The sequence below is a fragment of the Streptomyces litmocidini genome, from assembly GCF_014649755.1.
Classification (GTDB): Bacteria; Actinomycetota; Actinomycetes; order Streptomycetales; family Streptomycetaceae; genus Streptomyces; species Streptomyces litmocidini.
On the sequence record NZ_BMTQ01000020.1, the window covers coordinates 57,256 to 114,426 of the forward strand.

The window sequence follows — 57,171 nt, forward strand, 5'->3', positions numbered from 1 at the left end:
ACGTCGTCCTCTCGCACGGCTCGGTCTTCGGCTACCTCGGCGGCTACGTCCAGGAAGAGGGCTACGACGACGCCTCGGCCGGGTCCCGCTATTCGCTCCTGCGCCTGGTCCTGCCGGATGCCTGGTCGCTCCCCGTACTGGTCGTCGTCATCGCCGGCGTGTCCCTGTACGTGATGTGGCGCGGGGACCCGCGACGCCCCTGGAGCGGCGCCCTCCTGGTCACCGGCTGCGCCTTCGTCGTCCTCACGCCCGGCTACTCCTGGTACGCGCTGCTCCTGGTCGCGCTCGTCGCTCTCGACGGACGTTGGGAGTGGCTGGGCATCGCGCTCGCGGGAGCCGCCGTCTACGTCCTCGGCCCGGCCTTCGACTTCCGGCCGACGCTGAGCAACATCGCGTACGGCGCCGCGGTCGCCCTCGTCCTGTCCACGACCTGGGCCCGCCACCGGGCCACGGGGAAGGGAGCCGGAGATCCGGCCCCGGCCCCGGAGCACGGCCCTCCGATGCCACGAACCCCGGGCGAGACGAACGAAGCCGGGTAGGCAACGCGGCTCTCGTGCAGAACGGCGGCGCGCGGCGGAAAGGGCCTGCGCCGGCGAGTGCGAGCGGGTGCGATGAACACGCCCGCGACCGGGCCGAGTTAAGGCTTGTTCAGATAGGTGAGGACAGCGCGGACACGGCGATGGGTGTCGTCGTCGTCGGAGATGCCGAGCTTGCCGAACATGGAGGTGGTGTACTTGCTGATGGCGCTCTCGCTGAGAAAGAGGCGGCGGCCGATGGCCTGGTTGGACAGTCCCTCGGCCATGAGGGCCAGCACGGAGTACTCGCGTTCGGTGAGCCGTTCGAGTCCCCGGATCGGGGAACTGCTGGAGAGCAGTTTCGCGATGACGGCCGGGTCCATGGCGGTCCCGCCGCCGGCGACGCGCTCCAGGGCGCCGATGAACTGGTCGGCGTCGAACACGCTCTCCTTGAGAAGGTAGCCGACGCCGCCGGAGCCGTCGGCCAGGAGCTCGCGGGCGTACAGCTGCTCGACATGCTGGGAGAGGATGAGGACCGGCAGTCCGGGCATCTCGCTGCGGGCGGCGAGGGCCGCCCGCAGGCCCTCGTCCGACTGGTCCGGTGGCATGCGGACGTCGATGACGGACACGTCCGGGCGCCAGGTCCGCAGCGCGTCGAGCGTCTCAGGTCCGGTGGTCGCTGTCGCCACCACCTGGTGCCCGTACGCCTCGATCAGGCGGACCATCCCGTCACGCAGGAGGTAGAGGTCTTCGGCTACAACGATTCGCATGGCAGCGCCATCCTGGCACAGGTCGGGCCGCCCGGTGGGCTGGTGATCTCCAGAGTGCCGTCGAAGGCCACGAGGCGGCGGCGCAAACCTGTGAGCCCGCTGCCGGCTCGCTCGTCGGCCCCGCCCCGGCCATCGTCCTCGACCTCGACGACGAGGCCTGTCTCGTCCCTGGCGAGGCAGACGCGAACCCGCGACGCGTGGGCGTGCCGGGCCGCGTTGGTCAGCAACTCGGCGACGCCGAAGTAGACGGCCGACTCGATCGGCGGGTCCAGGGTCAGCCGGCCGTCAGCGCTGACGGTCACGTCGAGCGGAATGTCCAGGGCGAGGGCGCGCACTGCGTCGACGAGCCCCCGCTCGTTCAGAACCGGTGGACTGATCCCACGGATCAGCTCGCGGAGCTCGGCCAGCGAGGCGGTGGCGCCGACCCGCGCGTCCCGCATCAGCGCCTTGGCCCGCTCCGGGTCGGCCTCCATCAGCTTCTCCGCGGTCGCCAGGGAGAGCCCGAGCGCAATCAGGCGGGCCTGCGCCCCGTCGTGCAGGTCCCTTTCGATCCGGCGGATCTCGGCAGCCTGCGCGACCGTCGAGTCCGCGCGCTGGGCGGTCAGCTCGTCCACCCGGTCCGCCAGCACCATCGCGGGCGACGGACGCAGGAAGCGGACGGCCACCGGCTCGACGAGCCGCCAAGCGTGCGGGGCGGAGGCGACGGCCACGACCAGGCCGAGTGCCCCGACGAGGCGCGCGACGAGCCCGGGCCGGCCGAGCCCGAGGACCGCCGCGGCCACCCCGGCCGGCGGGAGGGCGGCGACCACGCCCGCGGTGAGGGGCACGATCCCTGTGAACCGCAGGTCGCGCCAGTTGGCGGGGTCTTTCCACCGGAGCCGCCACTTCTGATCCAGGAGGGCGTCCCGGCGGGTGCGCTCGTAGGAGAAGCCGTTCCACCAGTACCCCGTGGACATCCGTATCACCAGTCCGGCCTGTCGGTATCCGGCAGGGATGACGGTGGCGGTCCACCGTGCGACGAGGAAGCGGACCATCCGGCAGACCGGGCGGGACAACGCGAACGTGCCCCCGCACACCAGCACGAGCGGCGCCACCCACGACCAGGGGTTCGCCGCCCCCCACCGAATCCCCAGGGCCACGGCGGCGGCCCACACGGCCGGGACCAGCATGCTGACGACCGCCACGACGCACGCCCGCACGAACCCCACGCCGACGCGCGCCACCCACGAACCCAGCTGTCTCATGACTCATCCTTCGCTCATCGTCCGGTGCTCCCACTGTGCACCGGACGGAGCCCGCCACTTCCCTGGTCGACCAGGGAGTGGGGCTACCCCCACCCGCCTGTGGGTCCAGGCGGATACCGCGTCAGCCAAGCGCTTCGTAGCGTCGGTGAGCATGGAAACCAACCCGCACACCACGGCCGACGCGGCACTCCTCAACAGCCCCCGCGCCCAAGGGGCCTTCGGCACGGCGAAGAGCAGCATCAAGGTGTACGGCGTACTGAGCGCCGTCGCCCTCGTGGCGGTCATCGCGGTGTCGAGCAGCGGTCACATGGTAAACACGTTCATGTGGGTCCGGGCAGTCCTGCTGCCCGTGGTCGCCGTGCTGATCCACCGGATGACCGGATCCGCTTCCCACGGATCTCGACGGGCCTTCGAGCGCGTGAGGGCTCTCGCCGTCGTCATGCCGATCGCGATCGTCGGAGTCGACCTGATCCCGGGTGTCTGTCCGCCGTGGTACGCCGTGATGCAGGTCGTCTGCATGCTGCCCGTCCTCCGCGTCGCGTTCATCACCCGCGGCTCCGCACTGCGCGCCGCCTTCCCCCAGGGGCGCTGATCGGGCGCCGGGCGCCGCTCCGTGCGGTCTCACCCGGGGCCCGCAGACCCGCAGGCCCGCAGGCCCGCATTCAGGCTGCATCTCCACCGGGGGGACTTTCCAGCCCTCCCCCCGGTCCGCCACTGGCCGACAAGGTTCGTGACGTGCAGGCCGGAGCAGGGGGAACTCCGGCGACGATGCCCGGAGCCCGTCCGGAGTCAGCTCGACGCGCTCCGGGAAGCCGGATGCGATCCGGTCTTCCCGGAGAGGACCGGCACCCGGGTCGAGGTGCGGCCGGAATTCATCAGGGCGACGGACTTCGCCCGCACCTTCGGGAAGGCCGTCCCGCATCGGCGGGTGCTCTTCGCCGTCCATGACGGGAGAACGGCCGGAGGGCGGACCGCCGGGGAGCACCGTCACCTCGTGGCCCTGCGCGCCCGCCTCCGACGTCGCTCCGCTCGTCGTCGAGGTCCCGTCGCATGCCACCCGCGGACGAGGAAGACGGCTGCCGAGGCGGCGAAGAGGGCGGCGGTGATGAGGAGCCAGCGCTCCAGGAAGCCGTCGGCCGGGAGCCCCGTGGCCGCGGTGTAGTGGCCGACCCGGCTCAGGATCAGCGGCCACCAGACCAGCAGCAGAAGCCCCGAGACGAAGCCCGGGACGCGCACGTAGTTGACGCTCGGTCCGGGCGGCCCCTCCCCCGCGCCCGTCCTCCCCCGGAACAGCAGCTGCGCGGCCCGGTCGGTGACCGAGTACAGGGGGAGCAGCACGAGGTCGTGGAGGAGTGCCGCCCCGACGAACCACAGGGCCACGCCCAGGGTGTCTCCCTCGAGCAGGCGCACACCGGCGTAGGCGGCGAGGGCGAAGGAGGCCAGGACGAGGAGCAGGTGGAGCGGGGAGGCTCCGTAGCGCCGCCGAAAGGCGGTCGTGCCGCTCATGCCGGCTCTCCGAAGGTGAGGCGCGTGACCCACTTGGTGTTGTGGACGCCGGGAGCGCCGGGGACGATCACACGGGCCGGATAGCCGTGGTCGGGCGAGAGGACGGCCCCGTTGACGCGTACGGCCAGCAGGGAGCGCGGGTCCCGTACCTGGTTGTCCCTCAGGACGACCGAGCTGAACGATCCTCCTCGCTGCACCGATTCCACCAGGGCCTGCGGGGTGTCCGTACCCCTTCCGACGAGGGCGGCCAAGTCGGTGAGCCGTACGCCGCTCCACAGCTGGTCAGGGGTCGACCAGCCCTCCACACAGGCGATGGGCAGGGCCGCCTCGTGCTGCTCCATGGCCAGGAGCTCCCCGCGGGTGAGGACGACCTGCCGGCCCGGGGCGCGAACGGTCAGCCGCCAGGCGGGGCCGACGTCGCTCGGCCGGATGCCCACCGACGCCGCGGTCTTGTTGATCTGGAACCCGTTGGGCCCGGAGCCCGGATCGCGGCCGTGCGGGGCGAGCAGCGCGGTCCGGCGCCACCAGCCGCCGACGCTCTGCCCGGCCGTCACCACGAGCAGAGCCAGGGAGCCGAGCCCGACCAGACCCAGGGCGCCCCGGCGGGAGACGGTCGGGGGCGCCGGACGGGGTGGGACCAGCCCCGCGGCCTCCTCCGTACCGGCCTGAGGCTGCACCGGCCCGGCCCGCACGGCGCGGAGCGCCCGCGGCAGACGCGTGGCCACGTGCACGACGAAGGCGCCGATGAACACCCACGCCCCGTAGAAGTGCAGGACGTAGAAGGAGCCCGGGAAGATGTAGTGCAGCTGCACGTTGAGGATGCCGGTGACGAACTCGAAGCCGGCACCGCCCACCAGGAGCAGCAGGGACAGGCGCTCGACGCCGTGGCTGACGGAGCGCACGGGCGGCCACTCGAAGAGCTTGGGGATGACCGACCACAGCTTCGCCAGCAGAACGGGGACGAGAACGACGCCCAGGACCACGTGCACGCCCTGGGTGAGCCGGTAGAGCCAGTACGGCGAGGTCGGCCAGGAGAACAGGGCGAAGCCGAGCCACCCCTTGTCCGGCGTCTGGTCGTTGGTCCGCGCCAGGTCCGGGTTGTAGGCGGCGTACGACAGCAGCCCGGTCACGAACAGGACCGTCACGCCGACGAGCAGGACCAGGCCGAACACCGCGGTGAGCCACGGACCCCGCAGCGGGCTGCGCCAGAACTCCGGACGCGTCGGCCCCGGCGGCGGCCCGGGCGGCACGACGGAACGCAGAACGGCCCGGACCCGCTCCGGGCCGGTCCGCCCCTCTTCGCCGGAGTCCGGTGCGGCGGCCGGAGCGCTCGCCACCGGATGCGGCTCCCCCTCCTGCCGCGGCCCCGCGGGTTCCGGTCTCCGACCACCCGACGCCGGCGAACGCGGCATGTCACCGGGCTGATCCCGACCACCGTCACTCGGACTCACTGGGGCACCTCCACGGGTACCGCGTTCTCCGGACACTCGTCACGGGGAGAACATGCCGCACGCGGGGGACGACCGGTCATGTGACACGCCATGCCGCTCCGTCGGCCGGTGTTCACCGGAGGCTGCCCGGGGTCCTGGCACACGTACGGGACAGCAGCCGGTACGGCGCGGAGGCTGCGCGCCGCGGCCGTCGAAGCCGCGCGCGTGCCGTGCGCCGACGGCACCGTCCGTCCCAGTCGACGTTCTCCTGGCCGCCGGGCTCCCGGTCCGCGAGCTCCTCGAGCTGCTTGCGGTCCTCCGGCAAGCGTGCCGTGACCCACACCGTCGGTGTCGAATCCGTCGCCGAGGCCGCGGCGCGGGCCTCGCCCTCCCACGACTGGATGAGGCGGCCGACTCCTTCCAGAGCTTCCGCGTGCCCCTTCTTGTTGGACCTGATGCCCTCCAGCAGGTCATAGCGCCTGAGCACGCCCGGGAGGCCGGCCCCTCGCAGCCGCCTTCGGCCGCCTACTGCCACCTGCGCCATCGCCGGCTCAGGCCGGTGGAGATCTGGCTGCGGTTGCCGAGCACCGCGAAGGCGTGATCGTCGGCGGGCAGCGAGGGCGTTCCCGGTTCCGCTGCCGCAGCGGCTACGACGGGACCGGCCGGCTCCACGAAGAGGGCCGCCTGCGCCCGGAGACTTTCAAGGCAACCCTCCTCCGCCAACAGCTTCGGCCTCGCCCAGTCCGTCAGCCGAGGGAAGCGGGCGATGACGGCCTGCGCTCGGTGAAGGCTCCCGCGGCACGACGCCGGCGGGACACGACCCGCTCCTGCAGCTCCTCGGCCTCCCCACGCGCTTCCCACCGTTGCCGGACTCGCGAACGGCAAGAGCACAGGCCAGAAACGACACGTCTCACGCCGAGCCCGCAGGCGACCGGTGGCAGAACGCGATGCCTCGTAGTCCGTCGGCCACTGCTCGAACCCTGCAGTCATGGGGGGGTGTCCCACGGAACCGGCTTCGCGCGCGTCCCTCCAGAAGCCGTTCTTAGCGGGTACGAAAGGCACAACGCCCAGTCCACGGGCTTCGAACGGCGCCGTGACCAGGTGGCTCATCCCACCGGTTCCACGCGGGTAGCCGCGCGCAACGGCGACAGCGGTGAGGTCTGCGAGCCCTTGTGAGCGCTCCGCCCGAGCCGGCAGGCGACTGCTGCGCAGAATCCGCCCGTGTCTTCTTCGCGTACACGATGCGTCCTCCGTCGTCGCCGGGGCGGCGCCCAGACAGGCCCGCCCGGGACACAACGACACTCCACCCGCACCGATACGCCCGTTCACTCCGACAGCCGATGCGGGGTCTGACCTGGGACGAGGCGTTCCGTCCGCGGCCTACGGCGGACTGCGTGCCACCGCGGCTCAGGGCCGCGAGGGCCGGCCGGCGCCCCTCCGTCCCCCGGAGACCGAAGATCGGCCCGACTTCACATGATTCGGGCCAGAACCCGTCCTCGTGGACAAAGCCACCCTCCGGACGTCCGTGATGCTGCGGACCTGGCGGGTCAGGCCGTACCGGGCCGCCAGCTACGGCATCGTCGCCCGGCGCTGCTCGGCGTTCCGCGCTCACAGCGACGTACGCCACGGGCTCGGGTTGGTTCTTCGGAGCAGGTGCCGGTTGGGTGCCCGGGCCGATCCGGCGAACTGCGGAAGCTCGACGACAGTGACGCCGGCTCCCTCGAGGAGCTCGGTGCCTTCGGCACCGGGCACGAAGGCATCCGGCCCCCGCCACGCGGTGACGACGCGCCGGACCCCGGCATCGCGGATGAGCCGGGCACACGGCGTGGGCCGGGAGGCTCGTTTCGCGCATGGTTCGAGGGAGCTGTAGAGCGTGGCGTCGCCCAGCCGAGCGTCATCGGCTCGGAGCTTGGCGAGCGCGGCCTCCTCGGCGTGATCGAACGGGGACGTTCCCGGTCGCTCCGGTCACCACCGCGGCCGTCATCTCATCGCGTCCTCAAGTCGATTCGGGACCGGCCGCCCCTGTTGCGCGCACAGCCGACCTGAGCCCCTCAGGACACGCACGGGTTCGCTCGTCAGGACACCCGGACCGGCTGCCCAGCCGAGACCGGCGGCCCTGGTGCCGTCCACAGTCGACGGCGGTGCTGGAAAGCGCGAAGGCGACGCCGTGCGTGGTCGCGGTGGGCTCGGACGACGTCTTCTTCCTCCCTCTGGCCCGCCTCGGTCCCGCGGCCGATCGCCGGCTCGGTCTCGATCTGCGCGTTGTCGACGGCACGGGGCATCTCCTCCCTGAGGAGGCACCCGAGCAGGTGGCCGCGCTCGTCGCTGCGCTCATCCCCACGGCACGATGACGGCATCAATAGAGCATAAAGATTGCCGTGATCCGGCAGTGAACATGTGTGCTGCTTCGTGGAACCATCCCGGTGACGGCAAGAACCGGGTGCACGGAACGAGGTGTCGCACATGGACTGGTTTCTCGGTCTCGGCATCGCGGGGCTTGTGCTCCTGGTCCTGGCCCTCGTCTTCGACGGGGTGTTGGAGGGGGTCCTCGACTCTCTCGGCGGAGGGCTGGACGGGTTTTTGTCGTTGCCGGTGATCGCCGGGTTCGTGTCGGCTCTCGGTTTCACGGGGGCGATCGTGCTCGGGAGCACCGGCACGGGGGCGGGGGTCGCCACCGGTGCGGGTGTGGTCGCGGGGGGCGTCGCGGGATGGGGGACCCGGTGGTTCAGCCGGGCGCTCATGCGCGACGGTTCCGCGCCCGCACCGCGGGGCGAGGACCTTACGGGGACCTCGGGGTCGGTGGTCACGGCGATCCCGACGGACGGTTACGGCGAGGTGCTGCTGTACCTGGGCGGTCAGCCCGTGAAGTACGCGGCGCGGTCGGCTGTGTCCGTCGCGCGTGGCGCGGAGGTCTGGGTCGAGTCCGTCCTGTCGCCCTCGTCCGTCGCCGTGCGTCCGGTCGAGCACTGATCCCGCCCCGCATCACACGTTCAACTTGGCTCTGTTCAAGGAGATTTCGCCATGAGCCCTGTCCTCACCGCTGTGGTGGGCATCGTCGTTCTCGTCGTCCTGCTGGGCCTCGTGGTCATCACGCGCTACAAGGTGGCGGGCCCCAGCGAGGCGTTCATCATCACCGGCCGGCGCGGCAAGAAGACCACCGACCCTGACACCGGACGCGTCTTCACGGACAACAGCGGCCAGAAGGTCGTCGTCGGCGGCGGCGTGTTCGTCGTGCCGTTCGTGCAGCAGAAGTTCAGCCTCGACCTGTCCAGCCGGCACATCCCGGTCGCGGTCCGGGGCGCCGTCACCCTGCGGGGCGTCAAGGCGAACCTGGAGGGCGTCGCGATCGTCAAGGTCGGCGGCACCGAGGACTCCATCCGCGCCGCGGCACAGCGGTTCCTGATGCAGCAGAACGGCATCGTCGGCTTCACCCAGGAGGTGCTGTCCGGCGCGCTGCGGTCCATCGTCGGCCGGATGTCGGTGGAGGACATCATCCGCGACCGGGCCGCGTTCGCGGGCCAGGTGGCAGAGGAGGCGGAGGCGAGCCTGTCCGGGCAGGGCCTGGTGCTGGACGCCTTCCAGATCCAGGACATCACCACCGAGGGCTCCTATCTGGAGGACCTGGGCCGGCCCGAGGCCGCCCGGGCCAGGCAGGAGGCCGACATCGCCGAGGCCGTGGCCCGGCGGGCCGCCGAGCAGGCGCGGTTGAAGGCCGAGGAGGAGATCGCCATCGCCCAGCGGACCCTCTACCTGAAGCAGGCCGAGATCAAGGCGCAGACCGACGAGGCCGCCGCCCAGGCGAACGCGGCCGGTCCGATGGCCGAGGCCGCCCGTCAGCAGGACATCCTCTCCGAGCAGGAGAAGGTCGCCGCCCGTCAGGCAGCCTTGACGGACCGGCAGCTCGACACGCAGGTCCGCAAGCCCGCCGACGCCGCCCGTTACCGGGCCGAGCAGGAGGCCGAGGCCCGCCGCATCGCCCTGGTGAAGGAGGCCGAGGCCGCCGCCGAGCGGGCCCGGCTGACCGGTGAGGGCGAGAAGGCCCAGCGTGCCGCGCTCGCGGAGGCCGTCCGCATCGAGGGCGAGGCAGAGGCCGCCGCCATCGGCGCCAAGGGCGCGGCGGAGGCCGAGGCCATGCGGAAGAAGGCCGACGCCTTCGGTCAGTACGGCGACGCCGCCGTCCTGCAGATGCTCGTCGAGGTCCTGCCGCAAGTCGTCGGCAGGGCGGCCGAACCGCTCGCCGCCATCGACAGGATGACCGTCATCTCCACCGACGGCGCGAGCCGGCTGACCCGCACCGTCACCGACAACGTCGCCCAGGGCATGGAGCTTCTCACCTCCGCCACCGGAGTCGACCTCGCCGCCCTGCTCCGGGGCATCACCGGTCCGAAGCCCGGCTCGGAGTCCGCACCAGTGCCGGCGGGCGCGCCGGTCGAGATCACCGACTGACAGCCGGCAGCCCGGGAGGGAGGGACGGGGTGAGGAAGAGCTTCACGGTGCACGCGGGGCTGCAGCTGGCCCTGGCACCGGTGGCGTTGTGCGCCGCGGTCCACAGCTCCGTCCCTTGCCTCCCGCCCTTCGCCGACCTGGGCGTCCTGCCGGCCGTCGACTTCGCCCTGCTCTTCCCCCTGCACGCCGTGACGGTCCTCCGCAGCATCGCGCTGGAGTTCCGGGCCGGAGGCGTCGCGAGCAAGGCCCACCAGTGGCAGGCTTTGAAAGCCCCCTCCCCCGCCGCGGACACGTCCTCCTCGTGGGCGTGGTTCTGGCGGCGACGGTCCTGCTCGACGGAGTGTTCTCCGTCGATTCGGGCCGCCGGGCGACCGACACGGATCGGGGCCGCTGCACGCGGTCGGCACCTCCGGCCCTCGCCGTCCGAGGATCGAGGTCACCAGAAGCGCGTACGAGGCGCTGAGCAAGCAGGGCCAGCGGATCATGTTCGCGATCTACGCGCTCCTCGCCGGCGGTGGTGGTGGTGGCGCCGTGACCTTGGCCTTGGCCTTGGCCTTGGCCTTGGCCTTGGCCTTGGCCTTGGCCTTGGCCTTCGGAAAGCTGGACGACCTGGCGGGCAGACCGTGACGCAGGCGCCGGGCACGGTGTGGTCACGGATCGTCGCAGGAGCCGCGCATCAGCGTCGCCCCGAGACGAGACGGACCGACGCCGGGCGGTCGGTGAACAGGCGGACATCCACGACGTCATCAGGGGGGAGACATGGCGGCACTGCCGCGCCAGGGCGACGCGGAGGAACCCGTCGGCGGGCACATGGTGGTCTGCGGGGACGGCGGGCTCGCCCTCCGGCTGGCGGACGAGCTGCGGGAGGTCTACCGACAGCGTGTCGTCCTCGTCGTCGCCGACGAGGACGACGTGCACCGGGCCGCCGAGGCAGGCATGGCGCCGGAGGGCACCGCCAGCGGCGGCAGGGTCGTTCCCGTACGCGTGATGACGGCACCGGCGCCGACGAAAGAGGCGCTGCTGCGGGCCGGGGTCGACCGTGCGGCGGCGCTGGCGCTGCTGTACGAGGACGACGAGACGAACCTGCGCGCCGCGCTCGCCGCCCGTCGGCTCAGCCCCGGGCTGCGGCTCGTGGCCCGCATGTACAACCGCAAGCTGGGCCAGCACCTGGAGGAGCTGCTCGACCAGGCCGCACTCGTGCACGCACCCGGCATGGACCGGGCCGTCCTCGACGCGTCCACGACCGTCCTGTCCGACGCGGACACCGCCGCTCCCGCGCTCGCCGCCACCGCCATCGCCGGAACCAGCAAGGTCGTCCAGGCAGACGGCGTCCTCCTGCGGGCCGCCGAACGCATCCCGCCCGGTCGTGGCGAGGTGTCGGACCCGGGCCTGTGCACCCTGGCGCTGCTGTCCTCCACCACGACGGACCCCGCGGGCGCCGAGGGCTCGGAGGCCGACGGACCCCAAGGCCCCCTCCTGCTGCCCGACGACCGGACCGTGGCGGTCGCGACCGGGCGTGGCAGCATCGTCCTGGAGACCGTCCGGTACGCGGGCCCTGCTCTGTCCGCGCGACGTCTGGCCCGTCGCGGGGCACCACTGGGCGAGCTGTTCTCCAGTCGTCTGCGGTGGGCACTGGCCGGCATCGTGGCCTCCGTCCTCGCCCTGACGCTCACCACGACCCTGCTCACGGACGCCGACCCGGTGCACGCCGCCTACCTCACGCTGCTCGATCTGTTCTCGATCAACGACCCCGCCCTCGACGCGCCGGTCACCAACCAGATCCTCCAGCTCCTGTCCGGGCTCGTCGGCCTCGCGCTGCTGCCCCTCCTCGTCGCCGGAGGGCTGGAGGCCCTGGGCACCTTCCGAGGGGCGGGCGCCCTGCGCCGCCCTCCCCGCGGCCTGTCCGGTCACGTCGTCCTGCTCGGCCTCGGGAAGGTCGGCACCCGCGTCCTCGCCCGGCTGCGGGAGCTCGACATCCCCGTCGTCTGCGTGGAGGAGGACCCCGAGGCGCGCGGCATCCCCCTCGCCCGCGCCCTCGGCGTGCCCGTCGTCCTCGGCGATGTCACGGAGGACGGCGTCCTGGAGGCGGCCAAGGTCCACCGTGCGCACGCCTTTCTCGCGCTGACCAGTTCCGACACCACCAACCTGGAGGCGGCGCTCTCCGCTCGCACCCTGAAGAACGACCTGCGGGTGGCCCTGCGGCTGTACGACGACGACTTCGCCACCGCCGTCTACCGCACCCTGCGCACCGCGCACCCCGATGCCCTCACCCGCAGCCGCAGCGTCAGCCACCTCGCCGCCCCGGCGTTCGCCGGCGCCATGATGGGCCGCCAGATCCTCGGAGCCATCCCCGTCGAGCGCAAGGTCCTGCTCTTCGCCGCCCTTCCCGTCGCCGGCCACCCCCAGTTCGAAGGCCGCACCGTCTCCGAAGCGTTCCGCCCCGGTTCCTGGCGCGTCCTCGCCCTCGACACCTCCACCCCGGACGCCCGCCTCCCCGACCTCGCCTCCACCCACCACAACGGCGAACATCCCCAGCTCCTGTGGGACCTGCACCCCGGCCACGTCCTGCACCCCGAGGACCGCGTCGTCATCGCCACCACCCGCCGTGGCCTGGCCGAACTCCTGGACACGCGCTCGGTGACACGCGCTGCCGAGCGATGACTTCGATCGCCTGCGCCAGAGCCAGGCCTGCTGCCGCGGGAAGACCGTGATCAGGAAGATCGCCCAGGGGCATCCGAAAGGCCGAGGGGCTCTGCGATGCCGCCAACGCGCCCTGGTGGATCCCCCCGTACCACCAGAGCGGGCTGGCGTACCGGGCGGACGTGCCCACCTGTCGTAGGTGTCGCTGCCGCGCTCCGGCAACGTAACGGCACGGCGCGTGCGCGCCAGAGACCTGTCAGTGTCCCGTTAAGAACATGTAAGGTTCCCTGCGGTGTGCCGGGAAGTCTGGTCGGCGAATTCGAGAGAGCTCTCTTTGCCGATCGGGGGGACGCCGCCGTGATGCTCGTTGCCGTCGTCGGCGTCGCGCCACCCACCTCAGTGCTGATCTCCGGGCTCGCCGCCCGCAGGAGCCTGGATCCCTCCCTCCGCCCTCTCCTCGGTGAGGCGGCGATCACCGGGACCCGCTGCGACCGCCGCGGGAAGCCGGCCGCGGCCTGGTTCGGGCCGAAGGGTTTCGCCTGCGCCGCCGCCTCGACCACCGCGCACAGCAGCACCGCCGTGCCTGTCTCCCGGCTCTTCCGCGTCGACGACCCGGCAGAACCCGGCCCCCACCTGTCGGCGGAGTCCCCCGCCGCGACGACCCGTCTGACGGGACGACTCATCGGAGGATCGTGAACGACTGGCAGAGCTGGGCGGCGATCGCCGTCTTCACCGGTACGTACGCGCTGATCATCAGCGAGAAGGTCCACCGGGTCGCGGCCGCCCTGGGCGGCGCCGGCCTGATGCTCGCGATCGGGGCGACCGACGACAAGTCCGCCTTCTTCTCCGAGCACAGCGGCATCGACTGGAACGTCATCTTCCTGCTCATGGGCATGATGATGATCGTCGGCGTCCTGAAGAAGACCGGCATGTTCGAGTACCTGGCCATCTGGTCCGTGAAGAAAGCCAGGGCCAAACCCTTCCGGGTGATGACCATGCTGGTGGTCATCACCGCGGTCGCCTCGGCGCTCCTCGACAACGTCACCACCGTCCTGCTCGTCGCCCCGGTCACCCTGCTGGTGTGCGAACGGCTCGCGCTGCCGGTCGCGCCGTTCCTCATCGCGGAGGTGCTGGCCTCGAACATCGGCGGCACGGCCACCCTCGTCGGCGATCCACCGAACATCATCATCGCCAGCCGGGCCGGGCTGACCTTCAACGACTTCCTCGTCCACCTCGCGCCCCTGTCGGCCCTGCTGGTGCTGGTCCTCATCGCCCTGTGCCGCTTCCTGTTCCGGAAGTCCTTCACCTACGACGAGGACCGCGCCGCCGAGGTGATGGCCCTGGAGGAACGCGAGGCCATCCGCGACCCCCGCCTCCTGGTGCAGGGCCTGATCGTGCTCGCCCTGGTCGTCGCCGGTTTCGTACTGCACCCGGTCCTCCACTACGCCCCCAGCATCGTCGCCCTCCTCGGCGCGGGCCTGCTCGTCGCCCTGTCCAGCGCCGAGACCCGTGAAGTGCTCGACGAGGTCGAATGGCCCACGCTCGCCTTCTTCGCCGGCCTGTTCATCATGATCGGCGGCCTCATCGAGACCGGAGTCATCGGCGAGGTGTCCACCGCCCTCGCCGACGCCATCGGCGACAACGAGCTCGGCGGGTCCATGCTCATGCTCGGCGCGTCCGGGGTGCTCTCCGGCATCGTCGACAACATCCCCTACGTCGCCACCATGGCCCCCATCACCAGCGACCTGGTCGAGGCGATGGGCGGCTCCGGCGACCACGTCATGTGGTGGGCCCTCGCCCTCGGTGCGGATCTCGGCGGCAACGCCACCGCCATCGGCGCCTCGGCCAACGTCGTCGTCCTCGGCATCGCCGAACGCAACCGCACGCCCATCTCCTTCTGGCAGTTCACCAAGTACGGACTCGTCGTGACCGCCGCCACCATGGCCGTCTCCGCCGCGTACGTATGGCTCCGCTACTTCGCACTCGCCTGACCCATGACAACGCCCGAGGCACGGTCCGTGTGTTTCCCGTCAAGGTCATCGCCTGACCGGCGGCCATGGACGATGCTGGACCCGGGGACCGACCCGCACCCACAAGGAGCCGACCGTGCGCGCACGCGACCTGGCCGTCGAATACGAATCGGTGAGCGTCGACAGCGACGCCCTCGACGCGGCCAGGCTGATGGCCGAGCACCGACTCCCCGGGCTCCTGGTCCTGGGCGAGGACGGCGAACCCACAGCGATCCTGCCCGGTTCCCAGATGGTGAAGATGCTGGTGCCCGAGTACGTCATCGAGGACCCGACGCTCGCGGCCGTCGTCGACGAGCGGCACGCAGACCGCCTCTGCCAAGCCCTGGCCGGACGGCGCGTACGCGACTGCCTGCCCGCCCACGCGGCCCCACCACCCCTCGCGGACCCGGACGACACCGCCCTGGAAGTCGCGGCACTCATGGCGCGCGTCCGCAGTCCCCTCGTCGCCGTGGCCGAGAAGACCCACCACGGCGCCCGTCTCATCGGCGTGATCACCGCCTCCCACCTGCTCCACGAGCTCCTCCGCGCCGCGGGCGAAGACGGAGCGGGCGGCGGCTGAGAGCCCCGCGCCCCGGAATCGGGGCATGCCTTGAAGTGCCCCCATGCCGCAAGGGCCGCTCCACGAGGGGGCCTCGTCGACAACGGCCGCCAGCGCCGTCATGGCATCCGTCCGCTGATGGGCCGCTGCTTGCCGGCCTCCGCGGCCGCGCTTTCGGCGGGCAGGGCTGCCCTGAGCAGCGACCGAGGCCACGGGCGACTGCGGCTCGCTCTGAACCCCGCCAGCCTCCACGTCGGCCACGGCAGCCCGCTGGAACCCGACCAGGTCCGCCGCCGGGCCGATCGGGAACACCGACACCTGTCCGGGTGCGACGCGGCGGGGCGGCCCCCTCCGTGCGGAGAACAGCGTGCTCCGTACAGGGGTCACGCCCGGGGTCAGGCTCTACGGGCCGCGGGCGGTGATCGCCGCCGTGACGGTTCCGCGCAGCTGCTGGGCGTCCGCTCCGGCGCGGGAGCGCAGGTTCACGCCGTGGGCGAAGAGGGCCAGGACGTCGGCGGCCGAGTCCGGGGCGACGTCCTCGGCGAACCGTCGTTGCCGCCGGGCCGACAGGAGCGCGGCATGGAGGGCCGTGCGCAGGCGCTGGTGCTGGTGCTGGCGGTCGAGGATGGTCCGTGCCGTCATGCGGCGCGCGGCGCGCGAGCCGGCCGACTCCGGCCAGGCGGACCGGGCCCTGACCGTCGGCGCGAAGGCGCCGTCCATCACCCTGCCCTCGGCCACCGGCCACACCGTCGACCTGGCCGGACCGCTCGCCGACGGCCCGGTGGTGCTGACCTTCTACCGTGGCGCCTGGTGCCCCCACTGCAACATCGCCCTGCGCTCCCTGCAGCAGCACCACGACGCCCCCACCACCCGGGGCGCCCGGCTGGTCGCCGTCTCGCCCCGGGTCCCCGACGAGTCCCTCGCGACCAAGATCTCGATGGTCTCGGCCGAGACCACTTCATGGTTCAGTGAGCGGCGCGCGGCGTGGGACCGTGCGCGAGGCGCTCGTCGAGCCAGGCGTGAAGGCGGTCGACCTCCCGCTGCACGAACTCGCCGTCGTGGAAGGCGTTGGACACGGTCGCCACGCCCTGGCTGAAGGCCAGGGCATGCGTGGCGAGGTTGTCGGCCTCGGTGGCGAAGCCGAGCGCCTCGAACTGCGTCCGGAGCCACGTCCGGAACAGGTCGAAGACGGCGACGGCCTGGGGCCGTGCGGGGTGCCCGAGTTTGGCGAGCTCGTTCGTGAGGGTTCCGACCGGGCAGCCGAAGTTCTGGATGTCCGGGACGAGTTGCGGTGGATGACGCATTCCGATGGTTCGGCGCGCCGGCGGAACGTAGCATCGCGATCATGGAATTACCCGCTGGATCCACCACCGACCAGGCGCCGGCGGACCCGGCCGCCACCGATGACGTGCTGGCCACTCAGCCGGTCGGCTACTGGTGCGGCCTGACCCAGACGGCCGTCACCCGGCGTCTGCGGGACGCCATGGCCAGGATCGACGTCACGCAGCCGCAGTACTGGGTGCTCAACCGCGTAAAGGGCGGCCCTGCGGCGCCGAGCCGCGAGGAGGTCGTCGCGCAGCTGACGCACCTCGCCGACGGGCCGCACGAGATCGGCAGGGTCATCGACCAGTTGCTCCACCGCGCATGGCTCCGGTTCGACGACGGGCAGCGCCTGCACCTCACGGATGCCGGGGAGGCCGCCAGGGTACGGCTCCGTGAGCTGGCGACCGAGGTGCGCGCCGTGGTCCACCGGGGCATCAGCGACGAGGAGTACGTGGCCGCGCTCAAGGTGCTGCGCAGGATGGTGGCCAACGTCGAGGGCCGCGGGGGCCCCTGACGGTCCGTCCTGATTCCGCTCGGGGGCGCCGGCGGCGCGCACCCGTCGTACCGGTGTCAGGTGCGGGTGAGCGCCGCGGCGCCGAAGGAGACGTCGAAGCGGTCGCACCAGATGCTGACGCTCGGGTACGTCGACCAGTCGAAGCCAGCGGGCAGCGGATAGTTCTGGTCGCCCTTGTTGCCCTTCAGCTTGGCAAGGTTGACGTACTTCCCGTCGTCGAAGACGTCCCAGCCGGCCTTGCCCTCCTTCACGGGTGCGTCGCTCAGCCAGACGCGCAGGTCCGGGCCGTTGCTCGTGTCCAGGCCCTCGATGCGGAGCGTGTGGGTGCCGTCGGCGAGTCGGACGATCTTCACCGCACCCGTGGTGGCGTGCTCGTGGCTGACGAAGGTGCCCCGTGCGACGGTGACCGGGCCGGACGGTGCGGGAGCGGCCGACGCGGAGGAGGGCTCATCCGTCGCCGGCTCGCGGGGAGTCGCGCTCGCGGAGGGCAGCGCCTCGTTCACCGTCTCGTCCACCCATAGGGCCCAGGGCTTGAACCACAGCAAACCGGCCACTGCCACCGCCAGACCCGCGACGACCACCGCGGCCCAGCGCTGCTTCCTCGTGACGCGCTCCACGAGGCCCCCTTTCACGTCTCCGTTCACCGTCATCCGCCATCCAACGTGGTCTGACCCCTTTGAGACAGTCCCGGCCCGATGACGAAAGGCTTACGTCATCGGGCCGGGACATGCCCGCCCGCTCAGAGCGCGCGCAGCTTGGCGGTGAAGACGTGGTGGGCGATCTTGTCGCCGAGGGTGAGACCGTCCTCGGCGTCCCAGGGGAAGGGAACGCCGAGCAGCGCCTCCACGTCGGCCTCGACGGGGCCCTGCACGTCCGCTTCAGCCTCGGCAAGCCGTGGCGCGATCTCGGTCACGCCGTGATTCGTGCCGTAAAGCTTCAGGTTCGACTCGCCCCTCCCGTTCACCACCGTGTCCGGGAAAGAACGGCGGAGGCAGTCGGATCTATTTCCTTACGCTCCCCGAGCCTTGACGTGGGCAACGCGCGACGCCTCTGTGGGGGCTATTCGTCCGCACTGCCGAGGCAGTGTCAAGGACGGAGGCGCACCCTCGCCAACCCCAACCACTCCAACCGCCCCAACCACACCGTGCAGACCCGGGCCCTGCACGCCTACCTGCGGTGGCGCAACGCCAACGCCCGCCACCGCGACGTCCTGGCCGCCGAACGACGTGAACGCGCCCGCGTCCGCAGCGAGAAAGGCATCCGCTGGGGCGGTCGGCCCCAGCCAGCGGCGGCCTGAGCCGGCCGGAAGGTGAGTCACAGAGATCGTTTGGCAGCGTTTGCCCGATAGCGTTCCAGCACGCCGATGGACAGTGCCGATGCAGCCATCAGCCCGAACAGGATCGAACTCGAACCACCGCTGTGCTCTCGCTCCCAGATGCGGAAGCCGAACAGCAGGACAACGACTCCGAACAGCACGACCTGTATCCACCTGATGGTCACGGCCCGCTGGCCGTGACCATCAGCGTTGCTGTCTCTTTTGCGCACAGGGGCTCCTCTGCTCCTTCAGTGCGCCGACTGTACTGGTGTCGGGAGCCATCAGTACGACCCAACCCGGTGAACCTTCGCGGTCACAGCAATGGCCGCCGATCTCGTCTGCGGGAACCACTGCCGCCTTCCGCGGGCTCCCCGCTCCAGGCGTCGACCGCGGAAGCAACGAGGACTCAACCATGCAGCCACACGTGCGGGACCGGCCAGTGGCTCACGACCGACGAGCTCGCGGGCACACTGAACGCCGATCCCTCCCCCTCCGTCGTCGGCGCTCGGCCCGCCCTCCGCAGGGGCCGCCCTTCGTGCCCGTGTCTGATCGCGTCACCCCCTACAGCGCCTACGACGTCGAGCACTGGTTGCGCGCACGTCGTGTCGTCCCGGGGCAGGCAGCCTGACGTGGTGATGGCAGCACCTCCCGCCACCGCCGAGAGCGTTCCGATCGGCGTCCGCCTCACCGCCGATGTCGAGTACCGGCCCAACCGCCCCTCGCCCTACCGGGCTCGCGTGCGCTGGTGGGATCCCGAGACGGAGTCCCGCAAGTCCCTCGACCCCATCTCGCCGGGTGGCGACCGAGAGGCATACCGGCCCTCGGACACTTGCCGGTCCGGATGATCACCGACGGTGCCGTGGACCGCACCGTGGACCGGTGGATCACCGACGAGTGCAGCCGCTCGACCGTCAAGAGCACCATCGCCGTCCTGGTACGCGTCATGGAGCAGGCGGTCCGCGACGGCCTGGTCAAGGTCGACCCGGCCCGGGTCAGTGGCTGGCAGCGTCAGTGCCAGCAGGTCGAGGACGAGCTGAACGGTCCGCGCGCGCTCGCCCTTCCCGACCGGGAGGCTCTGCAGGCCCTCGCCGAGGCTCTGATCGCACGCTCGCACGGCCGGTACCGGGGCTGGGGCGACGCGGTCACCTTCGCCGCCTCTGCAGCAGCGCGCATCGGTGAGGTTTCCGGAGTCCGCGTCCGGGACATCGACACCGACGACTGGATCTGGACCGTCCGCCGGCAGACCACCCCCGCCCGCGGTGGGCTTGTCGACAAGGCCACCAAGGGCAAGCGCGCCCGCCAGGTGCCCCTCATCGGGGAAGTCCGGCCGATGGTCGCCCAGCGCCTGCTCGCGGCCGGTGACAGCCCGGACGCCCGCGTCTTCTTCGGTCCTCGCGGCGGACGCATCTCCACCGCCGTCCCGCGTGACGCCACGTACTGGGACGACGTCGTGACCCGGCTCGGCTTCGAGCACCTTCGACGACACGACCTGCGCCATACCGGGCTGACGTGGTGCGCGGACGCCGGGGTCCCCCTTCACGTCCTGCGCAAGATCGCCGGGCACGGCTCACCGACCACCACCCAGCGCTGCCCGTGCCCCGACGCCGGCCAGGTCACCGCGGCCGATGCGGCCCTCTCCGCGCACCTCATGGTGCTCCGTGCACCTCGTTCGCTGCCTGTCACGGCAGTTGTCGCGGTCCGACCGGCGCCGACCCTCCTGGTCCCCGACTGCTCCCCGACTGGTCCCCGAAAACGGTCAAGGGGCCGTTTCAGATTGCTCTGAAACGGCCCCTGACCTGCGACTCCTTCGAGTCGGGACGACAGGATTTGAACCTGCGACCCCTTGACCCCCAGTCAAGTGCGCTACCAAGCTGCGCCACGTCCCGTTGCGCGTCTCCGCGGGGCTTCTCCCGCGTCGCCGTGCAGGGAAAACATTACCTCACTCCGACGGGTGGGATGACACACGGGCTGTCACGGCCTCCAGGGCGAGGGGGTCGACGCCGCAGGTGGCGGCCAGGGCGGTGGCTTCGGCGAGGGCTTCCGCGGAGCCGGTGGCGTGCGCGAGGTCGAGGCGGGCGCGGGCTTCCTCGTAGCGGGACGGCGACGCCGCGAGGTGCTCGACGGCCCGCTCCAGGAGGCGGCGGGACTCGGACGGATCGGCGAAGAGGGCCAGACAGCGGAGGGCTTCGCCGAGGGCGGTGTGCGTGCCGAGCCGCTCCGCGCGGGCGTGGGCCTCGTGGGCGGTCCGGGCCGCGCGGTCCGGGTCGGTGGGCGCGAGGGCGCGGGCGAGGTCGAGCGGCCAGGGCGCCCAGACGATGTGGTGGCGGCCCCGGACGGTGAGGGCCTCGGCGGCACCTTCCAGGGTGGACACGGCCTCTTCGACGCGCCCTTCGGCGAGCAGCAGCCGACCGAGGACGCTGGGGCCGTCCGGCAGCACGATCGCGCCCGGCCAGGGCGGGCCGAAGGAGTACCGGTCGGCGACGGCGCGCGCCTCGGCGGTGCGGCCGCGGGCGATGAGGGTGTCGATGAGGAGGCAGGCGGTGTCCCAGTGGACGGGGAGGCCGTCGCCGACGCGGTCGGCCAGCCGGAGGCCCTCCTCCAAGTGGTGCTGCGCGCGGGGCAGGTTGCCCCGGCGCCGGTGGACCAGGCCCAGGAGGGTGTGGGCGAAGGCGAGGTGGGCGCCGCTCCAGCCGGAGATCTCGAAGGCCCGGACCGCCTCGGTGAAGAGGGACTCGGCCCGGTCGGGGCGGTCCGCGAAGGCGTAGGCGATGCCGGTGAGGGACGGGATCTCGAAGCCCCACTCCTGATCGGTCCAGCTGAGGCCCCGGGCGGGTGCGCCGTCGACGAGGGCGCGGTCGCAGAGCCGTACGACCTCGGCGGCGGGTTCCCCGCGCATCATCGCGTCGAAGCCCCGGATGGTGATGAGGGCCCGTTCGGAGTTGTCGGCTCCGGTGAAGCCCGCGGTGAGTTCGGCGAGGCGGCGGGAGCGGTCCGGGCCGTCCGCCTCGGCGGCCTGGAACCCCTCGTACATGAAGTGCGCGGCCTGGAGCCGTCGTCGGCCGGTGCCGGGCGGCGTCCGGGCGTGTTCGACGGCGGCGGTCCGCGCGGCCTCCTGGAGCTGGTTGTTGTGGGCGAGGGCCTGGGCGAGCCGGAAGGTCGCGTCGATGCGCAGGTCGTCGTCGAGGCCGGGCAGTTCGAGCGCGGAGCGCAGGTGGCCGACGGTGGCGGCGGGCGCGGTGAGCAGGGAGGAGCAGCCGAGTTCGTACAGGACCCTGGCGTACGTGTCGGGGCCGGGCGGTTCGATGAGGGCCCGCTCCAGACAGCGGCGGGCGGCGTCGGGGGCTCCGACGGCGAGGTGCTCGACGGCGGCGGCCCGCAGCTTGCTCACGACCTCCTGGTCGTCGTCGGGGTGCACTTCGAGGAGGTGGCGGGAGACGGCGGCCGGCCCGTGGCCCGCCCGGGAGAGCACCCAGGCCGCCTGCCCGTGCATGGCGGTCCGCCTTGCCGTGGGCACGGAGCCGTACACGGCGGTCGCGATGAGCGGATGCGTGAACTCCAGGGGAGGGACGGGCACGGAGGAGTGCGGTGTACTCGGCGACCTGCTGCGCGGTCATGCCGGTGAGGGACACGAGGAGGTCGGGCGTGCTGTCCGTGCCGAGGACCGCCGTCGCCCAGGCGAGCTGGGTCGGACCGCTGCCGAGTTCCTCCAGGCGGGCGACGAGTCCGCCGCCGCGGGTCCCGGCGCCGAGGTCGCGGAGGAGGCCGGCGGAGCCGGCGACGGGTTCGAGCATCCGGTCGCGGGCCTTGGCGAGCAACTCGACCGTCTCGTACGGGTTGCCGGAGGTCACCGTCCACAGTTCGTGGCAGAACGGTTCGTCCGCGTGCTCGCCGAGGACGTCGCGGGCGAGCGCGGCGGTGGCCGTGGAGGTGAGGGCGTGCAGGCCCAGGGTGAGGACGGCGCGGCCCGCGAGCGCGGCGAGCGTCGCGGACGGGCCGGGGCCCTGCGGTTCGCGTACGAAGGGGCGGTGGGCGAGGACGACGAGGGCGGGCAGCCGGCCGTCGTACCGGGTCCGGGTGAAGGCGTCGAGCCACGCCAGGGATTCGGCGTCGGCCCAGTGGACGTCGTCCACGAGCAGCACCGGGGGCCGCTCCCGCAGCCGGTCCGCGAGGCGGTCCAGGAGCCGGGCGAGGCCGAGCAGCACGCCCTGCGGGTCGGCGGGCACGTCCGAGGACGGCGGGGCGATGCCCAGGGCCGGGGCGAGCAGGTCGAAGTGGTCGCCGAAGAGCTGTCGCACCTCGTCGGCGCCGAGGCCGTCCAGGGCGGGCTGGAGCAGCTGGCGGGTGAGGTGGAAGGGGACGGAGGTGAGGGTCTCGCCGCCCCGGGCGGTCAGGACGGTGCACCGGTCCCGGGCGGTGCGGTGTATCTCGGCGAGGAGCGCGGTCTTTCCTATGCCCGCGTCACCCCGGTAGACGAGGATGCCGCCGCGTCCGGGGCCGCCGGCCCTGGCTCCGGCGACGAGTTCGTCGACGGCGTGGGCGGCCGCGGCGAGCTCCGGGCCGCGTTCGAGCAGCCCGCCCCGCTCCGCGTCGGGGACGTCCGGCGCGAACGGCGTTGCGGGCGGCGACTGTTCGGGATCCGTCGGCACCGGTGACTCACTCCCCACACACGAACTGTTGGCATGACGCGTCCGGTACCACCCGCGCGGATCGGAGCAGTGCCGGACAGACGAGCCTAGCGCTCGTGATCGTCCGGGGGGTGACAATGGACGGGTGAACCGGACAACGGGTGACCAGGACGGACGCGGCGGGTCCGGCGGCAGGGACCGCGACGGGGCGGGACGGGCCCGGAGCGCCCGGCCGCGCGACGGGCTCGGCCGCCCGCTGCCGTACGGGGCGGAGGGGGTGCCGCGACTGCCCGAGGGGGTCGTGCGCGGCCCCGGCGAGACCCTGCGCGAGGCGCAGCGGCTGCTCGACGCCGGGATGCCCTTCCACGCGCACGAGGTCTTCGAGGACGCCTGGAAGTCGGGCCCGGAGGAGGAGCGGGACCTGTGGCAGGGGCTCGCCCAGCTGGCCGTCGGCCTGACGCACGCGGCCCGCGGCAACACGGCGGGCGGCGCCCGGCTGCTGCGCCGGGGCGCCGGCCGCCTGGCGGCAGCGGGGCCCGTCCCCGCCGAGGCGTACGGGATCGACGTCGCCGGTCTCGTGGCGTGGGCGCGGGAGTTGGCCGGGCGGACGGAGGGCGGGGACCGGCCGGCGGACGCGACGGCGGAGGCGCCCCGGCTGCGGGGCGGGGGTCGTTAGGGCCTGTCGTTCGGGTCGGACCGAACGGCAGGTCCCGGTGCGCCCGTCGGCCGGTCCGCCAGTTCGCGTCGCAGGACGGAGGCGTGGCTCACGGACGGGTCCTTCGCGGCCGTCAGGAGGGTGACCGTCCCCCGGGCGGCGAGGCCCCGGAGCCGGTCGAGCGCCGCGGCGGCCTCCGGGGCGTCGAGTTCGGCCTCGTAACGCCGGCGGAACTCCTCGTACTCGCCCTCGGGGCCGTGGTACCAGCGGCGGAGTTCGGTGGACGGGGTGAGCGCCTTGGGCCACTCGTCGACGCGGGCGTCCGTCTTCTTGAGCCCGCGCGGCCAGAGCCGGTCGACGAGGACGCGCACCCCGTCGTCGGGTGACGGGTCCTCGTAGACGCGGCGGACGCGGACGGCGGGGGTGCGGGCGGCGGCCATGGTTCCAGGGTGCGGGACGGGGCCGGGTCCCGTCTTCCCCGACGCGCGGTGCGGGACCGCCCCGACGCCCGGGGCGCGCGACGGAGGGCCTCGCGTCCCCGGACGGGCGGTGTACGGGGCGGGCCGCCCTTCCGGGCGGCGCGCCGGGCCGGTGGTCCCGGCCCTCGGCGCGCGGGGCCGGTGGTCTCAGTCCTCGGCGCCCAGGGCCGGGAGGAGGACGGCGTCGACGAAGGTGCGCATGGTCGAGGCGTCCGCGAACCGTTCCTCGAAGAGCCGCTCGATGCGGAGCATGCCCAGGAAGCAGGGGGCGACGAATTCGATCGCCGGGTTGTCGGCGTCGACCTCGCCGCGCTCGACCGCCCGCGCGACGACGGCGTCGATGGCCGCGACCTCGGGGGCGATGACGGTCTCGCGGAGGGCGGCCCGCAGGTCGGGGTGCTGGACGTACGCCTGGGCGACGGCCTCCATGAGCTCGGCGTCCCGCTCGCGCCGGGAGGCGGCGACCCGGGCGGCCTCGCGCAGGTCGCCGGCGAGGGTGCCGGTGTCGATGCCGGTGAAGACGGTGCAGCGGCGCTGGGCGAGGGCGGCGGTCACGAGCTGGGGTTTGGTGCCCCACTGCCGGTAGAGCGTGGCCTTGCCGCACTTGGTGCGGGCGGCGACGCCCTCCATGGTCACCGAGTCGTATCCCCCCTCGCGGAGGAGGCGGAGCACGGCGTCGTAGAGCTCCGTCTCGCGCTCCGGCGTGATCTTGCTGCGACGGGCTGCGGCGGTCGCGGCCTCTGTGGACATCGATCCTCCCGGACACCTCTGTCTCTGCACATACGAGAGTAGGGGGTGCACAATCGAGACGCAAACGTATCGAGACGCTTGCGTCTCGATGAAAACAGATCTAGGCTCACTCCGTTTGCTGGCGATTTGACGGATTAGAGGGCCGCGCGATGGCTGTCGGGACAAGCGGGATACGAGGACCACGTCCTGCGGGACCGGGGGTGCTCCCCACCCCGGGCCCCGCCGGACACGACGGCCACCGGGAGGGCTCGGGAGCCGCTCCAGGACCCGAGCCGGAGCCGGACCTCGGACCGCCACCCGGGCCCCCGGACGCGCCCGCCCGGCCTCCGCTCCTGCGCGAACTCCTGCTCGTCACCGCGCTCTTCCTCGTCTACAAGGTCGGCCGGCTCTTCGCCAACGGCCACGAGACCCGCGCCTTCCGGAACGCCGACCGCGTCTGGGACGCCGAACGGGCGATCCACCTTCCGGGCGAAGGAACGATCCAGCGACTGCTCCTGCACGGCGACCCGCTGATCCACGCGGCGAACACGTACTACGCGGCCGTGCACTTCCCGGCCACCATCGCCTTCCTCGCCTGGCTGTACTGGCGCCGCCCCGCGCACTACCTGTGGTCGCGCCGGGTGCTGGCCCTCGTCACCGGCGCCGCGCTCGCGCTGCACCTCCTGGTCCCGCTCGCGCCGCCCCGGATGCTCGCCGCCTCCGGACTCGTCGACACGGCCCGCGTCTACGGCCCCTCCGTCTACGGGGCGACGCCGGAGACGGACTCGATGGCGAACCAGTTCGCGGCCATGCCGTCCCTGCACTTCGGCTGGGCCCTGATGGTCGCGATCGGCCTGATCGCCGCCACCCGGTCCCGCTGGCGGGTGCTCTGGCTGCTGCACCCGCTGCTCACCCTGCTCGTCGTCGTCGGCACCGCCAACCACTACTGGTTCGACGCGTTCGCCGCCGCCGCCCTCCTCGGCCTCGCGCTGCTCGCCGTCCGCGCGCCCGGCCGCCCGACGGCACCCCCACCCGCCCCCCGCCCGCTCGGTGCGGCACCCCTCCCGGTCGGAGCCCTGCGATGAACCCCGCCGCCGGCACCGCCCTCGCGGTGCTCCTCTCCCTCGTCTCCGCCGCCGGGTACGCGCTCGCCGCCGTCGCCCAGGCCCGGATCGCCGCCGCCTCCCCGGCCGCTCCCGACGGGCGCGGCGCACTGCGCGCCCTGCTCGCGCGCGGGCAGTGGTGGTGGGCGGTCGGCCTCAACGCGGCCGGAGCCCTCGCCCACGTCGCCGCCCTCCACTACGGGCCGCTGACGCTCGTCCAGCCGCTCGGCGCGCTGACGCTCGTCGCGGCACTGCCACTGGGGGCGTACTGCGCACGGCGCCGGGTGACCCGTACCGAATGGCGCGGGGCCCTGTGGACCCTGGGCGGACTCGTCGGGCTCGTCGCCGTGACCGGACCCACGGCCCCCGGCGAGGCGCTCAGCCTGCGCGAGTCCCTGGTCGTCGCCGCGGCGACCGCGCTCCTGATCGCCGCCCTGGCCTCCCGGCGGCCGGGCGGGCGCGAGCGGTACGGGACCGGCGGCCCGGCCGCACGCGGGCTCGGCCACGCCACGGCCTCCGGGATCGCCTCGGGCGTCGCCTCGGCGCTCACCCAGACGCTGACGGCCGCACTCGCGCTCGACCTGCCCGGCACCGAGCCGACCTGGTGGCAGACCGCGCTGCTCGCGGTGCTGATATCCGGCTTCGCCACCGGCGGCCTGCTGCTGTCCCAGACCGCCTACCGGGGCGGACTCGCGGCGCCGCTGGCCGTCGTCAACCTCTCCAACCCGGCGGCCGCAGCGGTGATCGGCGTGGCCCTGCTCGGCGAGACCTTCCGCGCGGGCGCCTGGGGCTGGCTGATCGCGGCCGTCGCGTCGCTGGTCGCGGCGCGGGGCGTGATCCTGCTGACGAAGGGCGCGGCGACGACGGAGCCGGCGACGACGGCCGGGCCGAGGCAGGTTGCGGTCCCGGCGGTCGATCCGGCGTCCGGGCCCTCGGGCGCGGCGGCGACGCCGTCGGCCCCGCTGGTCTCGCCGAGCTTGTCGGTCCCACCGGCTCCACCGGCCTCACCGGCCTCGTGGGTCTCACCGGCCTCGCTGCTCCCGCCAGCCTCGCCGGCCTCGCCGGTCTCGTCGGCCTCGCCGATCGGGGATGCGCTGCTCGCGGCCGTGCCCGCTCCGCCCGTCGCCCCGGAGGCGCGGCCGGGGCAGGCGCCCCGCGCCGCCGGCCCGGGCGCCCCGGAGGGCGACCCGATGCCGGCACCGGTCGCGGGGTGAGGGCGGCGGCACCACCGGGGACGGACGGACCGGCCGCCCCTCCGCCGGACAGCCGCCCCCGAATGCGTCACCTTGACGACAACTGGACCACCCCCCTATCGTCAACATGACGACAAGGGGGTTTCCATGGCCGACATCACCCGGCGGGCCGGCTGGCGCCATCTGCGCTCCGCGCCCACCGCCCACATCCGCCACCAGCGCCGCGGCCGGCTCGTCCACGACGGCGAAGGGCTGAGCTTCTGGTTCCGGCCGCTCACCGCCGCCCTCTCCGAGGTGCCGGTGAACGACCGCGAGCTCGCGATGGCCTTCCACGCCCGCACGGCGGACTTCCAGGACGTGAGCGTGCAGTCCACCGTCACGTACCGGATCGGCGACCCCGGCGCGGCGGCCACCCGGCTCGACTTCTCCATCGACCCCGACACGGGCGCGTGGCGCGGCACGCCGCTGGAGCAGATCGCCACCCTCCTCACCGAGACCGCCCAACAGCACGCCCTCGACGTCCTCGCCCGCACCGCGCTCGCCGCCGCGCTCGTCGACGGCGTGGCGGCCGTACGCGACCGCATCGCGGCCGGACTCGCCGCCGAGCCCCGCCTTCCGGACACCGGCATCGAGGTCGTCGCGGTCCGCGTGGTCGCGATCCGTCCCGAGCCCGAGGTCGAGCGCGCCCTGCGCACACCCGCGCGGGAGCAGATCCAGCAGGAGGCGGACCGGGCCACGTACGAGCGACGCGCGGTCGCCGTCGAACGGGAACGCGCCATCGCCGAGAACGAACTCGCCAGCAAGATCGAGCTCGCCCGGCAGGAGGAGCGGCTCGTCGAGCAGCGCGGCACCAACGCGCGCCGCGAGGCCGAGGAGAACGCGGCCGCCGACGCGGTACGGGCCGAGGCCGAGGCCGCGCGGAAGGTCCGGCTGGCCCGGGCCGAGGCGGAGGCGGCGCGGGAGGTCGGCGAGGCGCGCGCCGGAGCGCAGTCCGCGTGGCTGCGGGCGCACGCGGAGGCCGACCCGGCGACCCTGCACGCCCTGGCCGTGACCCGGGCGGCGGAGAACCTGCCGCGCATCGAGCACCTGACGCTCTCCCCCGACGTGCTGACCGGACTGCTCGCCAGGCTGGGCGGCGAGGGCGGGGCACGGCCGTGAGCCTCGCGCCGCGCGCGGTGCTCGTGCACCGGACCACGGAGTACGAGGAGCTGCTCGCCCGGCACGGCACGCACGGGCAGGCCGCGTTCTTCCTCTCCGCGCGCGGCCGTTCCGTCGACGCGGTGCGCGAGCGGCACGAACGCGCCCGGCGCGCGCTCGCCGAGGTCGCGGGCGCGGTCCCGCTGACATGGCGCCAGACCCGGGTCGAACGCGCCGACCTGGACCGGTTCCTGTTCGGGCCCGAGGACGTCGTCGTGGTGGTCGGGCAGGACGGCCTGGTCGCCAACACGGCGAAGTACCTGACGGGGCAGCCGGTCATCGGCATCGACGCCGACCCCGGGCGCAACCCGGGCGTCCTGGTCCGGCACCGCCCCGACCGGGCGCGGCGGCTGCTGCCGTACGCGGCGGGGGCGGGGGCGGCGGTCGACGAGCTGACCATGGTCGAGGCCGTCACCGACGACGCGCAGCGGCTCCTCGCACTGAACGAGATCTACGTCGGCCCGCCCGGTCACCAGACCGCCCGCTACACGCTCGGACTCGACGGCACGGACGTCCCGCCCGAGCCCCAGGCCTCCTCGGGCGTCCTGGTCGGCACCGGCACCGGCGCCACGGGCTGGCTCCGCTCCCTGTGGGAACAGCGCTCCAGCGCGCTCGCCCTGCCCGCGCCGGCGGACGCGCGGCTCGCCTGGTTCGTCCGCGAGGCCTGGCCGTCGCCGACGACCGGCACCGCCCGCGTCGAAGGCCTCCTGGAGGCGGGGCGGGGCCTGCGGCTCGCCGTCGAGTCGGACCGCCTGGTCGCCTTCGGCGACGGCGTCGAATCGGACGCCCTCGAACTGACTTGGGGCCAGACGATCCGCCTCGGCGTCGCACCCTCTCGCCTGCGACTGGTGCACTAACGCCGCCCCTGCGCCCCATGGCGGCCCTGCGCCCCACCGGTCCGGCACCCCCCGCCACGGGCTGCCCCCGCCGGACGCGCCCCACCACGGGCTGCCCCCGCCGGACGCGCCCGCCGCGGACGCCTCCAGCGTGCGACGTCCGCCCCGCTCCCGCGCCTCTGCGGGCGCTCGCCGGGACCTCCGCGCCCCGCCGTTGTGGGCGGTCGTTCCGCTGGGGCGAAGGGGGTCCCCCTTCGCCCAGCGGGACGATCGCCCACACGGCGGGTGGGCCGGGGCACCGCCCCGCCGGGTGCGGGCCCGCGCGGCGGAGGAGGACCGGGCGACGGGTGCGGTCCCGCGGGGCCGGAACCGGACCGGCAGGTGCGGGCCCGTGGGGCAGGCGGCGGCCGGAATCGATCGGTGGCGGAGCGACGCGGCGTTATGCTCGGCGCGCTTCGCCCGGGTTCCGACCACTCGGACCTCCGCCCACCTCCCCCGCCCGGCCGTCGAAGGACACCCCATGGCCTCCGCCCCCACCGGTTCCCTGTCCGTCTCGTCCGCCACGCCGCAGGAGTGGGCACTCGTGCGGTCCTGGGCCGCCGAGGAGGGGTGGAACCCCGGACTCTCCGACGTTCCGGCCTTCTTCGCCCAGGACCCCGCCGGTTTCTTCCTCGGCCGGGTCGACGGGGAGCCCGTCTCCGCCGTCTCCGTCGTCAACTACGACGATTCCTACGCCTTCCTCGGCTTCTACCTCGTCCGTCCCGAACTCCGCGGCCTCGGGCACGGGCTGGCCACCTGGCGGGCCGCGCTCGCCCACGCCGGCGGCCGGGCCGTCGGGCTCGACGGGGTGCCGGCCCAGCAGGACAACTACCGCCGCTCCGGTTTCACCACGGCCTACCGCACCGCGCGGTACGTGGGCGAGGTTCCGGCCCCCGAGCGCCCGGTGACCGGCGTCGTGGCCGCCGAGCAGATCGATCCGGCAGCCCTCGCCGCGTACGACGGCGCCTGCCACCACGCCGACCGGCCCCGGTTCCTGAACGCCTGGCTGACCGGCCCCGGCCATCGGGCGCTGGCCCGCGTGACCGATGGCCGGTTGACCGGATACGGGGTGGTTCGTCCCGCACAGGACGAGGCCCGGGTGGGGCCGCTCTTCGCGGACACCCCCGCGGACGCGGCGGCCCTGCTCGACGGCCTCGCCGCCGAGGCGCGGGAGTTCGGCGCGGCCCGCATCGCGGTCGACATGCCGGAGGCGAATCCGGCGGCGGCCCGGCTGGCCCAGGACCGTGGTCTGGAGCCGACGTTCGAGACGGCCCGGATGTACACGGGTCCGGTCCGCCCCGTGGCACGGGAGCGCGTCTTCGGCGTCACCACGCTCGAACTCGGCTGACTCCGCTCACTCTGCTGACGCCGCCGGCTCGGCCGTCCTCCGCTCCGGCAGGGAGGGGAGGGGCCCCTCCCCTCACCGGACCCCCACCGCCCCCTGAGGGGTGACAAGGGTTTTCCCCGTATCGGGTTCACCCCCCCGTTCCCTACTGTCCTCCGCACCGGCAGATATCATCCCCCGAGCGCACCGTGACAGGTGCATGCGGAGGGTGCTGTCCGCCGGTGGCGGCCTTGACCCGGGCCGTCGCGCCGGTGGCGGCGCACGGGCCCCCCAAGCCCAGGGAACCTCGGACGCGACCCCACTTCGCCCCGTGCGTCCCCGCGCCGCCGCCACTGCTCCGCAGTTACGTCGTACTTGAAAGGGCCACACCTTGAACGGTTCCAGGCGGAGAGTCATATCCGTGGTCGCGAGCGCCGCTATCCTCGGTGCCGCTGCCATGACTTCCGGGGCGTTCGCCGCCACCCCGGTCGCTGCCACCCCGAAGCCGGTTCCGGCTTCGCAGACGATGCGGGCGCTTCCCGACGCCCCCGTCGAGAAGGTGATCGTCACCTACAAGAACCGGACCGCCGAGGCCGGTTCCAACGCCGCCGCGAAGAGCGACGCGGCCGAGAAGGCCGCGAAGACGGGCGAGAAGCTCTCCTTCGAGCGCCGCCTCGCCGGCGGTGGCGCCCTGGTGAACCTGGGCGGCAAGGCGACCGAGCAGGACGTGGCCGAGGTCATGAACGCCTTCCGCGCCGACCCGTCCGTCGCCTCGGTCGAGCCCGACATCCGCGCCTACGCGATGGCGGTCGCCCCGAACGACACCGACTACGCCAAGCAGTGGGACCTCTTCGAGCCCACCGGCGGCATGAACGTTCCTGCGGCCTGGGACAGGGCGACCGGCTCCGGCGTCACCGTCGCCGTGATCGACACCGGCTACGCGGCCCACTCGGACCTGGCGTCCAACGTCATCGCCGGGTACGACTTCATCTCGACCTCCGCCGACGCCCGCGACGGCAACGGCCGCGACGCGGACGCGAAGGACGAGGGCGACTGGAACGCCACCGACGGCGAGTGCGGCACCGGCTCCAAGGCCTCCAACTCCTCCTGGCACGGCACCCACGTGGCCGGCACCATCGCCGCGGTCACCAACAACACCAAGGGCATCGCGGGCATCGCGTACAACGCGAAGATCGAGCCCGTGCGCGTGCTCGGCAAGTGCGGCGGCTCGTCCTCCGACATCGCCGACGCCATCACCTGGGCCTCCGGCGGCTCCGTGCCGGGCGTCCCGGCCAACCCGAACCCGGCCAAGGTCATCAACATGAGCCTGGGCGGCGCGAGCTCCACCTGCCCGAGCGTCTACCAGACCGCGATCAACGGCGCCGTCTCGCGCGGCACCACGGTCGTCGTCGCCGCGGGCAACAGCAACGCCAACGCCTCCGGCTTCACCCCGGCGAACTGCACCGGCGTCATCACCGTGGCGTCCACCAACCGCGCCGGCGCCCGGTCGTACTACTCCAACTACGGCACCATCGTGGACGTGGCCGCGCCCGGCGGCGAGACCCGCAACGCCACCGACACGCCCGGCACCGTCACCACCCCCGAGAACGCGATCTACTCCACGCTGAACTCGGGCCTGACGACCCAGTCGACCGAGACGTACAAGCCCTACCAGGGCACCTCGATGGCCGCGCCGCACATCGCCGGTCTGGCCGCCCTGCTGAAGTCGGCCAAGAGCACGCTCACTCCGGCCGACATCGAGTCCGCGATCAAGAACACCGCCCGCCCGCTTCCCGGCACCTGCACGGGTGGCTGCGGCACCGGCATCGCCGACGCCGCGAAGGCCGTGGACTCGGTCCTCACCACCACCCCGCCGAGCGGCACCGTCTTCACCAACTCGACGGACGTGGCGATCCCCGACAACACCACCGTGTCGTCCCCGATCGCCGTCACCGGCCTCGCCGGCAACGCGCCCGCCACCCTCAAGGTCGGCGTGGACATCAAGCACACCTGGCGCGGTGACCTGGTCGTCGACCTGGTCGCCCCCGACGGCACGGTGCGCAACCTGAAGGCCTCGTCCTCCTCGGACAGCGCCGACAACGTCCAGACCACCTACACGGTCGACGCGTCCAGCGAGGTCGCCAACGGCACCTGGAAGCTCCAGGTCCGCGATGTGGCCTCGGGTGACACCGGCTACATCGACTCGTGGAGCCTCACTTTCTGACGCACCGCCCGCACCACCTCTGAACCACCCCCCACATCAGCATCATTGCTGGTCAGCGACGCGCCCGTGGTCTACACCACTGGCGCGTTCTGGCGTTGCGGGAGCGTCGTGGGAGCGCGCCCGCCCCGGTTCTCCTGTCCGTATGCCGGACAGGAGGCCTGGACTGGGCCGGTCCGCTCCGTATCCTCTGCGCACGGGGTCCATGGGCCGGACCCCGAGGGGCCGGAGGTGGTGGACAGTGACGACAGCTCCGCAGAGCCCTGCTCCGGTGGGCCGGGAAGAACTCCTCACCCGCCTGGAGCGCGCCCTCCACAGCCGGGGCCGCGCCCTGCTCACCGGCCCCGCCGGGGTCGGGAAGACCGAGGTCGCGCTCGCCGGGGCGGCCCGCGCGGAGGCGCGCGGCGAGACCGTGCTCTGGCTCGCGACCCTGCCGTCCGACCGCGAGATACCCGGGGCGGCGGCCGCGGCGCTCGTCGCCTCGGTGGCGGCGACCGTCACCTGGCCGGGGCTCGGCACCAGCCGCCCCGAACCGCCCGCCCCCGCCGTCGAGCCGTACGGTGCCGGAGGGACCGGAGGGGCCGACGCGTCCGGACCCGACCCCGCCGCGGCGCGCGCGCTCGTCTCCGGCCCCCTCGACCCCGGAGCGCTCGACGCCGGGATCCTCACCTCCGGCGTGCTCAACGCCGGGATCTTCTCCTCCGGGGTCTTCGACCAGCTGCCGGGCCCCCAGCGCACCGCCGTCGCCATGCTCTGCCGCGAGGCGCCGATCGACGCCGGCGGCTGGGACCCGATCGCGCTGCGCCTCGGCATCGCCCGGATCCTGCGCGCCCTGACCTGCCGCGGCCCCGTCCTGCTCGTCGTCGACGGCGTGCAGCACATCGACGCGGACAGCGCGGACCTGCTCCGGTTCGCCCTCCACCTGGCCCCGCCCACGCTGCGGGTGGTGGCGGTGGAGACCCCCGAGCCGTACGCCGAGGCCCATGAGCCGCACCGCGAGGGCCACCGCTCCGAGGACCCGCACGCCGCGCACCTCTGGGTGCCCTCCGAGGCGGACGTGCTGCGCGTCCCGCCGCTGCAGGCCGACGAGATCGCCGAACTCCTCATCCACCACCGGCTGCCCTCCCGGATGGCCGGCCGCATCCACCGCGCGAGCGGCGGCAATCCACGCCTCGCGCTCGCCGTCGGCCGCTCCCTCGCCGACGCCCGGACCCCGGTGCACCACGCGGAGGCGCTGACGCTCTCCGGGCGCGCCCGCGACCTGGCCCGCCAGCTCCTGGGCGCCGCGCCCCCCGCCGTGCGCGAGACGCTGCTGCTCGCGGCGCTCGCGCTGCGCCCCTCCGCCACGCTGGTGCGGCGGGCCGGGCGGCCCAGCGCGGAGGCGGACCTCGCCGCCGCCGAGCGGGCCGACCTGGTGTCGCTGTCCGAGGACGGCTCGGTGACGTTCACCGCCGGACTGCTGCCCTCCACCCTGGTGCACGACGCCTGTTGGGCCGAGCGGAGTGCCGGGCACGCGGCGCTCGCGGAGGTCGTGGACGACCCCGTGGAGGCGGTGCGGCACCGGGCGCTGGCCACCGACAGGCCGGACGAGGAGCTCGCCGCCGAGGTCGCGGCCGCCGCCGATCTGGCCCGGCGGCGCGGGAACAGCGCGCTCGCCGCCGAACTGGCGCTGCTCGCCGCCGAGTCGACCCCCGGCCGGCACGGGACGCGGCGGATCGCGCGGCTCGTCGACGCCGCGGAGGAGGCCGTCCACGCCGCCCGCGCCGACCTCGCGATGCGGGCCGCCACCGATCTGCTCGCCCGGGACGCGGGACCGTCCGACCGGGTCAGGGCGCGGCTCGCCGTGCTCGACACGGCGGGGCAGGGGCTCACCGGGCTCGACGAGATGTACGTCCACGCCATGGAGGACTCCGAGGGGGACACCGCCCTGCGGGCCGCCGTGCAGCTGCGGCTCTCCCTCAAGTACGTGCTGGCGGACGGCGATCCGGAGCGCTCGCGGACGGCGGCGGTCGAATCGGCCGCGCTGGCCGCCTCCATGGGCGACCCCCGGCTCGCGGCGCAGGCCCTGACCGTGCAGGCGCGGATGGAGCGGGCCCTCGGGGCCCCGGACGCCGAGACCGTGCTCGCGCAGGCCCGCGGCCTGGAGCGGGCCGAGCGTCCGCTCGGCATCCGGAACGCCGCCCAGATCCTGACGATCCGCCACGCCCTCTACGACGATCGGCTGAACGACGCCCGGGACGAGCTGAACGCGCTCCTGCCCCTGGTCCAGCGGCGCGGCTCGGTGGAGGACACGATCGAGCTGTTCTCCACGCTGGCCGCGATCGAGTCCCGCCGGGGCGCCTGCGCGGCCGCGCTCTCGCACGCGGGGCAGGCGCTCGCGCTCACCCTGGAGGCGGGCCTCTCCCCCGGCCCCGCCTGGTACACGCTGGCGCTCGCGGAGACGGCCGGCGGCAGCTTCGCGCGGGCCGCGAGCTACGCCCGCCGCAGCGTGCAGGCCTCGGAGGAGGAGGGCGACCGCGTCTTCCTCTCCCGCAGCCGGTACGCGCTCGGCCGCGTCCAGCTGATCACCGGCGACGTCGCCACCGCCCTGGAGACGCTGCGGCGGGTGCAGGCCGACGAGCGCGCCCAGTCCACGGTGGACCCCTCGATGCTGCGCTGGCACGAGGAGCTGGCGGAGGCGCTGCTCGCCCAGGACGCGGCCGACGAGGCCCTGGCGCTCCTGGCGGAGGTGCGGCCGGTGGCGGAGCGTCTGGGCCGGTCCACGGTCCTGCTGGGCTGCGACCGGGCACACGCGCTGTGCCTGGCGGCGGAGGGGCGTACGGACGAGGCGGCCGAGCTGCTCACCCGTACGGCCGAGAGCTTCGGCCGGGCCGGGCTGCCGCTGGAGCGGGGACGGGCGCTGATCGCCCTGGCCCGGGTCGAGCGCCGCCGCCGTCGCCGGTCGGCGGCGCAGGCGGCCCTGCACGAGGCGGCCTCGGTGTTCGAGCGGGCCGGGGCGGCCCCGTGGCTGGCCCTGGCGAGCGAGACGTCGGCGGGCGAGGGCGCGGGTCCCGGCGCCGGAGCCGAGGAGTCGGTGCCCGCGCTCTCGTCGCTGACGGAGGCGGAGCTGCGGCTGGCCCGTCTGGTGGGCCAGGGCGCGAGCAACCAGGAGGCGGCGGCGAAGCTGTACCTGAGCGTGAAGACGGTGGAGGCGCGGCTCACCCGCATCTACCAGAAGCTCGACGTCCGCTCCCGCGCGCAGCTGGCGACGGCCCTGCGCCCCTGAGGTCCCCGGGCGACGCCGATACGCCGCCCCCGGCACCCGCCACCCCGCAGCCCGCGCGACCGGCCCCTCCCCCGAGCGCCGACCGCCCCCGCACGCCCCGGGGCCCACCCCACGGCAGGCCCGCGCCGGACGCCCGGCAGACCCAGGGCCCGCACGAACGGCGCCTCGGCCCCCGCCCGACGGCCCCGCACCCGTCCGGGACCCGATCCACGGCAGGCCCGCGCCGGACGCCCGGCAGACCCAGGGCCCGCACGAACGGCGCCTCGGCCCCCGCCCGACGGCCCCGCACCCGTCCGGGACCCGATCCACGGCAGGCCCATGCCGGCTGTCCGGCAGTCCCGCAGGCCCACGCCGGCTGTCCGGCAGTCCCGTGCCGGGCGCCCGGCGGACCCACCACCCGCGCGGACGGCGCCTCGGCCGGGACCCGACGAACCGGCGTCCGCCCGAGGCCCGTCCCGCGGCGGGCCCGTGCCGAAGCGCCCGGGGCGCGGCGCCCGGGAGGCCGGGCCCCCCGGGCGCCGTCACGCGGTTCAGGCCGCCGGGGCGCCGAACCACTCGGTCAGGGGGCCGCGCAGGTCCTCCTGGTCCTCGCCGACCCACACCACGTGACCGTCGGGCCGCATCAGCACGGCGGGCGCGTCCAGCTCCTCGCTGACGTCGACGACGTGGTCGACGCGGTCCGCCCAGCCCTCCGCCGAGAGCCGGCCGGTCCGGTCGAGCAGCAGTCCGCGGCCGCCGTGCGTCAGCTCGTACAGCCGCCCCTGCTTCAGCGCCACGTCCCGCAGCCGCCGGCCGAGGAGTTCATGACCCTCGCCGAGGTCGTAGCGGACGTCGACGGCGGTGATCATGCCGGTCACGTACCGGTTGACCTCCTCGAGGTCCATCAGCTCCGAGAACAGGTCCCGCAGCGCGGTCGCGCCGGGGTCGCTGCCGAGCAGGGTCATCTGGGCGCGGGTGTTCTTCACGACGCGGGCGCCGACGGGGTGCCGTTCGGCCTCGTACGTGTCGAGCAGCCCCTCGGGCGCCCAGCCGGCGACCGCGGCGGCCAGCTTCCAGCCCAGGTTGAAGGCGTCCTGGACGCCGAGGTTGAGGCCCTGGCCACCGGTCGGGGGGTGGATGTGCGCCGCGTCGCCGGCCAGGAACACCCGGCCGACGCGGTAGCGCTCGGCCTGCCGGGTGGCGTCGCCGAAGCGGGAGAGCCAGCGGGGCGAGTGCACGCCGAAGTCGGTGCCGGCGACGGCCCGCAGCCGCCCCTTGAACTCGTCGAGGGTCGGCGCGGCCGCGCCGTCCTCGGGCACCGCGTCGGCGGGCACGCCGACGCGGTGCACCCCGTCCGCCAAGGGCTGTACGCCGAAGCGCAGCTGCGTCTTGCGGACCTCCGCGACGACGGAGGCGATCGTCTCCGGGTCGGCGGTCACCTCCATGTCGCCGAGGAGCGTCCAGACGGTGGCGGGCTCGCCGGGGAAGCCGACGCCGAGCAGTTTGCGCACCGTGCTGCGGCCGCCGTCGCAGGCGGCGGCGTAGCGGGCGCGCAGTGCGGTGCCGTCCGCGAGCTCGACGGTCACCCCGTCCTCGTCCTGGTCGATCCCGACCACCTCGGCGCCGCGCCGGATCTCGGTGCCGAGTTCGAGGGCGCGCTCGTTCAGCAGCCGCTCGGTGACCGGCTGCGGCGTGGCGAGGCCGTACGGGTGGGCGGTGTCGAGCCGCTCCGGCCACGGCTTCATCACGCCGCCGAAGAGGCCGCCGACCGAGAACTTCTCGCTGACGGCGGTGAACCGCTCCAACAGGCCCCGCTGGGCCATCAGCTCGACGCTGCGCGCGTGCAGGCCCTGTCCTCGGGACTCCCGGGTCGGTTCGGCCAGCTTCTCCAGGACGACCACCCGCACGTCGTGCAGCCGCAGTTCGCTCGCCAGCATCAGACCGGTCGGTCCGCCGCCGACCACGATCACGTCAATCATCACGATAAGCCCCGTTTCCCACAGTTCCTTGCTCGGAACGGTGATTCTGCGGGACGAAGGGGGCCTTGCCGCAAGGCCCCCGGTGCGCTATATCTTGAGAGTGGCAAGGAGTGGTCGTCCCTCCTTGCCTTCTCGTTTTTCCGGCCCTTCCCCCTCGGAGCAACCGGATCGCCCAGGTGGAGGTGCCGGAGGCCCGGGTCTCCGGAACGGCTGATCGAGTGGCCTGCGGTCCCGCGCCGAGCGCGTCCCCCTCCGCGCGGTACGTACACCGCATGAACCCTTCCGACCCCCCGCCTCCTCCCACGTCGCCCGTCGTCGGCGGACCCGGCGCCCGGCGTGCCGCCCTCGCCGGCCGGGCCGGCTACGACGAGGCCTTCCTCGGCCCCGTCGTCCCGCCGGCGCTCCCGGTCCGGGAGACGATCGAGACGGTGATCCTGCCGTACACCCACTTCACCGTGGTCTTCCGGCCCGACCGGCGGCTCGCGGCCTCGACCGCGGTCTGCATCGAGGGCAGGTCCCTCCTGAAGGACGTGCCCGGGGAGGACGTGCCCGGGGAGGACGTCTGGGAGTTCGACCCCCGGCTGCCGGAGGAGCAGCAGGCCGGCGACGAGGTCTACCGGAACAACAGCCTCGACCGGGGGCATCTGGTCCGCCGGCTCGACCCGGCCTGGGGCGCCCCCGCCGTGGCGGCCCCGGCCCGCACGGACACCTTCCACTTCACCAACGCCGTTCCCCGGTCGGACGTCTTCAACCGGGGCATGGAGCTCTGGCAGGGCCTGGAGGACCACCTGCTCGACCACGCCGCCGAGTACGACCGGAAGCTGACGGTCCTCACCGGCCCGGTCCTCCAGGACTCCGACCCGCCGTACCGGGGCCTGCAGGTGCCGCTGCGGTTCTGGAAGGTGGCCGCGTTCATGCAGGACGGGGCGCTCGCCGCCGCCGCGTACGTCCTCGACCAGAGCCCCGACCTCGGCCGGGACGCGGAGCGGGCCCTGGCGGGGGCGACGGCCGGTGCGCCGCCGCCGCTGGGCCCCTTCCGCACGTACCAGGTGCCCGTCTCGGACGTCGCGGAGATCACCGAGCTGGAGTTCGGCCCGCTGCCGGACGTGGACGTGATGCCGGTGTTCCGCTCTCCGGAGGAGCGCTGGCGGCGCCTGGAGTCGTACGCGGACGTGGTGCTGCACCCCTGACTCCGGCGGGCCCGCGAGGAGCGATTGCGACCCTTCCCGCCCGGTGGAACGATGAGGGGGATCAGCCAGTTCGTCCGGCCTCGTCCCGCCTCGACCGGTCATGGCCGGTCACGGTCGGTCACGATCGATCTCGTCGGGTCCGGCGCCGGAGCGACCGGCGCCGTGCGGAGGGCGCCGGGCAGGTGCGCGTGCCGCTCACCGGGGCGGAACGGGGGCTCGTCGCCGGCCGGGGGCGGGACCCCCTCCTCGACGCCCCCGGGCCGCGGGACCGGCTGCCGCGCCGGGGCGGCCCGTCCGGGGAGGCGAACGCGAAGCCGAGGCGAACGCGAAGCCGAGGTGAGCGACCATGCCGAACGGACCACGGAGCGTGTCACCGGTGGCGACCGCTGTCGAGCGGATCTTCGGGGACCTGCGGGAGGTGGCCGCGCGGGTGCGCGCGGAGCTGGAGGCGGAGATCGCCGAGTCCGCGCTCGAGCTGCCCGCCGGCGCGCCGCCGGCGGCCGAGATCTCCCGCTTCGCCCGTGACGAGCGGGCCCGCGTCCTGGAGGCGGGGGTCAGCGGTCTGGAGAAGCTGGCCGGGCACCGCGGGGACGAGCTCGACGGGGCCGAGGCCCTCGGCGTGGAGGCGATCGTCCTCCTGGAGGGCAGGCCCGCGATCCGGGTCCAGCGCCAGGACTTCGCCCCGCAGCACGACGAGTGGGCGGTGCTCGAACCTCAGCGGCCCGCGATCCGGGAGTCGCTCGGTCGGGTCGGGCGGGTCGAGGTCACCGGGCATCCCGGCCTGGACTGGGTCGGGACGGCGTTCCTGGCCGGTCCGCGCACGGCGATGACGACCCGTCACGTGGCGGCGGAGTTCAGCCGCTTGGAGGGCGAGCGCTGGATGCTGGAGTTCGGCCTGTCGGCACGGGTCGATCCGGCGGAGGAGCCGCCCGTCGGGGGCGAGCCGCCCGGGCCCTCGGCGCCGTACGAGATCACCGACGTCATCGGCGTCCACCCCGACGTCGACATGGCCCTGCTCCGCGTCGAGTCCTCGACCGGGGACGGCCTGCCGACACCGCTCGCGGTCGCGGCGGACGCGCCGGCGAACCTGCCGGGCCGCCCGGTGTACGTGATCGGCTACCCGGCCTGGGACGGCCGGCGCAACGAGCCCGAGTCGATGCGCCGGATCTTCATGGACGTCTACAACGTGAAGCGGCTCCAGCCGGGCACGGCAACCGAGTTCACGCCGGGCGGCCTGGTGATGAAGCACGACTGCTCGACGCTCGGAGGCAACAGCGGCGCCCCGGTCTTCGACCTCGCCGACCACCGGGTCCTCGGGCTGCACTTCGGCGGCCGCTACCGCACGGGCAACTTCGCCGTCCCGCTCTGGGAGTTGGTGGAGGACCCGCTGCTCGAGAAGGCGGAGGTCAACTGGGTCTGAGCGGCCCCTGCCCGGCGAGGGCCACGGCGTACGCGCCGCGGGCGGTGGTCCCGTCGGGGCGGCGCCACTCGGCCGTGACCCGGCCGCGGCCCGGCGCGTCGTCCGTGCCGGGCCGCAGGACGCGCCGCAGCCGGAGCGTCAGCGGCGCGTCCGCGCCGGTCTCCCGCACCTCCACGTCGGTGCGGTCGGGGCCTTCCGTGACCCGTACGAGCTCCGCGCCGGTCCCGGCGGCGGCGAGCGAGGCGGAGACGGTGGGGTCGGTCGTGTCGTCGACGGACTGGTGCTGCGCCTCGGCCCGTCCGGCGAACAGGGCGTACAACTGGGCGACGAGCACCGGGTCGTGGGCGCCGTCGTAGATCCAGCGCGTGCCGAGGACGCCGTGTTCGGAGGTGCCGATGAGGGCGTGCTCGGCACCCTCCAGGGGGGCTCCCCGGTAGGTCATCGGGACCAGGTGGGTGACCGCGTCCGGTCCCGCGCCGTCGGTGACGGCCATGAACTCGACGCCCACCTCGCCGGCGGGGTCGTCCAGCCGGAAGCCGCCCGCCTTGGCCGGCCGCGGCTCCTCGGCCCCACCGGCGTACCAGGTGCGGGTGGGCAGCCACGCGGCGAGCAGCTCCAGCTTGGTGGGCTGCATCGTGGTGTGGTGGATGACGGCCATCGTGCGCTTCTCCCTCTCGACGCGGTCCGGGGAACCGTGGCCCGGGCCCGGAGCACCGTCACCCTATCGGCGGGGCCGGGAGCCGGTGCGAGTCCTCCGGCCGTCCGTGCGCACCCCTGATAATCTGCGGAATGTCCTGAATGTACCCTCGCACTTCTTCGTGCCGCCGCAGAGTCGGGAGCAGCAATGACCGGTGGACCCGAGCCCATCAGCGCCGTCGCCCGCGAGGAGCTGGAGCGCGAGCTCGCCGAACTGCGCACCGAACGCGAGGCCGTCGCCGCCACCCTGCGGGACGGCGGTGGCGACGAGGCCGGCGACCGGGCCGACCAGGCCGACGAGTTGCAGCGCGCCGACGACCTCGACCGCCTGGACGCCGACGTCCAGAGGATCGAGGGGCGGCTCCGGGAGGCGTCCGCCGCGCCGGCTCCGTCCTCCGACGCGGTCGGCGTGGGCAGCAGCGTGACCGTGCGGTTCGAGGACGGCACCGAGTCGACCGTACGGATCGGCGAGCTCGCGAACGCCCTGGACGCGACCCTGGTCACCGCCGACAGCCCGCTCGGCCGGGCCCTCCTCGGCCGCGGCGCCGGCGACACCGTCACGTACGAGACCCCCGAGGGCCGGACGACCGCGGTCGTGGTCTCGCTCGGCTGACGGCGTGCCGGAAGCCGCCTCCCCCGGGCCCGACCGTCAGGAGACCAGGGAGGCCGACCGCAAGGGCGGCCCGGGGCACACCGTCCTGGTGGCGCTGGCCCTCGCGGTGCCCGTCACCAAGCTGGCCTACACGGTCGGCGGCGGCGACGCCGTGCGCGACGTGCTGGTCGGCATGGAGCCGGCGAACTGGCCGGACATCCTCGTCGGCATGGTGATCACGGACCCGCTGCTCGGGTCCGTCCTCGCCGTCGTCGTCTCCCGGGTGGTCTTCGCCCTGTTCGCCGCGCGCGGGGCGGTCCCCCTCGGCGGCGGGACGGTGCGGGCTTTCCGGCGGGCGGCGCTCACGGTCGTCAACCCGGTCGCCGTCGGAATCATCGACGCCTGTCTCTTCGGGCCGTGGTGGGGGCTCGCCACCGGGCTCACCGCCCTCGCGCTGCGCCAGGGCGTGGTCGTGGAGTACCGCACGGGACGGCGCCGCCCGCACCACCGGCACGAACAGGACCGGACCGGGCCCGTCGACCCCCACTACCGGCCGCCCGCCTGGCTGCGCGGGGCCGCCGGGTGGGAGCAGTGGGTGGCGCTGTCCCTGACGGTGGTCGTGCTGCCGGTCCTGGCGTTCGCCTCGGCGCTCGACGGGCAGGCGTGGACGTCGATCGTCGAGTGCCGGGTGACGGAGGGCGGGCGGACCGGGATCGACCGTCTGATCGAGCTGAGCCGCAAGGGGAACGGCGTGGTCGGATGGAACCTGGACTCCGGGCAGATCTCCAACGGCCTCGGCTGCACGAGCGACGAGAGCCGCTACGTGCGCGAGCCGTGGTGGCGGCGCTGACGGCCGGGCCGGTCAGCCCGTGACGATCCCGGTGACGAGGTTGATGGTGGTGGCCAGGGTGCTCGCCCCGAAGACGTACGACAGCAGGCAGTGCCGCAGGACGATCGACCGGACCGTGGGACTGGAGACGTTCGTGTCGGAGACCTGGTAGGTCATGCCGAGGTTGAAGCTGAAGTAGAGGAAGTCGCTGTACTTCGGCGGGGCCGGGGAGTTGAAGTCGATGCCGCCGCCGGGCCGCAGGGCGTAGGAGAGGTGCGCGTACCGGGTGGCGTACACGAGGTGGAGCGCCGCCCAGGCCTGAAGACGCCGCGGAGCGCCGTCGCGGCCGCCGCGTGGCTCAGGTCGGTGCGGCCGACCAGGAGCAGCACGACGATGCCGACGAGCCCGCACAGGGAGGTCGCGACGACGAGTTCCTCGACGACGGGCCGGAACTCCTCGCGCCGGACGTTGTGGTGCGTCGTGGTGGCGTCCATGGGCCACAGGACGATCCAGCCGGTGACGACGAAGAGGGTCTCGGCCGCGGCGATGCCGGCGAGGACGCCCAGCGGGGCGTGGGCCGGGGCGGCGACGGCCGCGCCGGCCGCCGCCCCGGCGAGCGCCGAGACGGCGAGCCGGGGCACGGCGCCGAAGAACCTCCGGTCCATCGGCTCAGGGCTCCAGGACGACGACGGCCTCGTCCGTGTAGGCCAGGAAGGTCAGCGTCTCCTGGAGGTACAGCTCCACGCCGGCCGCGTCGTGCGCGGTGTAGCCGATCGCCACGTCCTGGCCGATGCGGAGCTCGAAGTCGCCGCCCCGGGTGGAGAGGACGAACCCGCCGTCGAGGGCGGGCGCCCAGATCGGGGAGCCGTCGAGCATCCGGGCGAGGTGGGCCGCGATCGGATAGCCGTGGTCGGAGGTCTCGCTGACCGCCCGGTACTGCTCGGCGCCGAGCAGCAGGGCGTACGGCCCGTCGACGCCGGCGAGCCGCAGGGCGGTGAGGGCCCGGCTGACGGCGTCGGGATAGTCGCGGGGTTCGGTCGGCAGCCGCAGCACCGGATTGGAGCTGCGGCCGCGCAGCCCTTCGACCCCGGCGGCCTCGTACCCCTCGAAGACCATGCGGTCCTCGATGAGCGCCAGGGCGCGGGCCGCGTCCTTGACGGGCTGCCAGTCGGAGTCCTTGGAGCCGCGTTCGACGTCGTCGACGGCGGCCCGGTCGACGGTGAACGGCACCCGGACCTCGACGAGGGGCCGCGCCTCGCGCAGCCGCGCCGTGACGCCGGGCGCGGGCGCCGCCAGGTCGGCGAGGTGGCCGGTGCCGACGGCCGAGAGCTCCGGCCCGGCCGGGTCGGGGACGTCGACGACGCGGCGGCCCGCGACGTTGCGGCGGAAGGTGCGGCGGGCCTCCTCCTCGATCTCGGCCCAGGCGGCCTCGGTGATCGGGGCGAGTTCGCGGTGGAGGTTGCTGGTGGACTCGGGAGGCGTCATGGGGCGAGGGCTCCTTTCAGGCTGCCGATGCCCAGGGTCTCCCCGGGGGCCGCGGCGGCCGGCGGGGCGGGGAGGTCGTCGAGGAGGTCGGCGCTCGGTACGAAGAAGAGGCCGCCGGTCACGGCCCGGGAGAAGTCGAGGATGCGGTCCGTGGTGCCGGGGGGATCGCCGAGGAACATGTTGCGGAGCATCCGCTCGGTCACGGCGGGCGTCCGCGCGTAGCCGATGAAGTAGGTGCCGAACTCGCCGGCGCCGACCTGGCCGAACGGCATGTTGGCGCGGAAGATCTGCTGCTGGACGCCGTTCTCGTCGGTGATCGTGTTCAGCGTGACGTGCGAGTCGGCGGGCTTGGCGTCGTCGGACAGCTCGATGTTGGACCCCTTGGCCCGTCCGATGACGCGCTCCTGCTGCTCGACGGTGAGCGCGTCCCAGGCCGCCATGTCGTGCACGTACTTCTGGACCGTCACGTAGCTGCCGCCGCGGAAGTCCGGGTCCTCGTCGCCGATGTGGACCGCGTCGGCGGCCGTCGTGCCCTCGGGGTTCTCGCTGCCGTCGACGAAGCCGAGCAGGTCGCGGTCGTCGAAGTACGCGAAGCCGTGGACCTCGTCGACGACAGTCACGGCGGCGCCCAGGGCGGCCACGATGTGCCGGGCCAGTTCGAAGCAGAGGTCCAGGCGCCGGGCCCGCAGGTGGAAGAGCAGGTCACCGGGGGTGGCCGGGGCCCGGTGGCGGGGCCCCCGGAGCGCCGGGAAGGGGTGCAGCTCGCGGGGGCGGGGGCCTCCGACGAGCCGGTCCCACGCCTCGGAGCCGATGCCGGCGACGCAGGTGAGGTACGAGTCGGGGGCGCGGAACCCCACCGAACGGGTCAGTCCCGTCAGGTCCTGGAGCGCCTCCCGCACCGTGGTCTCACCGCCGGGGTTGACGGTCGCCACCAGGAAGACGGCCGCCTGCGAGGGCGGGGCGACGACGTACTGGGGTACGGCCATGGCGCTCCCACGAGAGATCGAGAAAAGCGGAGGAAAGGGACAGCGCCAGCGTAGGTGCGCATGATCCGGCACGCAGCCCGGACACCCTTCGAACGCGGGGTGGCAGGCGCCGGACGGCGGCCTCAGCCTGCCCGGAGGGGCCCTTTTGTCCCACCGTGCCCATGCGTCCGCAGGGCGAGAGGGTGAAGCGCCTTGAGCACCGACCAGGACGAGAGCCCCACCGGGGACGAGAGCCCCGCCCCGGACGAGCGAGCACCCCTGGAGCACCGGGTGGGCCCGGAGCCCGGGGGCGAGCCCGCGTTCCGTCCGTACCGCCATCCGGCGGCGGGCTGGGGCGCGGCGAAGAGCGTGACCCGGTCCATGGCCCGCGAGGGCGCCCTCCCGGTGGACGGCCCGCGCGCGACCATGAAGATGAACCACGAGAACACGGGCTTCGACTGCCCCGGATGCGCCTGGCCCGACGACACCAAGGGCCCGCACCTGGACATCTGCGAGAACGGCGTCAAGCACGTCACCTGGGAGATGACCCGCAAGCGGGTCGGGCGCGAGTTCTTCGCCGCCCACTCGGTGACCGAGCTGGCGGGATGGACGGACTACGACCTGGAGAACCAGGGCCGGCTGACCGAGCCGATGGTCTACGACCCCGGGTCGGACCACTACGTCCCCATCAGCTGGAAGGACGCCTTCGAACTCGTCGGCCGCGCCCTGCGCGAGCTGGAGGACCCGAACCAGGCCTCGTTCTACACCTCGGGACGGCTCGGCAACGAGGCCGCCTTCCTCTACCAGCTGATGGCCCGCGAGCTGGGAACGAACAACCTTCCCGACTGTTCCCCCATGTGCCACGAGGCCAGCGGCAGGGCCCTGCAGGCCTCGCTCGGCACCGGCAAGGGCACCGTCGACCTCGCCGACTGGGAGACCGCCGACGCGCTGTTCGTCATGGGGGTCAACGCCGCCTCCAACGCCCCCGCATGCTCACCGCCCTCACCCGGGCCCACGCCCGGGGCGCGCGGATCGTGCACGTCAACCCGCTCGTCGAGGCGGCCGCCGGGCGGGCGATCATCCCGCACGACTTCAAGGACATGGCGACCTTCCACGCCACGAAGACCTCCACGCTCAACCTCCAGGTGCGCATCGGCGGCGACATGGCGCTCGTCCGCGGGATGCCAAGGCGATCCTGGAGCAGTCGGCCACCGACCCCAAGGCCCTGGACCGGGAGTTCGTCGAACGGCACACGACCGGCTTCGAGGAGTACAGGGCGGTGTGCGGGGCGACCCCGTGGGAGGAGATCGAGACGCAGTCGGGCCTCAGCCGCGCGGAGGTCCTCGAGGCGGCGCGGGTCTACCGCGAGGCCGACCGTTCGGTCATCAGCTGGTGCCTGGGCATCACCCGGCACGAGCACGGCGTCGACACCGTACGGGAGATCGTCAACCTGCTGCTCCTCCGCGGCAACCTGGGCCGGGAGGGCGCGGGCCCCTCCCCGGTGCGCGGCCACAGCAACGTCCAGGGCAACCGCACCTGCGGCATCGACCACCGCCCCGGTGAAGAGTTCCTCGACCGGCTCGCCGAGGCCTGCGCGATCGAGCCGCCCCGCGCGCACGGTCTGGACACCGTCGGCACCATCAAGGCGATGCACGACGGCGGCGTGAAGGTGTTCGTCGGCATGGGCGGCAACTTCGCGCTCGCCGCCCCCGACACCCCTTACACCTACGAGGCGTTGCGCAGGTGCGAGCTCACCGTCCAGGTCAGCACCAAGCTGAACCGCAGTCACGTCGTGCACGGCCGCCGGGCCCTCATCCTGCCCTGCCTCGGCCGGACCGAGAAGGACCACCAGCGCAAGGGGATCCAGAGCACCTCGGTCGAGGACTCGATGAGCATGGTCCACATGTCGGTCGGCATGAAGCGGCCCGCCTCGCCGCACCTGCTCTCCGAACCGGCCGTCATCGCGGGCATGGCGCGCGCCGCACTGCCCGACAGCGCCACGCCCTGGGAGTGGTACGTCGAGGACTACGACCGCATCCGCGACACCATGGCGAAGGCGCTCGACGGCTTCGAGGACTTCAACCGGCGCGTACGGCTCCCCCTCGGCTTCCGCATCAAGCAGCCCGCCCGCGAGCTGGTCTTCCTCGCCCCGTCCGGCAGGGCCGAGTTCGCGGGCCCGCCGCTGCCGGACGTCGTTCCGGAACCCGGCACCCTGGCCCTGGGCACCATGCGCTCCCACGACCAGTGGAACACCACGATCTACTCCGACGACGACCGCTACCGCGGCGTCAGGAACCTCCGCACCCTCGTCTTCATGAACCGGGCCGACATGCGCGAGCGCGGGATCGCCGACATGGCCCGCGTCGACATCACGAGCACCGCCAGGGACGGCAGCCGGCGGCAGCTCGACGGCTATCTCGCCGTCCCGTACGACATCCCGCGCGGCTGCGCGGCCGGCTACATGCCCGAGATGAACGTGCCGTGCGCCCTGGACGACTACAGCACCCAGAGCGACCAGCCGATCATGAAGCACGTCAAGGTGACGATCGAACCGGCTTCCTGACCCCGGTCACCCCCGGCGGGCCGACCGGTCCAGGAGGCCTCGCGGCCGCCGCTCCGTCCGCTGACCGGGTCCGCGCGGGGGCGTCAGGTGCTCCACGAGGTGTTCGCCGGGGACGGGGCGATGCGCGCGGTGCCGATGACGGAGCCGGCGCGTTCGGTGCCGAGGGGTCCGGTGGCGGTGGTCCGGGAGCCGGAGCCCGTGGTGGCCCGCGCGCTCCGGGAGGTCACGGGCCGCACCGACGTCACCGACATGCTCGACCGCCTCCCGGGAGCCCCCCCGTACCGGGGCGGGACGGCCGGGGTGGGGCAGCCGGGGCGGACGGAGTGGGGCAGCCGGGGCGGACGGGGTGGGGCAGCCGGGGTCGGGCGGCCGGGGTGGGGCAGGGGCACGGGGCCGCTCGGGACGGCCCCGTGCCCGGCTCTCGCACGGCGGCCGTCAGGCCACGGCGGTGCTCCCGGCCTCCGCGTGCTTGCGGACCGTGCAGTGCAGCGAGTCGTCGACGACGTCGGCGACGATCGTGTCGCCGGGGTCCGCCTCGCCGCCGAGGAGGAGGGTGGCGACGCGGTTGTCGAGCTCGGTCTGGATGGTGCGGCGCAGCGGGCGGGCGCCGAAGGCCGGCTGGTGGCCGTGGGCGACGAGCAGCTTCTTGGCCGCCTCGGTGACCTCCAGGGTCATGCCCTGGGCGTGGACGCGGTGCTTGCTGCGGTCGAGGAGGTGGTCGACGATCTCCGACAGGTCCTGCTCGGTGAGGCTGTGGAAGACGATGATGTCGTCGATGCGGTTGAGGAACTCGGGCAGGAAGCGTCCCCGCAGGTCCTCCATCAGCTCGTCCTTGAGCTCGGCGGCGTCGCCCTCGTGGGCGAGGATGCGGTGGGCGCCGATGTTGGACGTCATGATGACGACGCAGTGGCGGAAGTCGACCGTGCGGCCCTGTCCGTCCGTGAGGCGCCCGTCGTCGAGGATCTGGAGCAGCGTGTTGAACACGTCGGGGTGCCCCTTCTCGACCTCGTCGAAGAGCACGACGCTGTACGGCTGGCGGCGGACCTTCTCGGTGAGCTGGCCGGCCTCCTCGTAGCCGACGTATCCGGGGGGCGCGCCGACGAGCCGGGCGACCGTGTGCTTCTCCTGGAACTCGCTCATGTCGAACCGGATCATGCGGTCCTCGGCGCCGAAGAGCATCTCGGCGAGGGTCTTGGCGAGTTCGGTCTTGCCGACGCCGGTGGGTCCGAGGAAGAGGAAGGAGCCGACGGGCCGGTTCGGGTCGCCCATGCCGGCCCGGTTGCGGCGCACGGCCTCGGAGACGGCGGTGACCGCCTCGTCCTGGCCGACGATCCGGGCGTGCATCTCCTCCTCCAGCTTGAGGAGCTTCTCCTTCTCGCTGGCGGTGAGCTGTGAGACGGGGATGCCGGTGCGACGGGAGACGATGTCGGCGATGTCGGCGGCCGTGACCGAGACGACGCCCTCGCGGCGCTCCTCGATCCCGGCGAGCTCGCCTTCGATCCGGGCCATCTGCTCCTTGAGCTCCTTGGCCTTCTCGAAGTCCTCGCGGGCGACGGCCTGGTCCTTCTCGCGCCCCAGCTTGGCGAGCTCGTCCTCGCGGCCGATCACCTCGGTGGAGCGGCCGCCGCTGCGGAGCCGTACCCTCGCGCCGGCCTGGTCCATCAGGTCGATGGCCTTGTCGGGCAGGAAGCGGTCGCTGATGTAGCGGTCGGAGAGTTCGGCCGCCGCGGCGAGGGCGCCGTCGGCGAAGCGGACCTGGTGGTGGGCCTCGTAGGCGTCGCGGAGTCCTTCGAGGATCTGCACGGTCTCCTCGACCGTGGGTTCCGGGATCAGGACGGGCTGGAAGCGGCGTTCGAGGGCCGCGTCCTTCTCGATGTGCTTGCGGTACTCGTCGATGGTGGTGGCGCCCACGACGTGCAGTTCGCCGCGCGCGAGGGCGGGCTTGAGCATGTTGCCCGCGTCCATCGAGCCCTCGCCGGTGGCGCCGGCGCCGACGACGGTGTGCAGTTCGTCGATGAAGAGGACGATGTCGCCGCTCGCCTCCTGGACGTCCTCGATGACCTTCTTGAGGCGTTCCTCGAACTGCCCCCGGTACTGCGCTCCGGCCACCATGCCGGACAGGTCCAGGGAGACGACCCGCTTGCCCTTCAGGGTGTCGGGGACCTCGTCGGCGACGATGCGCTGGGCGAGGCCCTCCACGATGGCGGTCTTGCCCACGCCGGGCTCGCCGATGAGCACGGGGTTGTTCTTGGAGCGGCGGGAGAGGATCTCGACGGTCTGCTCGATCTCGTCGGCCCGGCCGACGACGGGGTCGAGCTTCCCCGCCCTGGCCTCCTCCGTCAGGTCCCGGCCGTACTCGTCGAGGGTCGTGGCGGGCTGTTTCGCGGCGGGGGCGCCGCCCTGCTCCGGGCGGCCCGGCCGGGCCGCCCGGTCGGTGAGGCCGCGCAGCTTCTTCACGTCCACGTCCTCGGGCCGCAGGAAGCGGGAGGCCCCGGAGTCGGCATCGTGCAGGAGGGCGCTGAGGATGTGCTCGGGGCCGATGTACGAGAGGCCGGCCGCCTGCGAGTAGGCGTGGGCGGCGGCGAGGGTCCGCTTGGCCGCCGGGGTGATCCCGGGCTCGGCGGACGGTTCGGCGGACTCCCCGGGTCCCGCCGCGGCGAGCCGGTCGCCGAGTTTGTCGGGGTTCACCCCGCCCTGGGAGAGGAGTCGGCGGGTCGGCTCGATCTGGGTCGCCGCCCACAGGAGGTGTTCGGTGTCGAGGTCGGAGCTGCCGTCCTCGGCGGCCCTGCGCGCGGCCGTGTTCAGCAGTTCGTGGGAGGACTCGGTCAGCAGCCGTCCGATGGGCACGCGCTGCACAGCCGGGGGCGACGAGGCCGGCGACATGCCGAAGAACCGGTTGAACAGGTCGCTGAACGGGTCCGACGAACCGAAGGGTGAACCGAACGCCATCGACATGGCAGCTCTCCTGGAGGCGCGAAAAGGGGGCCTGCCCACTCAAACCCGGCACTGCCCGCTCCGCAATCGGAGCGGGGCCGGCGGCACGTCGACACGCCGCCCCCGCACGGACGCCCGAAATGCCCGGATCCTGTCCCTGTCCGCCGACGATGGCCCCATGACTTCCGCGCTCCCCCCGAACACCCCGGACCCGGCCGGACCGGACCCGGCCCCCGCCTCCCAGGTCCGCGCCTCCGCGCTCGTACGGCGCCCCAAGCTGTGGCTCGTGCCGACCGTCCTGTGCGCCCTGGTGTCGCTGTTGCTGTCGCTCCTCTACATGGGCGGCATCCTCAGTCCGAGCGACCACCTGGACCGGCTGCCCATCGCCCTGGTCGACGAGGACGAGGGCCGCCCGCTGCCGGGACAGCGGGAGAACCTGGGGAAGCAGATCACCGACTCGGTCGCCGCGGCGGGCTCGTCCAAGACCACCATCGACTGGCGCCGCCTCGACGGCGCCGCCGCCCAGGACGCGCTGGCCTCCGGCAAGGTCTTCGGCGCCCTGGTCGTCCCCGCGGACTTCACCGCGTCCGTCGCGGCCCTGACCACGAACCGGGCGACGGCCCGTCCGACGCTGACCGTGCTCACCAACCCCGGCCTCGGCAGTCTGGGCTCCTCCCTGGCGTCCCAGATCAACCAGAAAGCGGCCCACCAGGCCTCGCTGAGCATCGGCAGACAGCTCTCGGCCGCCTCCGCCGTGCCGACCACGCGGGTGCTCCTGTCCGACCCCGTCACGGTCGTCACCCGCGTCGGCCATCCGATCGGCCGGCACAGCGGCCTGGGCCTGACCGCCTTCTACTACACGCTGCTGCTCGTCCTGGGCGGCTTCATCGGCGGAAACCTGGTCAACACCGGCGTCGACACCGCGCTCGGCTACACCGACAGCGAGCTCGGGCCCTGGCACACCCGCCGCCCGACCGTCCCCATCAGCCGCACCCAGACGCTCCTCCTGAAGATGCTGATGACGGCCGGGATCTCGCTCCTGACCACCACACTCGTCATGGTCGCCACGATCGCGATCCTGGGCATGGACGCCGACCACATCCCGATGCTGTGGATCTTCTCCTACTGCGCGACGGTCGCCGTCGGCCTGGGCGTCCAGGCCATCAACGCGGCTTTCGGAGGCATCGGACAGCTCGTGTCCATGTTCATCTTCATCGCCCTGGCCCTCCCCTCCTCCGGGGCGACCGTCCCCCTGGAAGCGACCCCCGCGTTCTACCGGTTCCTGGGCGTCTTCGAGCCGATGCACCAGCTCAGCTCGGGCGTGCGGTCCATCCTGTACTTCGACGCCCGGGGCGACGCGGGTCTGGCCCGCGGCTGGATCATGATCGCGGTCGGCATGGTGCTGGCCCTGGCGTTCGGATTCGCCATGACGCACTACTACGACCGCAGGGGGCTGCGGCGCCTCACGCCGCAGCCCGAGTGAGCGGAAGCGGCCGAAGCCCGTGCCGGACGTCTCCGGCACGGCCTCCGGCGCCGGGGACGACCCGGCCTACTCGTCCTCGTCCCACGGCGGTTCGAGCTCGTCCTCGTCCCACGGCGGCTCCTCGTCGTAGGCCGGCGGAACGTCCGGCTCCGCCCTGCGCGCCGACGGCACGGCGGCGGGCGCCGGAGGCGCGGGCGCTGCGGCGGCCGGACCGGCGGGCGCGGAGGACGCGGTGGCCCCGTCGGGTCCCGCCCCGTCCACCCCCGCCCCGTCCGTCCCCGCGCCACCGGACTCGGCCAGGGCGGCGAGGACGCCCTCGGCGTACTTGGTGAGCTTGGCCTCGCCGACGCCGCCGATGGTGCCGAGCTCCTCGACGGTGGCGGGCAGGCGGGTCGCGATCTCGCGGAGCGTCGCGTCGTGGAAGACGACGTACGCCGGCACGCCCTGCTCGCGCGCCGTCGCGGCCCGCCAGGCACGGAGCGCCTCGAAGACCGGCACGGCGGCCGCGGGAAGGTCGACCGGCACGCGCGCGCTCTTGCCGGAGCGGGCCCCGGGCTCCTTGCGGGAGGGGGCCGCGACCGCCTTCTCCTTGCGCATCGGAACCCGGCGGCGTCCACCGAGGACCTCGCCGCTGTCCTCGGTGAGCACCAGCGTCCCGTAGTCCCCCTCCACCGCGAGCAGCCGCTGCGCGAGGAGCTGGCGGACGACCCCGCGCCACTCGGCGGTGCCCAGGTCCGATCCGACGCCGAAGACGGACAGCTGGTCGTGGTCGAACTGGATGACCTTGGCCGTCCTCTTGCCCTGGAGGATGTCGATGATCTGGCCGGCGCCGAACTTCTGCCGCCGTTCCTTCGCCAGCCGCCACACGGTGGACAGCAGTTTCTGCGCGGCGACGGTCCCGTCCCAGGACTCTCCGGGCGTCAGGCAGGTGTCGCAGTTCCCGCAGGGCCCGCCGGTCTGTCCGAAGTACTCCAGGAGCCGCACGCGGCGGCAGTCGACCGTCTCGCAGAGGGCGAGCATGGCGTCCAGGTGCATGGCGAGGGAGCGGCGGTGCGTCTCGTCGCCCTCGGAGCCGTCGATGAGCTTGCGCTGCTGGACGACGTCCTGGAGGCCGTACGCCAGCCAGGCCGTGGCGGGCTCCCCGTCGCGGCCGGCGCGGCCGGTCTCCTGGTAGTAGCCCTCGACCGACTTGGGCAGGTCGAGGTGGGCCACGAAGCGCACGTCCGGCTTGTCGATGCCCATGCCGAAGGCGATGGTCGCGACCACGACGACGCCGTCCTCCCGCAGGAAGCGGGCCTGGTTCGCCGCGCGCGTCCGGGCGTCCATGCCGGCGTGGTACGGGACGGCGTCGATGCCGTGCTCCACGAGGGCGGCCGCCGTCTTCTCCACCGAGGCCCGCGAGAGGCAGTAGACGACGCCCGCGTCCCCGTCGTGCTCGGTCCTGATCAGCTCCAGGAGCTGCTTGAGCGGGTTGTTCTTCGGGACGATGCGGTACTGGATGTTCGGCCGGTCGAAGCCGGCGACGAAGTGCCGGGCGTCCTCCAGGCCGAGACGCTTCGCGATCTCGGCGTGGGTGGCCTCGGTGGCGGTCGCCGTCAGCGCGATCCGCGGCACCTTCGGCCACCGCTCGTGGAGCATGGAGAGGGCGAGGTAGTCGGGCCGGAAGTCGTGACCCCACTGGGCGACGCAGTGCGCCTCGTCGATGGCGAAGAGCGACACCGTGCCCCGGTCGAGGAGCCGCTGGGTGCCCTCGGTGCGGAGCCGCTCGGGGGCCAGGTAGAGCAGGTCCAGCTCGTCCGCGAGGAACGCCTGCTCGACGGCCTGCCGCTCGTACGGGTCCTGTGTCGAGTTCAGGAAGCCGGCCCGCACCCCCAGCGCCCTGAGCGCGTCCACCTGGTCCTGCATCAGGGCGATGAGGGGCGAGATCACGACGCCCGTGCCCGCTCTGACCAGGGCCGGGATCTGGTAGCAGAGCGACTTGCCGCCGCCCGTCGGCATCAGGACGAGCGCGTCGCCGCCGCCGACGACCTGCTCGATGATCTCCTGCTGTTCCCCGCGGAAGGAGCTGTAGCCGAAGACGCGGTGGAGCACCCGAGCGGCGTCGGAGATCTCGGTGGGGGCGGCAGGGGCGTCGGAAAGGACCATTTCTGAAGCCTAGCCGCCCGCGCCGACACCCCCGCCCCGCCCGGGGTCGACCTGTGGACAACTCCCGAGCGGCCCGTGTCACCGCAGGCCGGCCGCCGCGGGGGCGTCGTCGATGAAGCCTCCCGACTGGTGCTGCCACAGCTTCGCGTAGGCGCCCTCGGCGGTGAGCAGCTCCTGGTGCGTGCCCTGCTCGACGATCCGTCCGCGGTCGAGGACGACGAGCCGGTCCATGGTGGCCACCGTGCTCAGCCGGTGGGCGACCACGAGAGCCGTCCGCCCCTCCATGAGCCGCCACAGCGCGTCCTGCACGAGCATCTCGCTCTCGGAGTCCAGGGCGCTGGTCGCCTCGTCGAGCAGCAGGATCGGGGCGTCGCGCAGGATCGCCCGGGCGAGGGCGACCCGCTGGCGCTGGCCGCCGGACAGCTTCACGCCCCGCTCGCCGACCATGGTGTCGAAGCCCTCGGGGAGGGAGTCCGCGAACTCCGTGACGTGCGCCGCCTCGGCCGCGCGCCGGATCTCGGCCTCGGTGGCCTCCGGCCTGGCGAAGGCGATGTTCTCCCGCAGGGTGCGGTGGAACATGGCGGGGTCCTGCGGCACGTACGCGATCATGCCGCGCAGGTCGGTCTGCCGGATCCGGCTGATGTCCTGGCCGCCGATGGTGATCCGGCCGCCGTCGAGGTCCGTCATCCGCAGGAGCAGCCGGGTGAGGGTGGTCTTGCCGCCGCCGGACCGGCCGACGAATCCGATCTTCGCGCCGCTGGGCACGTCCAGGTCGAGGCCCTCGAAGAGCGGTTCGGCGCCCGCGTGGGCGAAGGTCACCTTCTCGAACCGGACCCCGGCGTCCTCGGGCCGGAGGGGCTCCGGGGTCGCCGGGTCGAGGACGGTCGGCCCGTCGAGGAGGAGCTCGGTGAACTGCGCGGCCTCCGTCATCGAGCTCTCCAGGCGCCGGTAGATCTGGTTGAACTCGAACATGATCCGGGTGGCGTTGGCGTAGTACGTGAAGGCGACGACGACGGCCTCCACGCCGTGCTCTCCCCCGCCGAGGGCGACGGCGAGGACGAGTCCGAGGACGTTGGTCAGGACGGACATGGGCGCGACGAGCGTGTCGATGCGCAGGTTGCCGTAGTCCCAGGAGCGCAGGGTGGCCTTCCGGGACTCCGCGACGCGGGAGCGGTGCTCGGCGGCTTCGCGCCGCTCGGCGCCGAAGGACCGGACCGTGTCCATGTTGGTCAGGCTGTCGGCGACGTGGCCCGAGACGCGGGCGATCGCCTGTTCGCGTCGGGCGACGAGCGCCTGCCGGCGCCGGATGAGCGGTACCACGCCGACGCCCGTGACGGTGATGAGGAACAGGAGTCCGACCACGAGCAGCGGGTCGTACTGCCAGAGCACCACCGAGGCGAACAGGAGCGGCACGAAGCTGCCCATGACCGAGAAGGTCAGGGTGTCGACGCAATCCTCGAAGCGGGAGGCGAAGCTGAGGACCCGTTTGGTCAGTGATCCGGCGAAGTTGTCGTGGAAGAACGCGGCGTCCTTGGCGAAGAGTTCGTCCATGCCGATGACGTACAGGTTCTCGATGCCGCGTGCGTCGACGCGGTTCAGGCAGTGCAGCCCGACGCGCCAGAGCGCTTCTCCGAGCAGCAGGACGCCGGCGAAGACGAGGACGTACGGGAGCAGTGTGCCGGTCCCCGCGCCGGCGCCTTCGCCGGCGATGCGGCCGACGAGCTTGGCGACGATCAGGGGGGCGATGTAGTTGATGCCGATGTTGCCGAGTGCCGGTAGGAGGAGGGCGGGAGCGGCCAGCCGTCGGAGGCGGGCCAGTTCCCGTGCGTAGAAGCGGACCGCGAGGAGTACCGAGCCTTTGTTCGGTAGACCTTCGTGCGATTCAGGTGATCCCATACCCAACCCTGTGCTGTCGTACCGAAGGTGAGCAAAAGGAGTCTCCCGTGCGGGCGCTTCCGCGGTCCAAGCATTTTTCGCCGGGAGCGGCCGGCGGGGGCACGTGCGGGCGGACGACGGGCCCGTCACCCTCAGGAGCCTTGCGGGGCCGTCGGGTTGACGGCGTCGAAGACCATGGTCCCGGCCTCGGGATCCAGATGGAACGATCCGGTGTGGACGTCCCGGGTGACCTCGGAGGTGAACTCCTCGCTCGTCCGCCACTCCCCGCCCTCGGGCACCTCGGGCGCGATGCCCTCCAGGACGACCGGCGGCCGTGCGGCGGGCACCCAGCGGTACTCCTTCAGGAGCCGCTGGACGTCCGCCTTCGCGAGGGTCGCCACACCGGAGAGCCGGATGTCGGTGGGGCCCGGTACGCGGGAGTCCGCACGGCCGAGGGGCGCCGCGGCCCATTCGACTCCGGTGAACCTCCCGAACTGCGGGAACCGCTTCTCCACCGGTTCCCGGTCCGTCCTGACCTCCGTCTCGGGCGGTTGCCGCGAGGCCGTGCGGGCCGGCGGTTCGGTCCCGCCGCCGCAGCCGCCGGCCAGGCCCAGCACCACCAGGACTCCGACCACCGCTCGGCGCCGACCACCCGGACCCATCGGCCACCCCCGGTGCCATGTGACGAAGCACGGAAACACCACGTGGTGGCCGGGAGCTTTCCCGACCACCACGTGGTGCTCTTCTTGTGTCCGAGGGGGGACTTGAACCCCCACGCCCGATAAAGGGCACTAGCACCTCAAGCTAGCGCGTCTGCCATTCCGCCACCCGGACGGGTGATTGCCGTTCCGGGGTTTCCCCGCGGCGACAGAGAACAATCTACCAGGCCTTCGGGGTGCTCTTCACCCACGTTTCCGGTGGTCAGCGGGGCGGGGAGGGCGTCAGGGGGAGACCGTGGCGGCCGGCGGGGTCCAGCGGCGGGTGCGCGGCGGTCCCGTCGGGAGGCCGTAGTCCTTCTTGAGGTGCTCGGGGATGGCGTAGTGCATGACGCGGCCGCGGGTGAGGGAGGAGAGTTCGAGGACGGTGGTGAGGTGACCGA

At 73.4% G+C, this 57,171-nt stretch carries 47 protein-coding genes, 2 tRNA genes and 6 pseudogenes (2 of these 55 cut by a window edge); 28 read left to right on the top strand and 27 right to left on the bottom strand.

All coding sequences use genetic code 11. The annotated features are described in order from the left end of the window. Positions 1-539, top strand: partial view of a glycosyltransferase 87 family protein gene (locus IE180_RS31330; RefSeq protein ID WP_190160336.1) — the 3' end only. The gene continues 895 nt to the left of window position 1, outside the view; 539 of the gene's 1,434 nt are visible here — the last part of the coding sequence; its start codon lies beyond the left edge, outside the window; its stop codon occupies positions 537-539. A 98-nt stretch (positions 540-637) separates the two neighbouring features. On the opposite strand, the gene IE180_RS31335 is transcribed toward IE180_RS31330, so the two are convergent. Together IE180_RS31335 and IE180_RS31340 are read right to left on the bottom strand one after the other, a co-directional pair. Further along, complete coding sequence (locus tag IE180_RS31335) at positions 638-1,285, bottom strand: response regulator transcription factor (RefSeq protein ID WP_190160337.1); 648 nt, start codon at positions 1,283-1,285, stop codon at positions 638-640. Next, on the bottom strand, positions 1,270-2,529 hold the full coding sequence (locus tag IE180_RS31340; protein ID WP_190160338.1) for a sensor histidine kinase: 1,260 nt from the start codon (positions 2,527-2,529) through the stop codon (positions 1,270-1,272). Before IE180_RS31340 ends, IE180_RS31335 begins: the two co-directional genes overlap by 16 nt. 151 nt (positions 2,530-2,680) lie before the next feature. Between IE180_RS31340 and IE180_RS31345 the strand changes: the two genes are divergently transcribed. Beyond that, positions 2,681-3,121 (top strand): hypothetical protein, encoded by a 441-nt coding sequence (locus tag IE180_RS31345; RefSeq protein WP_190160339.1) that lies wholly within the window; start codon positions 2,681-2,683, stop codon positions 3,119-3,121. Positions 3,122-3,516: 395 nt separating this feature from the next. On the opposite strand, the gene IE180_RS31350 is transcribed toward IE180_RS31345, so the two are convergent. The 4 genes and pseudogenes from IE180_RS31350 to IE180_RS31365 all read right to left on the bottom strand — a co-directional run. Next, positions 3,517-4,035 (bottom strand): hypothetical protein, encoded by a 519-nt coding sequence (locus tag IE180_RS31350; protein WP_190160340.1) that lies wholly within the window; start codon positions 4,033-4,035, stop codon positions 3,517-3,519. Continuing rightward, positions 4,032-5,372 (bottom strand): molybdopterin-dependent oxidoreductase, encoded by a 1,341-nt coding sequence (locus tag IE180_RS31355; RefSeq protein WP_373302841.1) that lies wholly within the window; start codon positions 5,370-5,372, stop codon positions 4,032-4,034. The genes IE180_RS31350 and IE180_RS31355 overlap by 4 nt, the downstream gene beginning before the upstream one ends. Before the next feature lie 226 nt (positions 5,373-5,598). Next, positions 5,599-5,952 (bottom strand): hypothetical protein, encoded by a 354-nt coding sequence (locus IE180_RS31360; RefSeq protein ID WP_190160342.1) that lies wholly within the window; start codon positions 5,950-5,952, stop codon positions 5,599-5,601. A 1,121-nt stretch (positions 5,953-7,073) separates the two neighbouring features. Beyond that, positions 7,074-7,424 (bottom strand): annotated as a pseudogene (locus IE180_RS31365) (cytidine/deoxycytidylate deaminase family protein); the annotation flags it as partial. Positions 7,425-7,606: 182 nt separating this feature from the next. Between IE180_RS31365 and IE180_RS31370 the strand changes: the two are divergent. The 8 genes from IE180_RS31370 to IE180_RS31405 all read left to right on the top strand — a co-directional run bounded on the left by IE180_RS31370 (position 7,607) and on the right by IE180_RS31405 (position 15,140). Next, entirely contained in the window at positions 7,607-7,816 is a 210-nt protein-coding gene (locus IE180_RS31370) for an alpha/beta fold hydrolase (protein ID WP_190160343.1), read from the top strand. Between the two features lie 112 nt (positions 7,817-7,928). Continuing rightward, positions 7,929-8,435, top strand: coding sequence for an NfeD C-terminal domain-containing protein (locus IE180_RS31375; RefSeq protein ID WP_190160344.1), 507 nt, complete (start codon positions 7,929-7,931; stop codon positions 8,433-8,435). Positions 8,436-8,486: 51 nt separating this feature from the next. Beyond that, positions 8,487-9,911 (top strand): flotillin family protein, encoded by a 1,425-nt coding sequence (locus tag IE180_RS31380; protein WP_190160345.1) that lies wholly within the window; start codon positions 8,487-8,489, stop codon positions 9,909-9,911. 483 nt (positions 9,912-10,394) lie between these two features. Next, positions 10,395-10,538 carry a hypothetical protein gene (locus tag IE180_RS31385; RefSeq protein WP_190160346.1) on the top strand — a complete coding sequence of 48 codons (144 nt, stop codon included), beginning with the start codon at positions 10,395-10,397 and terminating at the stop codon, positions 10,536-10,538. A 132-nt stretch (positions 10,539-10,670) separates the two neighbouring features. After that, on the top strand, positions 10,671-12,572 hold the full coding sequence (locus IE180_RS31390; protein ID WP_373302842.1) for an NAD-binding protein: 1,902 nt from the start codon (positions 10,671-10,673) through the stop codon (positions 12,570-12,572). 336 nt (positions 12,573-12,908) lie between these two features. Then, positions 12,909-13,247 (top strand): hypothetical protein, encoded by a 339-nt coding sequence (locus tag IE180_RS31395; protein ID WP_190160347.1) that lies wholly within the window; start codon positions 12,909-12,911, stop codon positions 13,245-13,247. Beyond that, positions 13,244-14,542 (top strand): ArsB/NhaD family transporter, encoded by a 1,299-nt coding sequence (locus tag IE180_RS31400; protein WP_190160348.1) that lies wholly within the window; start codon positions 13,244-13,246, stop codon positions 14,540-14,542. The genes IE180_RS31395 and IE180_RS31400 overlap by 4 nt, the downstream gene beginning before the upstream one ends. Positions 14,543-14,657: 115 nt before the next feature. Beyond that, positions 14,658-15,140, top strand: coding sequence for a CBS domain-containing protein (locus IE180_RS31405; protein WP_190160349.1), 483 nt, complete (start codon positions 14,658-14,660; stop codon positions 15,138-15,140). A 381-nt stretch (positions 15,141-15,521) separates the two neighbouring features. On the opposite strand, the gene IE180_RS31410 is transcribed toward IE180_RS31405, so the two are convergent. Then, a complete protein-coding gene (locus IE180_RS31410; protein WP_190160392.1) occupies positions 15,522-15,857 on the bottom strand; it encodes a hypothetical protein in 336 nt (111 codons plus the stop codon). Here IE180_RS31410 and IE180_RS36855 point away from each other — a divergent pair. Continuing rightward, positions 15,748-16,041: pseudogene (locus IE180_RS36855) on the top strand (redoxin domain-containing protein); the annotation flags it as partial. The gene IE180_RS31410 and the pseudogene IE180_RS36855 overlap by 110 nt on opposite strands. Positions 16,042-16,084: 43 nt before the next feature. On the opposite strand, the gene IE180_RS36860 reads toward IE180_RS36855, so the two are convergent. Further along, positions 16,085-16,423: an LmrA/YxaF family transcription factor gene (locus IE180_RS36860; protein ID WP_229861100.1), complete on the bottom strand. Its 339-nt coding sequence runs from the start codon at positions 16,421-16,423 to the stop codon at positions 16,085-16,087. A 41-nt stretch (positions 16,424-16,464) separates the two neighbouring features. On the opposite strand from IE180_RS36860, the gene IE180_RS31420 reads away from it, so the two are divergent. Continuing rightward, positions 16,465-16,956, top strand: a complete 492-nt coding sequence (locus IE180_RS31420; protein WP_190160351.1) for a MarR family winged helix-turn-helix transcriptional regulator — start codon at positions 16,465-16,467, stop codon at positions 16,954-16,956. Positions 16,957-17,012: 56 nt separating this feature from the next. Here IE180_RS31420 and IE180_RS31425 read toward each other — a convergent pair whose 3' ends face one another. Both IE180_RS31425 and IE180_RS37425 read right to left on the bottom strand, forming a co-directional pair. After that, positions 17,013-17,573, bottom strand: a complete 561-nt coding sequence (locus tag IE180_RS31425; protein ID WP_229861084.1) for a DM13 domain-containing protein — start codon at positions 17,571-17,573, stop codon at positions 17,013-17,015. Between the two features lie 122 nt (positions 17,574-17,695). Beyond that, positions 17,696-17,869 carry a hypothetical protein gene (locus IE180_RS37425; RefSeq protein WP_190160393.1) on the bottom strand — a complete coding sequence of 58 codons (174 nt, stop codon included), beginning with the start codon at positions 17,867-17,869 and terminating at the stop codon, positions 17,696-17,698. Between the two features lie 180 nt (positions 17,870-18,049). Here IE180_RS37425 and IE180_RS31435 point away from each other — a divergent pair. Further along, positions 18,050-18,253: pseudogene (locus IE180_RS31435) on the top strand (IS630 family transposase); the annotation flags it as partial. A gap of 17 nt (positions 18,254-18,270) precedes the next feature. Here the strand turns inward: IE180_RS31435 and IE180_RS31440 are convergent. Beyond that, positions 18,271-18,501, bottom strand: coding sequence for a hypothetical protein (locus tag IE180_RS31440; protein WP_190160353.1), 231 nt, complete (start codon positions 18,499-18,501; stop codon positions 18,271-18,273). Positions 18,502-19,112: 611 nt separating this feature from the next. Between IE180_RS31440 and IE180_RS31445 the strand changes: the two genes are divergently transcribed. Continuing rightward, positions 19,113-20,054: a tyrosine-type recombinase/integrase gene (locus tag IE180_RS31445; protein WP_229861086.1), complete on the top strand. Its 942-nt coding sequence runs from the start codon at positions 19,113-19,115 to the stop codon at positions 20,052-20,054. Between the two features lie 29 nt (positions 20,055-20,083). Here IE180_RS31445 and IE180_RS31450 read toward each other — a convergent pair. Then, positions 20,084-20,157 (bottom strand) — tRNA-Pro (locus IE180_RS31450). Between the two features lie 53 nt (positions 20,158-20,210). Continuing rightward, a pseudogene (locus IE180_RS31455) lies at positions 20,211-22,842 on the bottom strand (AAA family ATPase). 199 nt (positions 22,843-23,041) lie between these two features. Between IE180_RS31455 and IE180_RS31460 the strand changes: the two are divergent. After that, positions 23,042-23,572 (top strand): DUF309 domain-containing protein, encoded by a 531-nt coding sequence (locus IE180_RS31460; protein WP_190160354.1) that lies wholly within the window; start codon positions 23,042-23,044, stop codon positions 23,570-23,572. Here IE180_RS31460 and IE180_RS31465 read toward each other — a convergent pair. Continuing rightward, positions 23,569-23,991 carry a DUF488 domain-containing protein gene (locus IE180_RS31465; RefSeq protein ID WP_190160355.1) on the bottom strand — a complete coding sequence of 141 codons (423 nt, stop codon included), beginning with the start codon at positions 23,989-23,991 and terminating at the stop codon, positions 23,569-23,571. The two genes, IE180_RS31460 and IE180_RS31465, sit on opposite strands and share 4 nt — an antisense overlap. A gap of 186 nt (positions 23,992-24,177) precedes the next feature. After that, positions 24,178-24,780, bottom strand: coding sequence for a TetR/AcrR family transcriptional regulator (locus tag IE180_RS31470; RefSeq protein WP_190160356.1), 603 nt, complete (start codon positions 24,778-24,780; stop codon positions 24,178-24,180). Between the two features lie 200 nt (positions 24,781-24,980). Here IE180_RS31470 and IE180_RS31475 point away from each other — a divergent pair, with 200 nt between their 5' ends. From IE180_RS31475 to IE180_RS31505, 7 genes are all read left to right on the top strand, one after another. Beyond that, positions 24,981-25,844 carry a phosphatase PAP2 family protein gene (locus IE180_RS31475; RefSeq protein ID WP_373302843.1) on the top strand — a complete coding sequence of 288 codons (864 nt, stop codon included), beginning with the start codon at positions 24,981-24,983 and terminating at the stop codon, positions 25,842-25,844. Further along, the gene (locus IE180_RS31480) at positions 25,841-27,076 is read left to right on the top strand and encodes a DMT family transporter (protein ID WP_229861088.1); all 1,236 of its coding nucleotides are present in this window, start codon (positions 25,841-25,843) and stop codon (positions 27,074-27,076) included. The genes IE180_RS31475 and IE180_RS31480 overlap by 4 nt, the downstream gene beginning before the upstream one ends. A gap of 126 nt (positions 27,077-27,202) precedes the next feature. After that, positions 27,203-28,213, top strand: coding sequence for an SPFH domain-containing protein (locus IE180_RS31485; protein ID WP_190160357.1), 1,011 nt, complete (start codon positions 27,203-27,205; stop codon positions 28,211-28,213). Beyond that, positions 28,210-29,109, top strand: a complete 900-nt coding sequence (locus IE180_RS31490; protein ID WP_190160358.1) for a hypothetical protein — start codon at positions 28,210-28,212, stop codon at positions 29,107-29,109. The genes IE180_RS31485 and IE180_RS31490 overlap by 4 nt, the downstream gene beginning before the upstream one ends. A gap of 499 nt (positions 29,110-29,608) precedes the next feature. After that, positions 29,609-30,475, top strand: a complete 867-nt coding sequence (locus tag IE180_RS31495) for a GNAT family N-acetyltransferase (RefSeq protein ID WP_190160359.1) — start codon at positions 29,609-29,611, stop codon at positions 30,473-30,475. 433 nt (positions 30,476-30,908) lie between these two features. Beyond that, positions 30,909-32,675 (top strand): S8 family serine peptidase, encoded by a 1,767-nt coding sequence (locus tag IE180_RS31500; RefSeq protein WP_373302844.1) that lies wholly within the window; start codon positions 30,909-30,911, stop codon positions 32,673-32,675. A 202-nt stretch (positions 32,676-32,877) separates the two neighbouring features. After that, a complete protein-coding gene (locus IE180_RS31505) occupies positions 32,878-35,937 on the top strand; it encodes a helix-turn-helix transcriptional regulator (RefSeq protein WP_190160361.1) in 3,060 nt (1,019 codons plus the stop codon). A gap of 530 nt (positions 35,938-36,467) precedes the next feature. On the opposite strand, the gene rox is transcribed toward IE180_RS31505, so the two are convergent. Beyond that, entirely contained in the window at positions 36,468-37,895 is a 1,428-nt protein-coding gene (gene rox, locus IE180_RS31510; RefSeq protein WP_190160390.1) for a rifampin monooxygenase, read from the bottom strand. Positions 37,896-38,167: 272 nt separating this feature from the next. Here rox and IE180_RS31515 point away from each other — a divergent pair, with 272 nt between their 5' ends. Continuing rightward, entirely contained in the window at positions 38,168-39,085 is a 918-nt protein-coding gene (locus IE180_RS31515) for a DNA/RNA non-specific endonuclease (RefSeq protein ID WP_190160362.1), read from the top strand. 346 nt (positions 39,086-39,431) lie between these two features. Continuing rightward, entirely contained in the window at positions 39,432-40,505 is a 1,074-nt protein-coding gene (locus IE180_RS31520; protein WP_190160363.1) for a trypsin-like serine peptidase, read from the top strand. Here IE180_RS31520 and IE180_RS31525 read toward each other — a convergent pair. Further along, on the bottom strand, positions 40,492-41,163 hold the full coding sequence (locus tag IE180_RS31525; RefSeq protein ID WP_190160364.1) for a maltokinase N-terminal cap-like domain-containing protein: 672 nt from the start codon (positions 41,161-41,163) through the stop codon (positions 40,492-40,494). The genes IE180_RS31520 and IE180_RS31525 overlap by 14 nt on opposite strands. Positions 41,164-41,349: 186 nt before the next feature. Here IE180_RS31525 and IE180_RS31530 point away from each other — a divergent pair, with 186 nt between their 5' ends. After that, a complete protein-coding gene (locus IE180_RS31530; protein WP_190160365.1) occupies positions 41,350-41,814 on the top strand; it encodes a GreA/GreB family elongation factor in 465 nt (154 codons plus the stop codon). A gap of 4 nt (positions 41,815-41,818) precedes the next feature. Continuing rightward, complete coding sequence (locus IE180_RS31535; RefSeq protein WP_190160366.1) at positions 41,819-42,643, top strand: hypothetical protein; 825 nt, start codon at positions 41,819-41,821, stop codon at positions 42,641-42,643. Positions 42,644-42,655: 12 nt separating this feature from the next. Here the strand turns inward: IE180_RS31535 and IE180_RS31540 are convergent. From IE180_RS31540 to IE180_RS31550, 3 genes and pseudogenes are all read right to left on the bottom strand, one after another. Continuing rightward, positions 42,656-43,287 (bottom strand): annotated as a pseudogene (locus tag IE180_RS31540) (DUF1345 domain-containing protein). Between the two features lie 4 nt (positions 43,288-43,291). Beyond that, positions 43,292-44,107 carry a family 1 encapsulin nanocompartment shell protein gene (locus IE180_RS31545; RefSeq protein ID WP_190160367.1) on the bottom strand — a complete coding sequence of 272 codons (816 nt, stop codon included), beginning with the start codon at positions 44,105-44,107 and terminating at the stop codon, positions 43,292-43,294. Then, complete coding sequence (locus tag IE180_RS31550) at positions 44,104-45,093, bottom strand: Dyp-type peroxidase (RefSeq protein WP_190160368.1); 990 nt, start codon at positions 45,091-45,093, stop codon at positions 44,104-44,106. The genes IE180_RS31545 and IE180_RS31550 overlap by 4 nt, the downstream gene beginning before the upstream one ends. Before the next feature lie 192 nt (positions 45,094-45,285). On the opposite strand from IE180_RS31550, the pseudogene IE180_RS31555 reads away from it, so the two are divergent. Beyond that, positions 45,286-47,635, top strand: a pseudogene (locus IE180_RS31555) (FdhF/YdeP family oxidoreductase). Between the two features lie 83 nt (positions 47,636-47,718). Here the strand turns inward: IE180_RS31555 and IE180_RS31560 are convergent. Both IE180_RS31560 and IE180_RS31565 read right to left on the bottom strand, forming a co-directional pair. Further along, on the bottom strand, positions 47,719-47,886 hold the full coding sequence (locus IE180_RS31560; RefSeq protein WP_190160369.1) for a hypothetical protein: 168 nt from the start codon (positions 47,884-47,886) through the stop codon (positions 47,719-47,721). 184 nt (positions 47,887-48,070) lie between these two features. Further along, positions 48,071-50,590 (bottom strand): ATP-dependent Clp protease ATP-binding subunit, encoded by a 2,520-nt coding sequence (locus IE180_RS31565; protein ID WP_190160370.1) that lies wholly within the window; start codon positions 50,588-50,590, stop codon positions 48,071-48,073. 157 nt (positions 50,591-50,747) lie between these two features. On the opposite strand from IE180_RS31565, the gene IE180_RS31570 reads away from it, so the two are divergent. Further along, entirely contained in the window at positions 50,748-52,052 is a 1,305-nt protein-coding gene (locus IE180_RS31570; RefSeq protein WP_190160371.1) for a YhgE/Pip domain-containing protein, read from the top strand. A gap of 66 nt (positions 52,053-52,118) precedes the next feature. Here the strand turns inward: IE180_RS31570 and recQ are convergent, their stop codons facing one another. The 5 genes from recQ to IE180_RS31595 all read right to left on the bottom strand — a co-directional run. Then, on the bottom strand, positions 52,119-54,197 hold the full coding sequence (recQ, locus tag IE180_RS31575; RefSeq protein WP_190160372.1) for a DNA helicase RecQ: 2,079 nt from the start codon (positions 54,195-54,197) through the stop codon (positions 52,119-52,121). 78 nt (positions 54,198-54,275) lie between these two features. After that, on the bottom strand, positions 54,276-56,093 hold the full coding sequence (locus tag IE180_RS31580) for an ABC transporter ATP-binding protein (protein ID WP_190160373.1): 1,818 nt from the start codon (positions 56,091-56,093) through the stop codon (positions 54,276-54,278). Between the two features lie 131 nt (positions 56,094-56,224). Next, on the bottom strand, positions 56,225-56,707 hold the full coding sequence (locus tag IE180_RS31585; protein WP_190160374.1) for a hypothetical protein: 483 nt from the start codon (positions 56,705-56,707) through the stop codon (positions 56,225-56,227). 114 nt (positions 56,708-56,821) lie between these two features. Beyond that, a tRNA-Leu gene (locus IE180_RS31590) sits at positions 56,822-56,906 on the bottom strand. 107 nt (positions 56,907-57,013) lie between these two features. Next, on the bottom strand, positions 57,014-57,171 hold the end of the coding sequence (locus IE180_RS31595; protein ID WP_190160375.1) for an oxygenase MpaB family protein. It continues 1,006 nt past the right edge of the window; only the last 158 of its 1,164 coding nucleotides appear in the window; the start codon falls outside the window, past its right edge; it ends in the stop codon at positions 57,014-57,016.

Excerpts from the sequence above, each read along its gene's own strand:
- IE180_RS31345 (WP_190160339.1), top strand. The coding sequence starts at position 2,681 with ATGGAAACCAACCCGCACACCACGGCCGACGCGGCACTCCTCAACAGC.
- IE180_RS31445 (WP_229861086.1), top strand. The coding sequence starts at position 19,113 with ATGATCACCGACGGTGCCGTGGACCGCACCGTGGACCGGTGGATCACC.
- IE180_RS31465 (WP_190160355.1), bottom strand. The coding sequence starts at position 23,991 with ATGGCCGCCGCCCGCACCCCCGCCGTCCGCGTCCGCCGCGTCTACGAG.
- IE180_RS31485 (WP_190160357.1), top strand. The coding sequence starts at position 27,203 with ATGGCCGACATCACCCGGCGGGCCGGCTGGCGCCATCTGCGCTCCGCG.
- IE180_RS31520 (WP_190160363.1), top strand. The coding sequence starts at position 39,432 with ATGCCGAACGGACCACGGAGCGTGTCACCGGTGGCGACCGCTGTCGAG.
- IE180_RS31495 (WP_190160359.1), top strand. The coding sequence starts at position 29,609 with ATGGCCTCCGCCCCCACCGGTTCCCTGTCCGTCTCGTCCGCCACGCCG.
- recQ (WP_190160372.1), bottom strand. The coding sequence starts at position 54,197 with ATGGTCCTTTCCGACGCCCCTGCCGCCCCCACCGAGATCTCCGACGCC.
- IE180_RS36860 (WP_229861100.1), bottom strand. The coding sequence starts at position 16,423 with ATGCGTCATCCACCGCAACTCGTCCCGGACATCCAGAACTTCGGCTGC.
- IE180_RS31375 (WP_190160344.1), top strand. The coding sequence starts at position 7,929 with ATGGACTGGTTTCTCGGTCTCGGCATCGCGGGGCTTGTGCTCCTGGTC.
- IE180_RS31525 (WP_190160364.1), bottom strand. The coding sequence starts at position 41,163 with ATGGCCGTCATCCACCACACCACGATGCAGCCCACCAAGCTGGAGCTG.
- IE180_RS31480 (WP_229861088.1), top strand. The coding sequence starts at position 25,841 with ATGAACCCCGCCGCCGGCACCGCCCTCGCGGTGCTCCTCTCCCTCGTC.
- rox (WP_190160390.1), bottom strand. The coding sequence starts at position 37,895 with ATGATTGACGTGATCGTGGTCGGCGGCGGACCGACCGGTCTGATGCTG.
- IE180_RS31530 (WP_190160365.1), top strand. The coding sequence starts at position 41,350 with ATGACCGGTGGACCCGAGCCCATCAGCGCCGTCGCCCGCGAGGAGCTG.
- IE180_RS31470 (WP_190160356.1), bottom strand. The coding sequence starts at position 24,780 with ATGTCCACAGAGGCCGCGACCGCCGCAGCCCGTCGCAGCAAGATCACG.
- IE180_RS31350 (WP_190160340.1), bottom strand. The coding sequence starts at position 4,035 with ATGAGCGGCACGACCGCCTTTCGGCGGCGCTACGGAGCCTCCCCGCTC.
- IE180_RS31385 (WP_190160346.1), top strand. The coding sequence starts at position 10,395 with ATGTTCGCGATCTACGCGCTCCTCGCCGGCGGTGGTGGTGGTGGCGCC.
- IE180_RS31580 (WP_190160373.1), bottom strand. The coding sequence starts at position 56,093 with ATGGGATCACCTGAATCGCACGAAGGTCTACCGAACAAAGGCTCGGTA.
- IE180_RS31570 (WP_190160371.1), top strand. The coding sequence starts at position 50,748 with ATGACTTCCGCGCTCCCCCCGAACACCCCGGACCCGGCCGGACCGGAC.
- IE180_RS31500 (WP_373302844.1), top strand. The coding sequence starts at position 30,909 with ATGACTTCCGGGGCGTTCGCCGCCACCCCGGTCGCTGCCACCCCGAAG.
- IE180_RS31565 (WP_190160370.1), bottom strand. The coding sequence starts at position 50,590 with ATGTCGATGGCGTTCGGTTCACCCTTCGGTTCGTCGGACCCGTTCAGC.
- IE180_RS31550 (WP_190160368.1), bottom strand. The coding sequence starts at position 45,093 with ATGGCCGTACCCCAGTACGTCGTCGCCCCGCCCTCGCAGGCGGCCGTC.
- IE180_RS31390 (WP_373302842.1), top strand. The coding sequence starts at position 10,671 with ATGGCGGCACTGCCGCGCCAGGGCGACGCGGAGGAACCCGTCGGCGGG.
- IE180_RS31335 (WP_190160337.1), bottom strand. The coding sequence starts at position 1,285 with ATGCGAATCGTTGTAGCCGAAGACCTCTACCTCCTGCGTGACGGGATG.
- IE180_RS31560 (WP_190160369.1), bottom strand. The coding sequence starts at position 47,886 with ATGTCGGTGACGTCGGTGCGGCCCGTGACCTCCCGGAGCGCGCGGGCC.
- IE180_RS31505 (WP_190160361.1), top strand. The coding sequence starts at position 32,878 with ATGGGCCGGACCCCGAGGGGCCGGAGGTGGTGGACAGTGACGACAGCT.
- IE180_RS31380 (WP_190160345.1), top strand. The coding sequence starts at position 8,487 with ATGAGCCCTGTCCTCACCGCTGTGGTGGGCATCGTCGTTCTCGTCGTC.
- IE180_RS31340 (WP_190160338.1), bottom strand. The coding sequence starts at position 2,529 with ATGAGACAGCTGGGTTCGTGGGTGGCGCGCGTCGGCGTGGGGTTCGTG.
- IE180_RS31545 (WP_190160367.1), bottom strand. The coding sequence starts at position 44,107 with ATGACGCCTCCCGAGTCCACCAGCAACCTCCACCGCGAACTCGCCCCG.
- IE180_RS31515 (WP_190160362.1), top strand. The coding sequence starts at position 38,168 with ATGAACCCTTCCGACCCCCCGCCTCCTCCCACGTCGCCCGTCGTCGGC.
- IE180_RS31420 (WP_190160351.1), top strand. The coding sequence starts at position 16,465 with ATGGAATTACCCGCTGGATCCACCACCGACCAGGCGCCGGCGGACCCG.